Source organism: Rhizobium sp. PEPV16 (genome assembly GCF_008919455.1).
Lineage (GTDB): Bacteria > Pseudomonadota > Alphaproteobacteria > Rhizobiales > Rhizobiaceae > Rhizobium > Rhizobium leguminosarum_Q.
Map to the genome: position 1 here is coordinate 81,536 of NZ_VSZV01000352.1, position 43,542 is coordinate 125,077.

The window sequence follows — 43,542 nt, forward strand, 5'->3', positions numbered from 1 at the left end:
ATCTGCATGCGACGAAAGCCTATCTGCAGCAATGGGGCAAACCGCTGGCTTTCTATAGCGACAAGCATGGTGTTTTTCGTTCGACCCATGCGTCGGAGAAGGACCGGACGAGCGGCCTGACGCAGTTCGGTCGGGCGCTTTATGAGTTGAACATCGACATCATCTGCGCCAACACTCCGCAGGCCAAGGGCCGTGTGGAACGTGCCAATCAGACATTGCAGGATCGGTTGGTGAAGGAGATGCGGCTTCGTGGCATCGATACGATCGAGGCGGCCAACGCCTATGCATCAGAATTCATTGCGGATTTCAATTACCGTTTTGGCAAACCGCCACGCAATCCGAAGGACATGCACCGGCCGCTTGCCGCGCATGAGAATCTCGATGGCGCCATGTGCCGGAAGGAAGTCCGCACGCTGTCGCAGTCGCTGACGCTCCGTTACGACAAGGTCTTGTTCATTCTCGATCCGACGGAGCGGGCCAAAGGGCTGGCGGGAAAGAAGGTCGTTGTCTGCGACTACCCGGACGGCCGCCTCGAGATCATGCACGAGAGCTTCACCCTCCCCTACAGAACCTTCGACAAGTTGCGGTCGGTCCACCGGGCAGAGGTTGTCGAGAACAAGCGTCTCGACGACATGCTTTCCGTCGTCGCTGAGCTGCAGGCTGGGCGGGAACAGCAGCGCAGCAAGAGCGGCCCCCGCCGCACCGGCCAGACGGATCATATGTTCGGTATTCCCGATGGCAGCCAGGGCAATGGTTATCAGAAGCGTGGCCGCAAGCCTGGCCGGCGGACGGACTTCATGAATGATCCGGAGGTCATCGCAAAAAGGCAGAAGGCGCTGGCACGGCTGGAGGCAGCGGAATAAATCGGGCACTCATAGTCTCAAAGCTAAAGCCGAAGGGGTGCTCCTCACCCGCCCCCTCCCTTCCCTTGCAACCCGGCCCAGCCGGTCCGGTCGGGGGCTTGCCTCAGCGCAAGTGGACATGCCGAGTGTCGCATTTCTAAATGGCTGACAGCGTTGCGCATCTAATCAGCTTTGACATCCATTGTAAGGGGGGTGGGTTCAAGGATGAAGTGCGACTTGCAATAGATAACAACGGCTTATCCTTGCAAGGAACGAGACATGAAACGCACCTACTCCCAGATCGATATCGATGAACGCCGCAAGATTGCCCGCTGGCGGATGGCCGGCATCGCTCGACGCATAGACGAAGATCTCTGGCCTGAAGGGATATACCTCCTCTTATCCGACTATGACGTGCGGCACGAAACGCGACAAGTTCGCGGTTATGCGCGAGCGGTCCTCGCGGACCGCAAGACCGCAGGCGCGATCACCGACGATCCAGCTGCCGAGCACGGCGAAGCCGCCATCGCTTTCGAAAAGCGGGGCATAGGCCTGGACGATGAAGCCTTCGTCGCCGTAGTCGCCCGGGGCGGAAATCAATTCCCGGCCATCTCGGAATATCGTGACGTTCTCGCCTTCTCGCGACAGCAGTGGTTTGCGCACATAGTCGCTCAAACTCGAGGCCGCCGGGTCGTCTGCGAAATAGCTAGCCAGCAGGTTGGGATGATTGGGGTGGCGCTGCCAGAGCAGAGGCAGAAGCCCTTTGTTGGAAAGCACGGCCTTCCAGGCGGGCTCGACGAAAACATCGCCCGAGCGCACGAGGTCGCGGGCGAACGGCTCGCGCAGCATGAATTCCCACGGATACAGCTTGAAGCAGCGGTCGATCACCCGATCCTTGAGATCGGTGTAACGGCCCTGTGCATCGATGCCGATCTCGCGGATGTCCAGAAGCTCGACACGATGGCCGGCCTGCACCGCACAGTCCATCAGATATACCGTCGTGCCGCGATCCTCCTCATTGTCGGTCATCGCCGCGAAGTGGAAGATCGGCTCTTTGGGAAATTGCTCGAACGCCTCAACGAGGCTTTCCTGCAGGGAATTGTACTGGTCCGCGTCCTTGGGCAGGATACCCAAAGCCACCTGGTCGGTCAGCCAGTTGAACTGGAAATAGGCTGTCTCAAACACCGAAGTGGGAGTATCGGCGTTATATTCGAGCAACTTAACCGGGCCAGTGCCGTCGTAAGCAAGATCGAACCGGCCGTAGAGGTGCCGGTCGCGGCGCTGCCAGGAGCGCTGCACCACATCGCGCAGGTCCTCCGGAATGGCCAGCCTGTCGAGCGTCTCTTCGCTTCCGACGATATCACCGACCAGATCCATGCACATGTCGTGCAGTTCCTGGCTCGGTTCTTCAATCCGTGTCTCGATCTCATCGAGCGTGAATGTATAGGCGGCATCGTCGAGCCAGTAGGGTTCGCCATACATGACGTGAAACCCGAAGCCGACGGCGCGCGCCTTGTCAAGCCAATCAGGACGCGCCGGAAGGGTGATGCGCTTCATGTCAGCCGCCGAAACTGAAGGACGAACGGCCCCCGAAGCCTTGACGGGCAACGGTGCGGGTGTTGACGTTGACCGGCTTAACAGTCTGACGCGAGGGCGCGATCGCGGTGTCGTTGCCGCCCGAGCGAACAGTCGTTGTCACCGTTTGCCCCGAGCGATTGCGATAAATCGGTGTCGAGCCGTAGGAGCCACTCTCCTCCTGGCGCCGGCGATAATTGTAATAGTCGCCGATGTTGTTCAGTGCGGAAGACAGCACGTAGCCTGTCAGGAACGGCACGAAAAAGCTGCCGCCTCCGCCGGTATTGTTGGGGACGGCACTGGCCGACTGTTCCGTGCACTGGCCCGAGCCGTATTCGGCCTCGCAGGCGGCCATGCCGTTGAAACGCGGCGCGGCGGCGAGATGGGCCCGCATGGCATCCTGATAGCCGGCCTGGCAGACCTGCCGGTCCATGCCGGAAGTCACGCATTGGTCGACGGAGGTGAACATTGTCTCCGAAGGAGTCTGATCGCCGCAACCGGACAGCGCCAGGGTCGAGGCAGCAATAGTGCCGAGGGCCAGGAAAGGTCGTTTGTGCCCGCTCTTACGTCTGCGCATCATTCCCTCCCCTCAATAGGTCATGCAGGCGGCGTTGAGAATACCGATGACCAGCGCGATGCCGCTGCCCCATATGCCCGCGGCGATATTGCCGGCAGTGATCTTTTCATGCAGATCCGTCATGGTGAAATTCGCAATATAGTAAGCCAGGATCTGCGCCAGAATGCCGACCACCGCCCATATGATGTAATCGACGATGCTGACCGAATTGGCTGCGGCCGAAGCCAGAGGTAGGCTGAAACCAACAAGCGCGCCCAAAAATGCCGTGACGGCGGCAAGATTGCCTGCGCGAATGAGTTGGACTTCCTTCTGCGGCGTCAGGAACGTGTAGATCACCGCGAAAACGCCGTAAGCGGCAAGACCAACGGCGAAATAGCCGAGGAAGGCAGGCAGACCCGCCACGTAATCGAGCATTGAAAAAGTCCTCCGTTGAAAATTGACAGGGTCTATCAGACGCGGCGAACATCGGCCGGAGCGAGTCCGTAGCCGATCAGAAATTCCACCGAGCTGCCTGCCTGGCTCTGTCCGAGATCGAGGTCGCGCTCGACATTGATCAAAAGCATTTCGCGCGTCGAGCCAAGCGGGCGATAATACAGCATGCAGGTCTGGTGAATGGAGCGCTGCGCCTCACCGTCGTCGACCTTCTCGACAAACTCCGCCAATGGGGTGCGCTCCGGGCCCTCGCCCCAGAAGCGGCTATAGAGGATGCCATCGGCATCGTAGCTTGGCTGACCGATCAGCCCGTCCGGCCCGGTCCAGCGGTTCCATTCGCCCTGCCCGGCAGGCACGACGCTGTCCCAGGGCTGATAAAAGCTGATGTCGTCGACATCACCCGGCTGGCCCGACGTCGACATCACCTGAATCATCCGATGGTCCTCATCGTAGTAGCGCGACAGAACCGTCGCGGCATCGAGCGAAACCTCACCGTAGGCGACGATGATGAACGGGCCGCTCCGTGGCAGCGGCATCGCCGGCTGGCCGGCCAAAGCCTCGGCTTCGAGGGAGAGGAAATCGATGTCCAACGCCCCCCCGATGGCGGCGCTCAACGGGCCAAGTTCTTTGGGTAAGGGCCTTTCGTTCTTGTCTCTGCCGAACCAGCTGATCATGATACGTCTCCCATTCGAGCCCAAGCGATGGCAGCGGGATCTAGCCGCATTCCGCTGATGTAGTAAAGGGTCTCGCCGCCCCGCATCAGTGTCTCGTCCTGGCAATTGAGGTCGGTCATGCCCTGGCTCAGCATGCCCACCAGCGTCACATTATGCTGACGCTTGAGCCTTAAAAACACGTCCCCATAGAGTAGCGGCGTTTGCAAAGGCGGTACCGGCAGCGAAAACGCCGTGTCGGTGGAAGCGGCCGACAGCAGCCGTGCGGCGATTTCCGAAGAGCCTGGATCACGAGCGGAACGCGACAGCAGCTCCTCGGCGAGCGAGCCCACCGCCTCGACGCGCGGCCGGCGTTGTTTGACCATCTGTGCCGTGCGGTCGTCGGCGAAATAGGCCACGATATGGGCATTGGGCGCGTGGTCTTCGGCAATCAGCACGGCGGCCAGCGTCTCGTCGTCATTTGCACCGCGCGCGATGATCGCGCGCGCCTGGGCCACTCCGGCCCGCACCAGAGCGTCGGCATCGGCAAGCCGCTCGGTTCTGATATAGTCGGCGTAATTGCTGGCGGGATTTTCCGGCAGGTCCTTGGCAACCAGAACACTCATCGGTTCGTTGGCCTGTCGTTCGGCATGCAGCAGCCGCAGCGTCTGGTATGTCTGCCCCTCTTGCCAGCCCAGGACGATGATATGGCCGGCGCGTTCGCTGTAATCACCCAATCCGCGCATGCGGTTTCTCCAGATCGTACCGATATTTGTCAACAACTTGCCAAGAACAGCGGTGAAGATGGCAATGCCGCCGGGAAGAACGAACAGGACGGCAATTAATCGGCCGAGCCCCGATTTTGGAGAAAGATCTCCATAGCCGACAGTCGTTGCCGTCACCATATAGTAATAAAGAAAGTCGACCGGATTACCGACCAGATCGACTTCGCCGGCGAGCATGAAGAGCAGATAAGAAGCGACCAGGTGGATCACGAGGATAACAAAAAGGGCTGACCAGGCCAATTCGCTGAGCGAGAGATATACACGCCGCATCAATGAAGCGATAAATGGCAAGCGATTCGCCCCCGTTCCCAACGCGTACCCTAGCGAAATTTATTTAGCGCACCAGATCTTTAAGTTGCAAACCGATTACCCAAATATTTTGACGTTCCAACCGATGGAGGACTTTTTGGAGACCTGGAACCTCACCACTTTAACGCGCCTGTTCGCCGCCGATCCCGACGCACTGGGTGATGTGGATGTAGCCGTACCCGAACAGGGCGACGTCATATGCGTGACTCTGAAGGAAAAAGGCGATCTCGACGTCTTCGTCGCGGTAAGCGGGGAGCGCGACATCCTAGTCAGCGCTGTTCTGGTGCCGTGCAAGGACGTGTCCAATCGAGAAGCCTTCGAACGTATGGTGCTGAAGACCCATAAGTTCGTGCCGCTCTCCAGCTTCGGCATCACCACGATCGACGGTGAGGAATGGTATGAATTGTTCGGCTCGCTGTCAGCACGCTCGCCGGCCGAGACGGTGGTAGAGGAAGTCGCGATTCTGGCTGCCAATGCCGTCGATGCGGCACATATGATTGAAGAATGGAAAAGCGGGGAGATTGCAGCATGAGCACATGGGGAAAGATTTTCACCGCCATTCGCGGCGGCATCAACGAGGCAGCGGAAGCGGCCGCCGACAGCCAGTCCATGCGCATTCTTGACCAAGAAATCCGCGACGCAGAACAGTCGCTGCGCAGTGCGCGATCCGATCTGGCCGGCATCATGGCTTCCAACAAGAGCGTCATGCGCCGACTTGAAGAAAACCGCGCGAAGGAGACGAAGGATACCGACAGCGCTCGCGCCGCGATCTCCGCGGGCCGCACGGATCTGGCTCAGGGTCTCGCTCAGCGTATCGCCAGTATCCGTGGCGAAGTGCAGCGCGATCAGGAAGAGCTCGATCGGCTGCTGCCCCGCCAGCAGCAGATGCTGCGCACGATCCAGGAGACCGAAGCGCGCATTGCTCAGATGAAGCGTGAGGTGGAGAATGTCAAAGCCAACGAGTCGCTGCTGCGCGCTCAGTCGGCGATTGCCCATAGCCAGTCGGGCATCAATACCCGTCTCGGTAGCGCCGTCGAAAGTCTCGAACGCATCAAGAAACGCCAGGAAATCACTGCCGGCCGCATCGAAGCCGGTGCTGAACTGGCCGCGCTGGAAAACGGCAGCGACCTCGATCGTCAACTGCGCGAAGCCGGCATCGGCGGTTCGAGCCACTCGGCCGACGACGTTCTTGCACAGCTGATGGCACCGAAACATTCAGTCGAGCCCATCTTGCTGCCAGCGCCGACCAGCAAAAAAGACTGACAATCCCAGGAGCGGCGGCCCTGCCTGCCATTCCCGCGCGCTTACGGAATTGGAGCGCCGCGACCTAGCCTCTTAAAGCGGTGGGGATCGCAGCATTTCAATCCGCTGCAAGCTGCCCTTGGCAGGCGGTGCCATCGCCGCCTGCCCCGCTTGTTTGGCGCCGGCAGCGAGAAAAGGCACGGTTCCGCGGCCGATACGCCGGATACGCCCGTCAGATCTTGAAATTCGTCGCGACACATGACATATAAAAAGCGACAGATGACGTAGGAGAAAAATCATGGTCGTCGCAGCAAAAGCACCTTCTTCAGCGGCAGGCGGTGGTGAACTGCAAAAAATAGAGGCATTGCTCGGCGGCTCGCGCATTCTGTCGCGCAGCCTGACCAATGCGCTCGACGCCCATGAGCTACTCCTGCACGGCCTGCCTGCAACAGCACTGGATCATCTTGTCGGTACTCTCGTCGTCCTCGGCAAGAACGAGTCCCTCGAAAAGGCGGTGGGCATGAGCTTGCGCACCTGGCAGCGGCGGAAGGATACGCCTTCCAAGCCGCTCAGCCAGGAACAGAGCGGCCGCGCGTGGAAATTCGCCGAGATTCTCACAAAGGCAACGGATATCTTCGGATCGCAGGCGGAAGCCGAACAATGGCTGGAGCGTCCGGCGGTCGGACTTGAGCAGCGCCGCCCGATCGATCTTCTCGGGACGCCCGCCGGCGTCGAGCTTGTCGAAGATCATCTCGATCGCATGGAATACGGCGTCTATGCATGACCCTTTTGCCGATAGCGCTCGGCGGGGCCGAGCTGGTCGCGTGGCGGCTCGATCAGGCCGTCCATGCGCCGACTTGGGATAGCGGAGAAGGCGCCTATCGGGTTGGCGGCCGCTGGAGCAGCAAGGGGGTTCGCGCGGTCTACTGCTCGCTCGATCCCGCGACGGCGATCCTTGAAGTCGCGGTCCACAAGGGGTTCCGGGCGCTCGACACCGTGGCGCACAGGATGACGGCAGCTGTCATTGCCGATGCTGGCGATATCCATGTTGTCGATCCGGGAAACGTGCCCAATCCCAACTGGTTGCGCCCGGGCATTCCCAGCGCCGGACAGCAAGCCTTCGGAGACGATTTGCTTCGACAGCATCGTTTTGTGGCGATCCCGAGCGCGGTCTCGCGGCATAGCTGGAACCTGATTTTTCTGGCAGGCGGCGCGACGGGCGCCTATGCGCTGAAGTTCCAGGAGGCTTTTGCCCTCGATACACGGCTGCATCCGCCCACGTCATGAACGTCTTGGAGCCACGGGAATATTTGGAAGGGACCGAATCTCAATGTCAAATATTGACATCGCGACCCGGATGCAGAACAATTTCAGGAATTTGATAAGGAGGGTGCTACGTGACCAGCAGCCTGCATGTAAGCTTGCCCGATGAAATGCGCGCCTTCGTCGATATGCGCGCCAACGGGGAGAGCCAGTACACGACGCCGAGCGAATATGTACGCGCCCTTATTCGCGAAGATATGGCACGCGAAGAAGATCGCCGCTATGCCATCCGCTCGCTGCTGCGGGCGGAAGAGGAATTCCGGCGCGGAGAGATGCTGCCCCTTTCTGCTCTGGATGCTATCGACGCGGAGCTGGATGAAGAACTGCGCTAGTGGCTCCTCGCGTTCTCATCCTGCCGACCGCCCTTGATAACTACCGTCTGGCAGTCCGCGAAACGGCGCGAAAATGGTCCATCGAACAGGCGAAAGCATATAGCCGCTTGCTGCGGGCGGGATTTGAAGGCATCCCCGAAGCCTATGCCCGCGTAAGGATAAAGAAAGACGAGCGCGCCAGGAATTCGCTCTTCCGGCTCCACAAGATAGAACACCATTACGCCGTATACATCGTCGTTGACGACTCAACCTTCGTCATTGCCGCGGTCTTGCATGAGCGGATGGATATTCCCGCACAGCTGAGGACAATCGAACGATTGACCGACAGAGAGTATGCAGCGTTGATGGGACATCCTCGGCTGAAGTCCTGAGGACGGTCGGCCGCGATCACCGGCGGCGCGGCAGCAGATCGAGCAGCAAGCCGCGTTAGATAGGCGAGAGGCGCCCCGCTTACCGAGCGGATAATCGACGCGCAAACGCAGCACGGCATAAAAATGCTCGATCCACCAAGTCGGCTATTCTCACTGTCTCCTAATTGACACCGAGAAATTGCTTCAGTTCCGCAGTCTGCGGATTGGCAAAGACTTCCTCCGGCGGGCCTGCTTCGTGGACTCGGCCCTGGTGCATGAAGACGACGCGGTTGCAGACGTCGCGGGCGAACTTCATCTCGTGCGTCACCATCAGGAGGGTCATTCCCTCGACGGCGAGTTCGCGCACGACGGCCAGAACTTCGGCGACCAGTTCCGGATCGAGTGCGGAGGTGATCTCGTCGCAGAGAAGTGCTGTCGGCTGCATGGCCAGCGCGCGGGCTATGGCGACGCGCTGCTGCTGGCCGCCCGAGAGCTCGTCCGGATAGGCGTCGAACCTGTGGCTTAGCCCCACCCGCTCCAGCATCTTGCGGGCCGTGGCCTCGGCCTCGGCCTTCGGGGTCTTCTTGACCACGGTCTGCGACAGCATGACGTTGCCGCCGACGGTCAGGTGCGGGAAGAGGTTGAACTGCTGAAAGATCATGCCGACCTTGAGGCGCAGTGCCTTCAGATGGACTTCGTCTTCGAGGAGCTGCGCGCCGGCCACGGAGATGGAGCCGTCGGTGATGGTCTCCAGGCCGTTGATGCAGCGAAGCAGGGTCGATTTGCCCGAACCGCTCTTGCCGATAATGGCGATGACTTCGCCGGCCTCCACATCGAGATTGATGCCTTTCAGCACCTCGGTGGTGCCAAAGCTCTTGCGGACTTCAGTGATTTCGATGAGCGACATTGAGCTTCCTTTCCAGGATCTGGCTGCTTTTTGACAAAGGCCAGCAAAGGGCGAAGTAGATGAGAGCGACGAGCCCGTAGACGGTGAAGGGCTGGAAAGTGGCATTGGTGACGACCGTGCCGGCTTTCGACAATTCGACGAAACCGATGATCGAGGTCAGCGCCGTTCCCTTGACGATTTGCACGGAGAAACCGACCGTCGGCGGTATGGCGACCCTCAGCGCCTGGGGCAAGATGACATAACGCATCTGCTGCAGCCGGCCCATGCCGAGGCTGGCAGAGGCTTCCCATTGACCCCGCGCGACCGCCTCGACGCAGCCTCGCCAGATTTCGGCGAAAAACGCGGCACTCCACAGGGTGAGCGCCAATCCCGCAGCAAGCCAGGCCGGCACGTCTATCCCGAAGAGGCCGAGACCGAAAAAGGCGATGAAGAGCTGCATCAGCAGCGGCGTGCCCTGGAAGAGCTCGATGTAATATTTCGCGAGTGCCTTGAATGTCTTGCGCTTGCTGATGCGCAGGAACAGCAGCCCCAGTCCGACCGCGCCGCCGCCGATGAACGAAACGAGCGAAAGCAGGATCGTCCAGCGGGTGGCGAGCAGCAGGTTGCGCAGGATGTCCCAGAGTGTGAACTCGATCATCGTGCTGCTCTCCTCGGGAAAATGAACCCGCCGACCACCCCCAGCAGCTGCCGAAGCAGAATGGCCAGCACAAGGTAGATGGCTGTCGAGACGATGTAGGCTTCGAAGGCGCGGAAGGTTCGCGATTGTATGAAGTTCGCGGCAAAGGTCAGATCCTCAGCGGCGATCTGCGACACCACCGATGAGCCGAGCATGACGATGACGACTTGCGACGACAGCGCCGGCCAGATGCGCTGCAGGGACGGTACGAGAACGACATGCCGGAAGGTTTCGAAGCGCGTCATGGCGAGGCTCTCGCCTGCCTCGAACTGGCCCTTCGGGGTTGCCTGGATGCCCGCGCGGATAATTTCGCAGCTATAGGCGCCGAGGTTGACGACCATCGCGAGGTTGGCAGCCGTCAGTTCGGGAAGCTGCAGGCCGAGCGACGGTAGACCGAAGAAGATGAAAAAGAGCTGGATCAGGAACGGCGTATTGCGGATTAGCTCGACATAGGTCGCAACGACAGGCTTCAGCCAGACCGGGCCGAGTGCCCGCACCCAGGCACAGAAGATCCCGAGCGAAATGCCGAGCACGCCGCCGATCGCGATAAGCTCCAGCGTGATCAGTATGCCCTTGATGATCTCAGGATAATATTCAAACAGCCAGCCGAATTCGAAATGATAACTCAAGGAACTGTCCCCTCTTGCGGTAACGGAGCATCACGTCATCCCGCGTGCGGACGCGGGATGACGTCCGTAAGACCGGGTCCTAGAGATCCGAGGGAAGATCGGCGCCGAGCCACTTCTGCGATATGGCGTTCAGCGCGCCATCGGTTTTTGCGGCGGCGACAATGCCGTTCACCTTCTCCAGAAGGGCTGCCTGTTCCTTGTTGAGGCCGATGTAGCAGGGCGAGTTCTTGATGAGGAACTTCATCTCAGGGCGCTTGGGGGGATTTTTGGCGAGGATCGCAGCGGCCACGACGTTGCCGGTGGCGATGGTGTCGACCTGGCCGGACAGAAAGGCCGAGATAGTGCCATTATTGTCCTCGTAGCGCTTGATCGTCGCGTCGGCCGGCGCGATCTTCGTCAGCTCGAGATCCTCCACGGCGCCGCGCGTGACGCCGATGCTCTTGCCGGCGAGATCTTCCACCTTGGCGATCGAAAGATCGGCCGGTGCGAACACGCCGTTGAAGAAGGGTGCGTAGGCCGTGGTGAAATCGATCACTTTTTCGCGCTCCGCATTCTTGCCGAGGCTTGATATCACCAGATCGACCTTGTTCGTCTGCAGATAGGGGACGCGGTTGGCGCTGGTGACCGGCACGAGTTCGGTCTTGACGCCCAGCTTTTCGGCAATGAGATTAGCCACGTCGATATCATATCCCATCGGCGCCATATCGGTACCGACGCTGCCGAAGGGCGGGAAATCCTGCGGGACCGCGACACGCAGCGTCCCGCGCGCGGTGATGTCGGCGAGAGCATCGGCGTAGGACGCCGAGCCGAAGCCGAAGGTTGCAGCCAGGGTCGCGATTGCGAAGAAGACTCGTCTTGTCAGCATGGTTTAATTGCTCCTTTGAAGTTGTGGTTTTTTGGGTCTGACAGTTGGGAGACCGAGGGCACGGTCTTGGGAGGAAGTGACAGGGAACTGCGCAGTTCCGAGAGCGGATCGGGGCGGGTGGTGAGGTCGAGGCCCATTTCCACTTCGTCCAGATGTTCGATAGAGAGCTCGGCAGCTCTGGCGAAATCGCCCGCTTGCATGGCCTCGAAGATGCGGCAATGCCCGTCATGAGACTGGGCTGCATGAAATTCAGACTGATAGAGCATCGAAATGAGGATCGTCCTCGCGGTGAGATCGCGGAGGATATCGACGATGATGGCGTTACCGCTCAATTCTGCGATGCGGATGTGGAAATCGCCCATCAAATAGGTCAGGCGCTGGCGGTCGCCCGCAGCCATTGCGCTTTTTTCCTCGTTCAAATGCGCGTCGAGCGCTTCCCGTCCCTCGTCTGTCAATACACGCATGCTGCGCAGCAATCCGGCCTCGATGACGCGCCGTGCCTCATAGACCGCGATCGCCTCTTCAGCGGACGGCTCGACGACAAACCAGCCCCGTCTCGGACTGACATGCACGATACCGCGTGTTTCCAGGCGCATCATAGCTTCCCGAACGCGGGTTCGAGACACACTGAAGAGCGTTGCCAGCTGGTTTTCACTAAGACGCGTCCCAGGCCGAATTTTGGCTGAAAGAATCCCGGAGACGATCGTCTCCTCGATGGTCTTCTGCGTGCTCTCAGATGTGTGGCTATCTTGCATACAAGACAGGAAAGCAAAGCTCGTGCCAAAATCCTGTGTTCAGGATTTCCAAGATGTCTCGGATCCCTCCCCTGGAATTTGCACGCTGGGAATGCAGACTGAGCGCAAATTGAGCGAGTGCCTGCAATTCCCTGCGAACCCCGATCAGCGTCGGCAGAAGGCCGACAAAGCCCCTGCCCTCTCGAAAAGCTGCTTGCGGCAAGAGCGGTTCGGCTTATATAGTCATTATAGTCATTATAGTCAGGATATAGCGAATGCAGCCGTCACGACCAGAGGATAAAAGTTGGACCGTCGCCAGTGCGAAGGCGAAGCTGTCTGAGGTTATCGAACGTGCGCAAGCTACGCCGCAAACGATCATGCGTAATGGCAAACCAAGCGTCGTCGTCGTTTCGGCCGAGGAATGGCAGCGGAAGACCGCGCGCAAGGGCACCCTTGCAGAGTTTCTTATGCAATCGCCGCTGCGTGGTGCCAATCTGGATCTCGAACGTCAACGCGACGAACCGCGTGATCTCCAGCTGTGAGACTTCTGCTGGACACCAATGTGCTTTCCGAGGTGACAAGGCCGCGCCCCGATGCACGTGTCCTACAATGGCTGGACAGTCTCGACGAGGATCGCTCATTCATCAGCACCGTATCGATCGCGGAGATCCGGCGTGGTGTTGCATTGATGGAAAGCGGGCGGAAGCGCGACGCGCTGGCTGAATGGCTTGCCCAGGATCTGCCGCAGCGCTTCGAGCAGCGCGTCATCCCTGTGGACCAGCCGGTTACGATAGCCTGGGGCGACCTGATGGGGCTCGCAAAGCGAAGCGGACGCGGCTTGTCGTCAATGGACGGCTTGATTGCCGCCACCGCGATTGCTCACGATCTCACTCTCGCCACTCGCAATATAAAGGATTTCGAGGGTTTTGGGCTCGAGCTTGTCGACCCTTGGATAGAGCGCCCATGACAATCCGCAGAGCGGACCGTCACGGGATCTTTCATTTCGCCTAATTGAAACTCGAGGTCTTGAGGAATTCCGCGAGCCGTTCGGTCTTCGGATGCACGAACATGTCCTTCGGATCGCCCTCCTCGCAGATGACGCCCTGGTTCATGAAGATGACGCGTGACGAAACGTCGTAGGCAAAGCGCATCTCGTGGGTGACGAGCAGCATGGTCATACCGTCGGCGGCAAGCCCCTTGATGACCTGGAGCACTTCGCCCACCAGTTCCGGGTCAAGCGCGGAGGTCACTTCGTCGAACAGCATCAGTCTCGGCGACATGGCGATGGCGCGGGCGATCGCGACGCGCTGCTGCTGGCCGCCGGACAGCTGCCCGGGATAATGGTTCGAGCGGGCGGAAAGGCCGACACGATCGAGCCATTTTTCCGCGATGGCGCGGGCATCCGGCTTGGTCATTTTCTTCACCTTGACGAGGCCGAGCATGACGTTTTCAGCGGCGCTCATATGCGGGAAGAGATTGAACTGCTGAAACGCCATGCCGGTCAACGCGCGCTGGCGCGCAATCTCCTTCTCGCTCTTGCGGCGCCGCGTTGTGCCTTCGGCGCGGTAGCCGATCTCCTCGCCATCGAGGCTGATCGTGCCGCCCTGGAATTCTTCGAGCATGTTGATGCAGCGCAGCAAGGTGGTCTTTCCGGAACCGGACGAGCCGATGATGGAAATGACTTCGCCCTCCTCAACGGCGCAATCGACGCCCTTGAGGACTTCGTGGATGCCGTAAGTCTTGCGCAGACCCTGGATGTCGAGAATGGTCTTGGCCATCGGGGTGTCTCCTCAGGACGGCAGGGCGGTCTTGCGCTCGACATATTTGCCGAAGTGCTCGATGCCGTAGTTGATGATGAAATAGAGACCACCAGCCAGGAAATAGAACTGGAGGCTCATGAAATTGCGGGAGATGATCTCTTGCGTGCGCAGGAGAAGCTCCGCCACGCCGATGACGGAGAGCAGCGTCGAGGCCTTCACCATCTCGGCCGCCGTATTCACCCAGGCCGGCAGGCACTGGCGCATGGCCTGCGGCCACAGCACCGAGGTGAAGGTCTGGGTAAAGGTCAGGCCGATCGCCTTGGCGGCTTCGGTCTGCCCCTTCGGGATTGCCTGAAGCGCCCCGCGCACGATTTCGCCGACATGGGAGGAGCAGAAGATGGCAAGGGCGAGCACGCCGGCAGAGAACGGCCCGAGATCGAGGCCGACGGCGGCGGAGACATAGTAGCTCGCCAGCACCAGCACGAGCACCGGCGTGCCGCGGATGATGTCCGTATAGGCGCGCACGGCCAGACGCAAAACAACGCCGCCATAGACGAGCGCCAAACCGACGAAAACGCCGAGTATGGAACCCGCGAGGATGGCCAGCAGGGAGATCGACACGGTCACGCCGATGCCATTCATGATGACGTAGCGGGCGATCCAGAGTTGTTCGAGAAAGGTGTGGGACATCAGGTCTATCTCGGCAGGGCCAGACGGCGCTCGACGAAGCGCATCACGGCGGCGATGAGGAAACAGGTCGCGACATAGAGTGCGGATGTGACCATCCAGGTCTCTATGACGCGGAAGCTCTCGACATTGATCTTGCGGGCGGCGAAGGTCAGTTCCGGCACGGCGATGGCGGCGGCGAGCGAGGTGTCCTTGAAGAGCGAGATGATCGTCGAGGACAGCGATGGCAGCACGTTGCGCAGCATCAGCGGAGCGATGATGGAGCCACGGATCTGCATCCCCGTCAGGCCGATGGCAAGCCCCGCTTCCGTCAACCCTCTCGGAATAGACAGCAGCCCGGCACGGAACACCTCGGCCAGATAGGCGCCGGAATAAAGCGACAGAACCAGGACGAAGCTTTTTATCTTGTCGAGGCGCAAGCCCATCTGCGGCAGCGCGAAAAAGACGAAAAGCACCAGGACGAGAATCGGCAGGTTGCGAATGACAGTGACATAGACCCGCGCCGGCACGATCGCAAAGCGGCTTTTGGACGTCAGCGCGAAGGCCACCACAAGGCCGATCGCGGCCCCGATCAGGATCGAGATCACGGCAAGGCCGAGGCTGAGCGCAAGCCCGCTCAAAAGAAAATCGAAATTGCGCCAGACGGCAGCGAAATTCAACGTGTAACCCATACGGGCCGCCCTTTCAGACCAGAGCATGATGCCGAAAAGTGCGAGCGGTTTTCGGCATCATGCTCTCACTCTTTAAATGCAGAGCGGGAAACATGTCCCGCTCCGCATGGCTGTTACTTGAACTCGACCGGGAAGCCGATCTGCGGCGGCGTCAGATCTTTGCCGAACCAGGTCTTGAAGGACTTGGCGTAAAAGTCGAATTCAACGCCGGTCATGGCTTCGTGCAGGGCGGTGTTGACGAAGTTCAGCCAATCCTGATCGCCGCGCTTGACGCCGCAGGCGTAGGTCTGCGGGTTCCAGCCGTAGCCGGCATCTTTATAGCGGCCCGGGTTCTGCGTCATGTACCAGGCGAGCGACGACTGGTCCGTGGCGACTGCATCGGCGCGTCCCGATTCCAGCGCCTGATAGATCAGGTCGACGGAATCGTATTGGTCGACGGTCGCCTCCGGCAAGGCCGCATGCACCATTGCCTCGGCATAAACGTTTTGAAGAACCGAGATGGTGACGGAGGAGCCGGCCGCCTTGAGGGTGGCGTAGTCGGCATATTTGCCATCCGCCTTGAGCATCAGGCCGACACCCTCGCGATAATAAGGAATGGTGAAGGCAACCTGCTGGGCGCGCTCGCCGGTAACAGTCATGAACTGGCAGGTGATGTCGACTTTGTCGGTGGTGATGTTCGGGATGCGGGCGTCGGAGGACTGGTTCACATACTCGATCTTTTCGGGATCACCGAAGAGCGCCTTGGCGATGATGTGGCCCATGTCGACGTCGAATCCCTGAAGCTTGTCGTCGGCGCTCTTGAAGTGCCAAGGTGCATTGGTGCTGCCCGTGCCGAGGACGAGATGGCCGCGGGCCAGCACTTCATCGAGCTTGCTGCCTTCGGCCAGCGCAGGCGTGGACAACAGAGCGGCGACGGCCAGCGACATCACGCCGGTGCGAAAGGAAATGGTCATGGCGTTCCCCTTATGGATGGTTCCTATTGTTCCAGTATAATGGACGCATATCTGTTTTACTGGAACAATGTTATGAAGTGCCATCAAGGATGAATTGTCAATGGGTCATGCTGAAAAAACGCGCAGCGGCGCGCGTGGCGATTTTTTCGGCAGTGCAGGATGTATAGGCAGGTTCGACAAACATGCTGTGATGTTTTCCGACGATCTCCCTCAACTCGTAACCAAGCGCCCTGCAGAAGCTTTCGTTTGCGGTGAGGATATCGCCCGATAATCAAACTCGATCATGGCTTGCGAATTCGACAGAGCCGCAAGAACCTCGACAGCACCTGCACCAAGATCAAGAATACTCACGCGCGACGCGCGCGTCCGACGTGACATCGTTGGGATCGAGCCCCTTCGCCTCGAGCACGAAGGAACCAGACGATCGTCGGCCAGGAATTCGCTGGCCGTGGTCGTCGCCATCCGGTCGCGAAAATAGGCAAATTTCTTCGTCCGCCGCGTCGGTCGCTTCCGTCAACTCGTCGCCTTCGAGATATCGGATCTTGTCCTGCTTGCAGTAGGTTGCATAGTCGTCGGAGAAACGGTCACGTCACCATTGCTGTCGAAGTTGATGGCTTCGGCGACTAACCGGTCATCATCGAGGCTGTTGTAATTGCTTCGAGTCCGAGCATCGCTTGCCAGGATTTTTCGAATGCGCTTTAGGCGGCGCCGACGCCTGCGGCAAAGATGGCAATGCAGCGGCGAAGATGGGCAAACAGTTGAGCCCGATCGGGCCAGGCCCGCGCGCGCCCTTCCGGCGGACCCATGCCGCCGAGGATCATATCCATCAGCATCCGGGCTCCGCTCGCCGTATCGTCCAGCGTCAATCTGCCTTCCGACCGGCGTTCGCTCAACCAGTCGGCGAGATTCTGGTGGCTGGCAAGCATGCCTTTGCGCTGCAGGATATCGACAAGTTCCGGAAATTGCGCCGCTTCGCGAAAGACGAGCTGCAGGAAGCCGGTGCGATCGGCATCCTTGTCCTCATCCATATCGATCATGAAGATACGTTCGAGGCTCGCGGCGATCGAGATATCTTCAGCAGGCCTGGGCAGATCGAGCATCAGGCGTCGATGCGCGCCGACCACGGCAGCAAACAACTCTTCCTTGCTCTGAAACAGCTTATAGAGCGTCTGCTTCGAAACGCCCGCCTCGGAGGCGACGATCGCGGTCGTGCTTCCGGCATAACCGTATTTGACGAAAACGCGGCCGGCGACTTCAACGATATGCGCCCGCTTGTCCTCGTCGCTGGAAACTTTCGGCCGGCCCCGCTTGCGCGGCTCAGCCGCAGTCTCGTCGACAATATCCATGATGGTCTCTAGACCACTCTGCCGAAACGCGTAGCGACGACCTGAGAACGTAGACTACGATTTCTGAGGGATAGTGTTCTCGGTTGTGGCATTAGTGATTTCGATTTAAAGAACTAATCAGTTCTGCAATACGCGTTGCGTCCCCACCTCCCTAGCGATGGAGCGCTTATGACGACCATTTCTGCTGCAACATCAGTCTCTTCCTATTTCTATAGCAAGCGCCCGACATCCGCGTCCCAGAACATCTTATCCTCTAATACGGTTTCGTCGGCAAAAGCAACCAAAAGCGGGCAGCTCGACGGAGACACGTCGAGCAGCGCCGATCCGATATGACGTTGGTATCGAGAAAGATCAAAGTTCGATGCCTTGTTTGCCCGCCTGTCCTCTTTGATAACTGATTCAAGGTCGATATCCGTGCCGCTTTGCTGCAGAAGACGAGCATAGAAGGTCGTGGCTGCCTCGCGGCCGGCTTCCCGTATTTCATGCGATTCGAGAGCCCACTCAACGATGTCAGCTATTGAGCGATTTTCGCGCCGGGCAAAGCCGATGCGCAAGATCGCGTGCCTTCGCACTGTACGGAAAGTTGAGGTTCAGCCATGTCAGTCTCCTCTCACCTGTATATAGCATCAGTCAGCCATCAACATGGCAACTGATGGCTTGATACCACAAGTAGTCAGGGTCCTGATTTTGTTCCGATGTCTAAAAGAATTAACCATATCTCAGTGGTCTTACGAAATAATGCCATACGTAGATCAGGCATCTCGAAGCAGAGAGGCCAAAAGTTATTTGGAGACAGTCTTGGCACTTACCATTGCTCGTAGTCTAGTGGCGTTTGGTGTCGCCGTTTCAGCCGGCCTTTTCATGTCGATCGGTTTGCAGCAATCGGCGCTCGAACGGCTGAAAGTCAACGGGCCGGTTTATGAGCAGGTCGTCTACGGCAAAGATTTGATTGCCGATATTCTGCCGCCGCCGCTGTTTGTGGTCGAATCCTACATGCTGTCCTTCGAGGCAAGCAAATTTCCCGAACTCACAGAAACCAATCTTGCCAAGATCGCAAATCTCAAGGCCGCTTACGACGACCGCCGCGCCTATTGGAAAACCACCCGGCTGCCGCAAGCTTTGAAGGACGAGCTTGAAAACGATGTCATCGGCAAGGGCGATACATTCTGGGGGGTGATGAACCGTGAGATCATCCCGGCCCTGAATGCCAAGGATGAAGACAAGGCGCATGGTGCGATCGAGCAGCTGCGCGTCGCCTTCCATTCGCACCAGGATGCAGTCGAGAAGCTCGTTGCCAATTCCGACGCCTTCCTGAAGGGCGAGGAGCGCAATGCTGCCTCGGAGATCGTCACCTGGACGATCTATGCGGGTGCTGCGGGTCTCGGTTCGTTCGGGCTGTTGCTGGTGGGGCTCTATCTCTTGCGTCGCCGAGCAATCGTGCCGCTCGATGGCATGAAGGCCTATATGGGCAACCTTGCCGAAGGCGACTTTTCGACCGAAGTTCCCTATGCCAACCGGTCCGACGAGATCGGAGCCATGTCCAAGGCCGTGGCGGTATTCCGCCACAACGCGCTTGAGCGGCAAGACGCGCAGAAGCGCGAGACCGCACTGCGCGATGCGGAATTTGAGCGCGAACGCAGCCAGCTGGCCGAAAGGGCCGCAGAGGAGCAGATCCGCGAAACGGTGATCGATCGGTTGACATACGGCCTGGAACAGCTGTCGACCGGCAATCTCGATTGCCGGATCACGACGCCGTTCGCCGCCGCCTATGAGACTTTGCGCGCGAAGTTCAACGACAGTATGGACGCGCTTTGCGCTTCGATGGCCGAGATCGCCCAGACCTCCAAGCAAGTGGGCAGTTCCTCGGCCGGCATCACCGATGCAGCCGACAGCCTTGCCTCACGCACGGAACAGCAGGCCGCCATGCTCGAAGAGGCAACAGCCGCGCTCGATGAGATGAATGCCAAGGCGAAGGACGCCTCCGCTCATGCCGGCAAGGCAACCAGCATGATGGCCGAGACGCGCACCAGCGCCGAACATTCGGCCGCCGTCGTTCGCGAAGCCATCGCCGCCATGGAAAGGATCGAAGGCTCGTCCTCCCAGATCGGCGATATCGTCAATGTCATCGATGAAATCGCCTTCCAGACCAATCTTCTGGCGCTCAATGCCGGGGTTGAAGCCGCCCGTGCCGGCGAAGCAGGCAAGGGTTTCGCCGTCGTGGCGCAGGAAGTGCGCGAACTCGCCTTGCGCTCGGCCAACGCCGCCAAGGAGATCAGAGCACTGATTTCCACCTCCTCGTCTCAGGTCTCCACCGGGGTGCAGCTTGTCAATCGCACCGGCAAGGCGCTGCTGGAAATCGAAGGCCAGGTCGAGCAGGTTGCCGGCCTGATCGCCCGTATCGTTTCGGTGTCATCCGAGCAGGCGGTGGCGATCGGCGAGATCAACGCCTCCGTCAACGCCCTCGATCAGGTGACGCAACGCAACGCGGCCATGGCCGTCGAAACCGCCTCGGCCTGCCGGGCGCTCGGCAGCCAAACGCAGACGCTGGAAGGGGTGGTAAACCGCTTTCAGATCGACGCGGGAGCCAGCACCTCAAGACCGCAAAAAGCGGCTTGAGGTGTGATCAGCAGTCGAAACTGACCCCGCCTCGCCTGTCCGATCACCTAGAGCATGATGCCGAAAAGTGTGCGCGGTTTTCGGACGACATCATGCTCTAACCATTTAATTTAGAACAGGATTCAGATTTTAGGCCGACCCGGCCTAAAATCATCCTGTTCTAGCCGTCACGATCGCCACGACAGCAACGCAGTCACCAGCCTTGACCAGCCCCGGGAAATGCCGGGCACAAAGAATGCCGTTCATGCCGGCGCGGATCTCGCGGGGGGCCACTCCGGTCCGCCCGGTCGGATAGATGCGAGCGATGACGGCATTGTCGGTGACGACTTCACCGAGATCGATAACAGGTTCGATCAACCCACCCTCCTCTGCGAAGGAGAAGCAGCGGCCGTCCGGCATGTCGAGCCAGGTCGTCGGGCCGGGATCAACGGCGCCCGCGACGATCCCTGCGTGGCGTAGCACGTTCATGGTGCCGCGCTTGGCAATCGCAGCACTTTTGGCCGTGGCGGTGCCGCCGCCGCCGAGTTCCGTGGTGATGAAGATCTTGCCCATTTCCTCGGCCGCGGTGTCGTACATGCCGACCGCATCGATCTCCAGCATCTTCATCGAATAGGGAGCGGCAAACGCCGTCACGAATTCGAAGGCTTTTTCCTGCTGTTGCTTGTTCGGCAGGATGTGGGCGGCGCAGAACGGCAGAAAATCGAGCGTCTTGCCGCCGGAATGGAAGTCGAGGACGAGATCCGCCATCGGCAGAAGCACACGGCCGAAATAGTCGGCGATCTTCTCCGTCACCGTGCCGTCCGGCCGGCCCGGGAAGCTGCGGTTCATATTGCCTCTGTCGATTGGCGAGGTTCTGGTTCCCGCCAGGAATGCCGGATAATTCATGGCCGGCACGATGATGACAGTGCCGTTCACGTCTTCGGCCTTCAGCGAGCGGGCAAGATCGAAAAGCGCGATCGGTCCCTCGTATTCGTCGCCGTGATTGCCGCCGGTCAGCAGCGCCGTCGGCCCCTTGCCGTTCCGGATGACCGTTATCGGCACCATCACCGATCCCCAGGCGGAATCGTCGCGGCTGTAAGGCAGGCGCAGGAAACCGTGCTGGACGCCCTCGGCGGCAAAATTGACCGTCGCGCTGATCGGCGACGGCCGCAAGCCAATTTCTGTCATGACAGCCTCAATCCTTCACCATCAGCCTGCGCGGCACGTCGGCGAAGCATTCGACACCACTGTCGGTGATGAGGATGCTCTCGGTCGTCTCGAAACCCATGTCCTCGAGCCAGAGGCCGGTCATGAAATGGAAGGTCATGCCGGGCTTCAGTTCCGTCCGGTCGCCGGGACGCAGGCTCATGGTGCGCTCGCCCCAGTCCGGCGGATAGGAAAGGCCGATCGGGTAACCCGTGCGGTTGTCCTTGACGATGCCGTATTTCTTCAGCACCGCGAAGAAGGCGTTGGCGATATCCTCGCAGGTATTGCCGGGTCTGGCGACGGCAAGACCGGCTTCCATGCCCTCCAGCGTCGCCTTTTCGGCATCGAGAAAGGCCTGTGTCGGCTTGCCGAGGAAGACGGTGCGCGACAATGGCAAGTGATAGCGGTTGTAGCAGCCGGCGATCTCGAAGAATGTGCCTTCGCCCCTCTTCATCGGCCGGTCGTCCCAGGTCAGATGCGGTGCGGATGCTTCGACGCCGGACGGCAGCAGCGGCACGATCGCCGGATAATCGCCGCCGATGCCGTCGACGCCGCGAGTTCCGGCATCATAGATTTCCGCGACCAGATCGCACTTGCGCATACCGACCTCGATCTTGTCGAAGATGCGGGCGTGCATCGCCTCGACGATACGGGCGGCATTGCGCATGTAGCCGATCTCAGTCTCGCTCTTGACGGCTCGCTGCCAGTTGACGAGGGCGGTTGCATCGACGAAACGCGCATTCGGCAGGTGCTTCTGCAGCGCCGCATAGGCCGCCGCCGAAAACCAGTAATTGTCCATTTCGACGCCGATCGTCAGCTTGCCGAAGCCGCGCTCGGTCAGGATGCCCGAGAGGTAATCCATCGGGTGGCGCTCGGTCGACTGCACGTAGTGATCGGGATAGCCGACGATGTTGTCGTGCTTCAGATAGGCGGTGAACTTGGCGCCATTGGCATCCTGACCGCGGCCGAACCAGATCGGCTCGCCCTGCGGCGGCACGATCACCGCCTGGTGCACGTAGAAGGACCAGCCGTCATAGCCGGTCAGCCAGGCCATGTTCGACGGGTCGCTGATAACAAGCAGGTCTACGCCCTTCGTCTCCATGGCACGCCGTGTCTTTTCCAGCCGCGCGGCATATTCGCCGAGCGAGAATTTGAGTTTGGGCTGGGTCATGTTTCTTCCCTTCTCTTCCGGCGCCGCGCCGGTCAGCTTTCGAATGTGGTCCCGGCATTCGCCGCACCGGCGCGGGCAAAGGCGAGCGTGGCGATGGCGGTGTCCTGGATGCCGGTCCCGGTCAGGTCCGCAATGGTGATCTGGTCGCTGCGCATCCGCCCCGGCGTCCGGCCGGCGACGATCTGGCCGAGCTCGGCAAAGACCGCATCGGCCGCGACCAGGCCGGCGTCGATGGCGTGATGCAACTCGCCGAGGCGCCGCGTCTGCTTCAAGCTGTCGGCGACGTAGAGGCCGGCACCCGCGATGGCGGCCGGATCGATCTCGTTCTTGTGCTCCGCATCCGAGCCCATGGCCGTCAGATGCTGTCCGGGTTCCAGCCACCCGGCCTCGATGATCGGCGTTTCGGACGGCGTGGTAGTGACGATGAGATCAGCGCCGGTCACCGCATGTCTGGCGTCCGGTGTGGCGGTGACGGGAAAGCTGAGCTTTGCGGCCAATTCCGCTGCCACGCTCTGCGCCTTGGCAGCATCGCGCGCCCATATTCTCGCTTCGCGGATCGGCCGGACCAGCGTCAGTGCTTCGAGCTGCAGCCGCGCCTGCATGCCCGCACCGAAGATCGCGGCCACGGACGCATTTTCCCGCGACAGATGTTTTGCCGCGACAGCGCCCGCTGCTGCGGTGCGCACATCGGTGAGATAACCATTGTCCAGCAGTAAGGCCTGCACCAGTCCGGTTCGGCTCGACAGCAGCACCATCATGCCGTTGGTGCTCGGCAGACCAATCTTCGGATTGTCGAAGAAACCGGGGCTGATCTTGATTGCGAAGCCCTCGATGCCGGGCACATAGGCCGTCTTCACATCGACTTCGCCCCGATATTCCGGAATGTCGAGCCGCAGGATCGGCGGCATTGCGATAGCCTTGGTGGCAAGGGCTGCGAAAGCGGCCTCGACGCAATCAACCGCATCGCGATCAAGCGCGATGACTTTCCTCAGTTCCGCTTCCGTCAGAATGATCATCCGGCTCATGGTCCCTCCTCACCGTAGAGCGGCTGCGTCCCGTTGATCACCTGCCGGTGCTGCTCCATGTCGACATTCGCCCCGGACAAGATCGCGACGATGGGACCGCCGCCCCTGATTTTTCCCGCAAGCACCGCTGCGATGCCGACCGCGCCCGCGCCTTCGACGATCTGGCGTTCGCAGGCATAGGCATGACGCATGCCGGCGGCGATTTCCGCTTCCGTCAGCAAGATGACCTCGTCGAGAAGCTCGCGGCACATGGCGAAGGTCACGCGATTGTCGAGGCCGATGCCGCCGCCGAGCGAGTCGGCAAGGCTCGGCATTTCCTCGACCTGCACCGGCCGCCCGGCATCGAGGCTCGCCTTCATCGCCGCACCCTTCTCCATCGTCAGGCCGATCACTTTGATTGTTGGACTGATGCCTTTGACCGCAGCGGCAACGCCGGCCGCAAGGCCGCCGCCCGAGAGCGGCACCAGCACGATTGCCGCCTCCGGCAGGGTGTCGATGATTTCGAGCCCCAGTGTTCCCTGCCCGGCCACGACATCAGGATCATCGAAGGGCGGGACCATCACCAACCCCTCCTCGCGAACCAGCCGATCGACCTCCTGCTGCGCCTCGTCCTGTGATACGCCGACGATGCGGACATCGGCACCGAGGCGACGGATTTCCAAAACCTTGTTCTCCGGCACCAGCCGCGACATGCAGATGGTCGCAACAGCGCCTTCCGCCTTTGCCGCATAGGCAAGCGCCCGGCCGTGATTTCCGGTCGAGGCGGCGACGACACCGCGCGAGCGCTCTGCCGGCGACAAGGACAGCACCGCATTGGTCGCGCCGCGCAGCTTGAAGCTGCCGGTCGTCTGATGATGTTCGAGCTTGAGATGGACAGGTACGCCGGCCAATTCGCCAAGGGAAAAGGACTGCACCATCGGCGTGCAGATCACGCGGCCGGCAATCTGGCGCGCCGCCGCACGGATATCCTCCAGCGAAACGGGCAAGGTGCTCACCATGATCTCAGCCTTCCCGGTAGGGCTTGGTCATCAATTGACCGAGTTCGGGCCGCGCCCGATCGTCGCCGCAAAGCCGCAGGCAAGCCCAGGCGGTCGCGAGATTGCTGGTGACGACCGGCTTGCCGATTTCAGCCTCGATCCCAGCCGCGACCTCTGCTGCCCGCACCGCCGTACAGGAGATAAACAGCGCGTCCGACTGCGGTGCCAGCGCCTGGCGCGCGAAGGCAAGGATCTCGTCCGGCGCGATCCGCGCCATCTCGCGATCATCGGTCAGGCCGAGACAGGTGAAGCGGTCGATCGCAAAGCCGAGCTCCGCGAAATAATCCGCCATCGGCCGGCTGGTCTCGATCGTATAGGGCGTCAGCACCGAAATCCGTCTGGCGCCCAGCGCCTTCAGGCCAGTCACCGCGGCAGCCGTCGGCGTCACGACGGAAACGCCGGGCTTGGCCGCATGGACCGCCGCCTCGATATTCCGGTCACCGATCACCACCGAGGCGGAAGTGCAGGAATAGACGATGGCATCGAGCGCCTCGTCTGGCAGGATCAGTGCCGCGCCTTCCGTCAGCGACGGCTGCATCCTCAAGAGGTTTTCCGGTGTGACCGGATTAGCATAATGGATGCGACTGACATAGACCCCGAGGCGATCACTGGCGACCATGCGCTGGAAGTCGACTTCCGTCGTATGGTCCGTCGCGAGGATGACCAGGCCGATGCGCTTTTCCAGCGGCCGATCCTCCAGCCGCGGCGGCCGGCCGGCAGCGATGATCTCGATCTCTACAGTCATGGTCAGTCATCCATCCTGGCGTAGCGTTCCTCGAGCCAGCGTAATCCCACCACCGAGATCAGGCTGATGACGAGGAAGAAGACGCCGACCAGCGTCATCGGCTCGATGTAGCGGTAGTTGCTGTTGGCGATGCTCTTTGCCTGGTTCATGAGTTCGAGCACGGTGATCGCCGAAAGCAGCGGCGTCTCCTTGAACATGGCGATGAAATAATTGGCGAGCGCCGGGATCATCGGCGGGATTGCCTGCGGCAGGATCACGTGGATCCAGGCCTGGCGCGTCGAGAGATTGGTGGCCTTGGCCGCCTCCCATTGTCCGCGCGGCACGTTCTCGATGCCGGCGCGATAGACCTCGGCGGTATAGGTCGCATAGTGAATGCCCATGCCGATGACGCCGGCGACCAGCGGCGCCAGCCGGATGCCGATATCCGGCAGCACGTAGAAGATGAAGTAGAGCTGCACCAGCAGCGGCGTGCCGCGGATGAATTCCGAGACGAAAGCGACCGTCCTGGAAATGCCAGCGACCGGTGATCGCCGTGCAATGGCGAGCCCCAGGCCAGCGATCATGGCGACGGCAGCGCCGAGGATGGTCGCGAGAAGAGTGATTTTGAACCCTTCGAGAAGGGTCGGCATGATCTGCCAGACGAAGTCCCAATCCCATTCCATCTGATCAGGTCCTTATGCCGTCGAGGCTGCGCGCCATCCGCCGCTCCAGCCAGCGCATTGTCGCGGAGATCGCCGAAGCCATGAGAAAATAGAGGATGAGGATCGTCGCGAAGGGCACCAGCGTATTGCCGGTCTGCGCCCGCACCACCTGCGCCTGGAACGTCATATCCGTCAGCGAGATCAGCGACACGACGGCCGTGCCCTTCAGGAGTTCGATCGCATTGTTGCAGAAGGTCGGCAGCATCAGCGGCAGCGCCTGCGGCAGGATGACGTGACGCATCCGCTGATATCGCGACAGGTTGAGCGCGATGCAGGCTTCCGATTGTTCGCGCCCGACAGCCTTGACGGCGCCGCGCACCACTTCCGCCGCATAGGCGCCGACATTCAGCCCGAGCGCCAGCACGCCCGCCTGCAGCGGCGTCAGGGTCAAGCCCGCAAAAGGCAGCACGAAATAGACCCAGAAGAGCTGGACGAAGATCGAGGTGCCGCGGAAGAACTCGATATAGGCCGTCGCCAGAGCGCGCACGGCGAAGAAGCGCGACAGGCGGCCAAGGCCCGCCAGGAAGGCCATCACCAGCGCCAGCGCAGACCCCATGATCGTCAGTTCGAGCGTCACCAAGGCGCCCTCAAGGATCAGTGTCAGATAGCCGGACCATACCGACATCGGCAACTCGCTTCCTAGGGCATGTCGCGCAAAACTGTGCCGCGGTTTTGCGAGAACGACATGCGTAAAAACACGGACCTGAAGCGCGAGGAGTGCATCTGAAAGATCGCGACGCGCTTTAGGAGATCGTTCGAGGGCGATCCGGCCATGCCTGAGGCATGGCCGGCTGCTTACCCTTTGTTACTTCGCCGCGGCGCAGAGCTTTTCGCGGCTCGTCGACATCGCCGCCTTGGCCGAGAAACCGTAGGGCTCGATGATCTTGGCGAATTCGCCCGATTCCTTCAGCTTCTTCAGCTCGACATCGAAGGCGTCGCGCAGTGCAACGTCCTGCTTGCGGAAGGCCGCGCCATCGCAATAGACCGGAGCATTGACGACGGGAGCGACGGTTTCGAGGTTCGGATCGTTTGCCTTGGCCATCAGGTCATGGATCGACAGGACCGGCAGCGAGTAGACGTCGATGCGGCCGTCCTGCAGCATCTTGATGCCGCTCTGGCCATCCGGAACGACGATGACGCGGTCACGCGGCACGCCGGCCTCAAGCGCCAGTTTTTCCTCGGTGCCGCCGCCCGGCGCGCCGATCTTGGCGTCCGGATTGTCGGCGATGTCCTTGTAGCTCGTCAGCTTCAGCGGGTTGCCCTTCTTGAGAGCGAAAGCTTCGGCGTCGCAAAGGATCGGTTCGGAATAGGCGACGGCGTTGCAGCGCTCGGGCTTCATGAAGAGGCCTGCGGTGATCGCGTCGTGGCGGCCGGCCTGCAGGCCGGGGATCATTGCGCCATATTCCGAGATCGAGGCGACCACTTCCTTGATGCCCAGCTTTTCGAAGATCGCGCGCGCCACATCGGGTGCGGCGCCGGACACCTTGCCATCGGCGCCGACGGCGGTGAACGGCGGCTCGTTGGCGATGGCGATACGCGCAAAGCCTTGCTCCTTCAGCTGCTCGAGCTTGTCATCGGCGGCGGAGGCAGGCGCAGCCGCCGTGACCAGAAGCACCGACAGGCTGGCGGCGCTCAAAAGATATCCTGTTTTCATCGTTCCCAACTCCTCTGATTTTCCTTGAGTTTTGTTCTTGCGGGCAATGTCTGAGGTCAGACGCGGTGCCCCGCCGCAATGATCTTGCGCAGGAAAGTCTGCGTCCTCTCCTGCGTCGGATTGCGAAAGATGTCGCCTGGCTTGCCTTCCTCGACGATCTTGCCGCGATCGAAAAACAGCACACGGTCGGCGAAATCATGGGCGAAGCCCATCTCATGCGTGACGAGAAGCATGGTCATGTCGGTCTCGGAGGCGAGCCGCCGCATGACGTTCAGCACCTCCTCGACCAGTTCCGGATCGAGCGCCGAGGTCACCTCGTCGAACAGCATGATCTTCGGCGACAGCGCCAGCGCCCTGGCAATGGCGACGCGCTGCTTCTGCCCGCCGGAAAGCTGCGCCGGAACGCTCTTTGCCTTGTCGGCCAGGCCGACCATATCGAGAAGCTCCATCGCCCGCTTTTCAGCCACGGGCCGCTTGATACCCTTCGTCAGCATCGGCGCCAGCGTCACGTTGTCGAGCACGCATTTATGCGGGAACAGATTGAAATGCTGAAAGACCATGCCGATCTTTTCGCGCATGCGATGCAGATGCCGTTCATCGGCCGGCACCAGCCCACTGCTACCAGGCATGTGGTAGAGCTGTTCGCCGTCGACCTCGATATGGCCGCCGCTGATCGTCTCCAAAGTCATCAGAATGCGCAGGATCGTCGTCTTGCCGGAGCCGGATGGCCCGATCAGCGCCAGCTTCTCGCCCGGCATGACATTCATCGACAGGCCGTCGAGCACGGTCAGCGGGCCGTATTTCTTGACGATATTGTCGATGCGGATGATGGGCGGAAGCATTCATGTCTCTCCCTGTTGAGACAAGCAATGTCCTAACGATGACGGTCCATCAAAATCATGTCAATTCGTAAAATAATATCATGACAATTATTCTGCACACGCTCAAATACAAGGCAGCGGCATCAGATCGCAAGCAGCAGCTCTTCCGGATTGCCTTGCGCCAATGAGGCGACGATGCCGAGCCCCGTCCGCAGCTCGCTTTCGGTTGTCGAGCCAAGCGAGATGCGCACGGCTGGCGTCCAGCCTTGATCGCCGGTGTGGAACGATTTGCCAGGCGCGATCGCCACGCCGCGCAGCCTTGCCTGCGATACGAAGCCGTCCTCCGTATGATTGCCTGAGAGCGGCAGCCAGACGTGCAGGCTTTGCGGATGCGCCCGGTACGGCAGGCCGGCCAGCATCTCCGCCGCGATCGCGTGCCGGCTCAAAAGGGCACGGCGCTGCCAGTTGACCAGCTCCATCGCCGTGCCGTCGCTGACCCAGCGGGTGGCGATCTCGGCCATGGCAGGCGTCGCCATCCAGTTGGAGACGAGATGCCGGTTGGCGACGGCGGCGACATAGCGGTCGGGCGCGGTGAGATAACCGATCCGCAGGCCGGGAACAGTAATTTTCGTGAAGCTCGTAACGTAGAGTGTCCGCTCCGGCGCAAACGCGGCCATCGGCGGCGCACGACCCTCGACCATCGGGCCGAGAATATCGTTTTCGATGATCGCGATATCATGTTTCGCAGCGACGGTGGCAAGCGCCTGCCTGCGCTCCGCGCTCATCAGCGCCGCCATCGGATTGATCACCGAGGGCTGCAGAAAAATGGCCCGGATCGGTCCCTTTCGGCAGGCTTCGTCCAGCGCTTCGGGGATCATGCCCTCCTCGTCGATCGCCAGCCCTTCGAGGTGCAGACCGAGATAGGTGGAGAGCGGAACCAGCGTATGATGGCTGATCGCTTCGGTCGCAACCGTCGAGCCGGGCGGGGCGACGCTCATCAGCGCCACCGTCATGCCCGATGTCGCACCGTTCGTCACGCTGATGTTCAGCGGCGATACCTCCAGCCCGCAGCGCGCCAGCCATTCCGTGGCGACCGCGCGGTGGCGCGGAAATACCATGTTCGGCCTGAACGAAAGCGCCGAGCTGGAAGGCAGGTTTTCCGAAAGCCAGCCGAAGGCCTGCCGCAGCCTTTCCAAATGGATCTGCTCGCAGACCGGCTTCAGGATCGACAGGTCGATCACCTCGCCCAGCCGTTCCGGCAGGTAGGGCGGTTCCGGCTCGCGCGGCCTGGTCTGGACGAAGCTGCCGCGTCCGATCTCGCCTGTTATCAGCCCCCGGCGGATCAGCTCGTCATAGGCGCGGCTGACCGTCTGCACGGAAAGATGCAGATCGTCCGCCAGCTTGCGATGCGGCGGCAATTGTGTGCCGTCGGAGAGCTTGCCGTCCGTGATCGCGCTTGCGATCTGTTCGGCAAGCGAGAGATAGGCCGGCCGGCGAAGTTGCGAGGGATCGGGGCGCCACTTTGTCATGATTTCAACACTGCTGAAAATCAGTTCAATTGACAATGCCAAAATGCGCTCCCATTGTCTTTTCGCTGCGTTTGAAATGATTTCTTTCTAAAGAAAGCACCATGAAGCTCGACGCCATCGACCTGCGCATTCTCGACGCCGTCCAGCGCGACGGCCGTATCACCAAACTGGCGCTGGCCGAAAAGGCCGGACTGTCGCCGACGCCGTGCTGGATGCGGCTGCGCAAGCTCGAAAAGGCGGGTGTTATCACCGGCTATCACGCGCGCATCGCGCCGCGGCGCATCGCTCCGGTCGCCAACGTGATGATGGAAGTGACGCTCGCCAACCATCGCCAGGCGGATTTCGAGCGCTTCGAGCGCGCCGTGACCGCAATCCCGGAGATCGTCGCCTGCTGGTCGGTCGGCGGCGGCGTCGATTACATCCTGAAAATCATCGCGCCCGATATCGATGCCTATCAGCGGCTGGTCGACGGGCTTCTCGACCGCGAACTCGGCATCGACCGCTACTTCACCTACATCGTGACCAAGACGGTCAAGGAGGACACCGTCCTTCCGGTCTCTTCCTTCACTGCCACCGGTGAAGAACCGAGCGCGTTGTAGACAATCTCTCTGCCAGGCCGCCGTCCTTTAGACCATCTCTCTCTTTTTGCATCCGCCAACAGACAATCTCTCGCCCGCTCCCGTGGAAGACTGACGTCAACCGCCACGAGGAGACTGGACATGACCGCCGTTTTTGCCCGCCCTGCCTATCATGACGCGCTGTCGCGGCTTACCGACCGTCATCTCCTGCGCGATCTGGCCTATGTCGGCGGCCGGTGGATCGCCGGCAAATCAGGGAAAAGTTTCGAGGTCACGGATCCCGCTTCTTCGGCGACGCTGGCCTGGGTTGCAAGGCTTGGCGCCGATGAGACGGCGGTGGCGATCGATGCGGCGTCGGAGGCTTTCGCCAGCTGGCGCGCAATGCTGCCGCAGAGCCGCGCGGCGATCCTGCGCAAATGGTTTGAGCTGATGCTTGCGGCCAAGGAGGATCTGGCACTGATCATGACGCTCGAGCAGGGCAAGCCGCTTGCGGAATCGCGTGGCGAGATCGATTACGCCGCCTCCTTCGTCGAATGGTATGCCGAGGAAGGCAAGCGGCTGAACGCCGAGAGCGTCACTAGCCATCTGCCCGATGCGGAAATGATCGTCCGGCGCGAGGCGCTCGGCGTCGTCGGCATCGTCACGCCCTGGAACTTCCCCTCTGCCATGCTCACCCGAAAGGCTGCTGCAGCGCTGGCCGCCGGCTGCACGGTCGTCGCCCACCCCTCCTCCGAAACGCCGCTTTCGGCACTGGCGCTTGCCGAGCTCGGCGAACGGGCGGGCATTCCCGCCGGAGTCTTCAACGTGGTCACCGGCAACGCCGCAACGATCGTCGGACGGATGTGCACCGATGTCCGCGTGCGCGCCATGAGCTTTACCGGCTCCACCGGGATCGGACGGCTGATCGCCGCCCAATGCGCACCGACCCTGAAGCGGTTGGTGATGGAACTCGGCGGCCACGCCCCGCTGATCATCTTCGACGACGCCGATATAAAAAAGGCGGTCGACATCGCCATCAACGCCAAGTTTGCCACATCAGGCCAGGATTGCCTCGCCGCCAATCGCATTTTCGTCCAGCGGCGGATCGCCGATGCCTTTGCCAAGGCCTTCGCAGACCGCATTGCCGAACTGAAGGTTGGTCCGGGGCTTCAGGATGGCGCCGAGATCGGACCGCTGATGCATGAACGCGCCGTCGGCAAGGTTGAGGAACAAGTCTCCGACGCGCTGGCGCATGGCGCACGGCTCGTCACCGGCGGCAGGCGCCACAAAGCCGGCCGGCTCTTCTACGAGCCGACGCTGCTGACCGATGTGCCGGCGGATGCGCTGATCATGCGCGAGGAGACCTTCGGGCCTGTTGCGGCGGTTACCACTTTCGACACCGAAGACGAGGTCATCGCCCGCGCTAACGATACCGAATACGGCCTCGTCGCCTATATCGTCACGGAGAACGGCGCCCGCCAGATGCGGCTCGGCCGCGCGCTGGAATACGGCATGGTGGCGGTCAACCGGGTGAAGATCACCGGCGCTCCCGTTCCCTTCGGCGGCTGGAAGCAGTCCGGCCTCGGCCGCGAGGGTTCACGCCATGGGCTCGAGGCCTTCACCGAGCTCAAATATCTCTGCATCGACACGGCCGCCTGACCCCATTTCAAGTGAGCCCCCATTCAAGAAAGAGGCTACGACATGCTCGACAGAAGCAACGAACTCACCGCCTGGGACCGCGATCACTTCTTCCACCCCTCGACCCATATGGGCGGGCATGCCCGCGGCGAGACGCCGACCCGTGTCGTCGCCGGCGGCGAAGGCGTCTACATCACCGACACGACAGGCCGCAAAAGCCTCGACGCCTTTGCCGGCCTCTATTGCGTCAATGTCGGCTACGGCCGCCAGAAGATCGCCGACGCGATCGCCGAACAGGCGAAGAACCTCGCCTATTACCACGCCTATGTCGGCCACGGCACGGAAGCCTCGATTACGCTGTCGAAGATGATCATCGACCGCGCCCCCGCCGGCATGAGCCGCGTCTATTTCGGTCTCTCCGGCTCGGATGCCAACGAGACCAACATCAAGCTCATCTGGTACTACAACAACATCCTCGGCCGTCCGGAAAAGAAGAAGATCATCTCGCGCTGGCGCGGTTATCACGGCTCCGGCGTCATGACCGGCAGCCTCACCGGCCTTGCGCTCTTTCACAACGCTTTCGATCTACCGCGGGCACCGGTGCTGCACACCGAAGCGCCCTATTATTTCCGCCGCCCCGACCGGTCGATGAGCGAGGAGCAGTTCTCGCAATATTGCGCCGACAAGCTCGAGGAGATGATCATCGCCGAAGGCCCGGAAACGATCGCCGCCTTCATCGGCGAACCCATCCTCGGCACCGGCGGCATCGTGCCGCCGCCGAAAGACTACTGGCAGAAGATCCAGGCCGTGCTCGACAAATATGACATCCTGCTCGTCGCCGATGAAGTCGTCACCGGCTTCGGCCGCCTCGGCACGATGTTCGGCTCGGATCATTACGGCATGAAGCCGGACCTGATCACCATCGCCAAGGGCCTGACTTCGGCCTACGCTCCCCTTTCCGGCACAATCGTTTCGAACAAGATCTGGCAAATCCTGGTGCAGGGTTCCGATCAGATGGGCGCGATCGGGCACGGCTGGACCTATTCCGCCCATCCGATCTGTGCTGCAGCAGGCATTGCCAATCTCGAACTAATCGATGAACTCGGCATCGTCGAGAATGCCGGCGCGACCGGCGCCTATTTCCGTTCGGAACTCGCAAAGGCCGTCGGCGGCCACCGCAACGTCGGCGAAGTCCGCGGCGACGGACTGATGGCGGCCGTCGAATTCGTCGAGGACAAGGACGACCGGACGTTCTTCGATGCCGGCCGCAAGATCGGCCCGCAGGTCGCCTCCGCCCTGCTCGAACGCGGTGTCATCGGCCGCGCCATGCCGCAGGGCGACATCCTCGGCTTCGCCCCGCCGCTTTGCCTGACACGCGAGGAGGCCGACATCGTGGTCAAGGCCGCGGCGGATACGATCGAAACCGTCTTCAAGAACATCTGAGGGAGAAGAGCGGCATGACGATCCCGGAAAAGATGGCGGCGGTATTGCTCACCGGCCATGGCGGTTTGGACAAACTCGTCTATAGCATGGATGTGCCCGTCCCGAGACCCGCGGACGGCGAGGTTCTGATCCGCGTCACCGCCTGCGGCATGAACAATACCGACGTCTGGGTCCGCCAAGGCGCCTATGGCACCGAGGACGATCCCTCCGCCGTCTCCACATGGCGCAGGCAAGGCAATACGCTGACATTCCCGCGCATTCAGGGCACCGATACGGTCGGCCATATCGTCGACGTCGGCGCCGGCGTTAATCCGGCACGCATCGGCGAACGCGTCATGGTCGACTTCTCGATCTATAACCGCGACGACGACAGCCTCGCAGACATCGATTATATGGGCCATGGCCGCGACGGCGGTTATGCCGAATACATGGCACTGCCGGCCGAGAACGCCCATGTCGTCGCAACCGATCTGACCGACGTCGAACTCGCCACCTTCTGCTGCGCCTATCTGACCGGCGAGCGCATGTTGGAACGGGCAAGGCTTGTTGCCGGTGAACGCGTCCTCGTGACCGGCGCCTCGGGCGGCGTCGGCTCGGCGATCATCCAGCTCGCGCGGGCCCGCGGCGCCGTCCCGATCGCGGTCGCAGGCCCCGGCAAGGAGGCGGCGATGCTCGATATCGGCGCCGAGGCGGTGGTGACCCGCGGCAAGGGCGATCTGGTCGAAGCCGTCCATTCCGCCAGCCGTGGCCAGCCGATCGATGTCGTCGCCGATCTCGTCGGCGGGCCGCTGTTTAACGATCTCCTGAAGATCCTGCGCCCCGAAGGCCGCTATACGACAGCCGGCGCCATCGCCGGCCCGGTCGTTCAGCTCGATTTGCGCACCATGTATCTGAAGCAGCTGGAGTTGCACGGCTCGAGCCAGGGAAGCCGCGCCGACTTCCGCCGGATCGTCGGCTATATCGAAAGCCGGAAGATCCGGCCTCTCGTCGGCGGCGTCTATCCGCTGTCGGAATTCCACCGCGCGCAGACCGATTTCATGGCGAAGAACTTTGTGGGCAAATTGGTCGTGGTTCCCGACGAGAGATGATCCTTGCTTTTGCGGGCGAACCTTATCGGGTTTGCAGCGTTTCACGGCCATGGAATATCATCATGGCACCGGGCTTTCGATGCGTCCGACTATTCCGCAGCAATGCGACGACGTCCTTACCGCGCCCTCACTCGAGGAGGCGGAACGGTCGTTCGCGCCAAAAGGTCGCTGATGCCAGCCTCCGCCAGCACGAAACACCTGACGTCCATTGAACTCGGCAGAATTCGGCGCGCCGTCGGCATAGCGCGCCTGATGGATACCGCGGTCAGATTGCCTGTCATCGGCGTGAGGATCGGTGCAGACTCGATTCTCGGCCTTATCCCGGCCGTCGGCGACATTGCCGCATCCCTCATCGGTCTTTTCATCATCGATGAGGCAAGACGCCTCGGCATTCCCACCCACAAGCTCGCACGCATGGCCGTCAATCTCGGGATCGACGCCGCCGGCGGAACCGTTCCGCTGCTTGGCGATATCTTCGACGTCTATTTCAAATCTCATCGCCGAAACGTCGGCATCATTCTCGACCACTTTGGGATCAGCGAAGATGAGTTGAACCGGCGCATCTGACCAAGCCGACGTCCCTTTGCAACTCCCCTGTCGAGGAATTTGTATGAGGCCGTCGGCACCGGTTCCAACGAGGCCGCGTAACCGGTGCCCTCGCCTTAAAACGACGAGCAACCTGCAGAGGTGGCCGTGAACTGGAGCGCCTTCGCTTAAAGTTCAGTCAGAGCACCGGCCGTCTTCACTGCGTGGTCAAGAACGAATTGCAGCTTGGCCGCGTGGCCGAAACCAGGCTCATCCAGCTGCCCCTTTTGCACGGCATTTGCAAATCGTTGGAAATTGGTGATAACCGGTTCGACCTCGATCTTACGCCAGATTGCCTTGTCGGCATCGGGACCTTCGCAGGCCCTAAGCGTCGAACCTTCAGGTGTATGCACCACCTCCAGCGCGCCCTTGTCTCCATGCAGGCGCAGGCGCAATTCGTTCAGATGGCCAGTCGCCCAGCGCGTTGCGTGGATCACGCCAGCCGCCCCGTTTTCGAGTTCAGCCATCATCAGGAAACTGTCGTTGGCGTCGAGATCATACTCGCCGATCCGATTTCCGGGGCTCTTGTCGAACACCTTAAGATGCGATGCGGCTGCCTTGACGTCACTTCCGGCGGCAAAAACCGCGAAGTCGAGAATATGGATACCGACATCGCCCAGCACGCCATTGGAGCCGTGCTTTGTCGACAGCCGCCAAAGCCATTGCGATTCCTTGGTCCAGTCGCCCCACGCCTTTGAGACCAGCCAGCTCTGGAGATAGGATGCTTCGAAGTGGCGGATCGCGCCGAGGCGTCCGTCCAGCACCATCTTACGCGCTGCTTGCAGCGGCGCTACATTACGATAGGTAAGGTTTACCATCGTGACCTTGCCGGACGCAGCGGCAGCGTCGGCCATTTCTTTGGCTTCGCGGTAGTTTACCGCCAGCGGCTTCTCGCAGAGGACATGCTTGCCGGCGCCGAGTATCTTCATTGTCGTGGAATAATGCGCGCGATCCGGCGTGACATTGGTCACGGCGTCAAACTCTCCCCAGGCAAGGGCGTCATCAAGCGACGTGAAAGTAAGTGGGATACCATGCCTGAGCGCGAAGGCCCGCAGCCGGACCTCGTCCGTATCGACAGCAGCAACAATTTTTACGTCGGCGATTTCGGAAAAATTCATGGCATGGGTGTTTGCCCATCCTCCGGTTCCGAGAATGATCAAGCGCATTTTTGTCCTCATGGTCGTTTATCGAAATCATTACCGTCGTCTTTCACAACCGCCAGATGGTCTTGCCAAATGGAGAGCGACAACTGTCAGCGCAGTGTTTTCCCGGGCGACCGCACGCGTGGCGTCCACGCCCAAGGAAGGTGTTCAGTTCCTCAGCGGTAACCGGCTTCGCCGGCCTGGTGCAGTCTCGGGCCGCGTTCGACGATCGGCTCCAGTGCTTTTTCTACCGGGACATTTGGAGCATCGGTAATACTCGTCAACGACCCCTCAGGGTTATAGGCCCACTTCACGCCGTTGATCAGCACCTTAAGTACCGCCCCGCCGCCCTGACGGAGAGCAACCTCTCGATACGGAAAGGGGATGTTGACGATTGTCTTGGCTGCGCCCATTTCGACCCTGCCCGTCGCACAAACCGTTGCCGCGTCTCCAGGGGCTTTGCGTCAGTTGCGTTTACAGCACGCGGGACCGGCCTGCTTTTCTAAAGCTGATCGATCGAAGGAACCTTGCCGGTCAGAAACGCCAGAGCCGCTGCGCCAACGAGGCCCGAGTTCTGATCCAACGCCGCCAGCATTACCCTGACATCCTTGAATGCCGGCATTGCCCATTGCGTGATGTAGCATTGAATACCCGGCTGCAGCCGGTCGAACTCGTGGGAAAGCCCACCTCCCATCACGATGATATCCGGACTGAAGATATGGATCAGACTGGTGAAGCCGCGACCGAGAATTTCCGCTTCCTCGTCAATCAGTTGATTTGCGAGACGATCGCCATTTCTTGCGGCCGCGAAAACGCTGCGGCTGTCGATGGCGCCGCCGTCGCTGCCTATCGTCGTCCCGCTGGTTTCCATCGCCCTCATTTGGGCGCGGCGCGCAAAAGCCGTTCCGGATCCGTAGGCCTCGAAACAACCCCTGTTGCCGCAGGGGCAAAGCTCTCCGTTCGGCACGACCGACATGTGCCCGACATGGGCTGCCATGCCCTTGCGGCCGCGCACGACGCGACCGTCCGACACAACGCCACCGCCAATGCCGGTGCTCACCGTGACATAGACCAGATTATCGAGCCCCCTGCCGGCTCCGAACTGCCACTCGCCGATGGCAGCGGCAATAGCATCGTTCTCGAGGTCGACCGGAAACGGAAACCGCTTCTGCAATTCCGCCTTCAGTGGAAAATCGACAAAGCCGGAGAGCGTCGGGATATTCGAGGCGACACCGGCGACCGTATCGAGCGGGCCTGGGGCGGATACGCCGACGCCCACTACCGAGGTAGGGTTCGATGCTGCAAGCAATCCATCTGTCAGGCCGCAGATTTGGGCGAGCACCCGGTCGGGGCCCGCCAGCGCATCCGTCGGTTCGGCTGCACGCGCCAGGATCCCGCCGTGCTCGTCGACGAGGGCAGCGCGCACCTGCGTCCCACCGAGGTCGATTCCAATGGCAATCTGCTGCATGTGAAGACCATGAATTAGAGTGCGCGCACCCATGCCATCCGCTCGTCGAGCGACGGCGCATTGAAAGCCAGGGAACCGAGGACCACCGTCTCCGCACCCGACTGGCGCAGGAGAGGCACGGTGTGCTCGCGAATACCGCCATCGGCGGCAAGCACGATCCGATGCGCCGCACCGCAGCCGGCGATGATCTGCTTGGCTTGTTGCAGCCGAGCGCCGGCCTTTTCGTCGAGGCCCTGGCCCTTCACACCGATCGCCGTGCCGAGCAATGTCACAAAGCGCAGCCGGGAAGCGTATTTCTCGATCCGCTCGACTGGGGTATCGACCTTGAGGACCATGCCGGCGGCCACACCGCGGCGATCGAGAAGATCGAGAGCCTGGTCGGCGACGCTTTCGTTTTCAACATGAAGACTGATCAGGTCGCTGCCCGCATCGGCGAACTGCTCGATCTGCGACAGGAGGATGCTGTCGGCGACCATCAGGTGAACATGGATCGGGCGCGCGGACACTTTGCGCACACCGGCAACAAGATCAGGGAAAAACAACATTGCCGGTGCGAAGTGGCCATCGGCGACATCGATGTGGAGGACGTCGACGTGAGGATCGACGCGTGCCAGATCGTCCGCCAGACGCACGAGATCGGCCGACCAGACGGAGAATTCGGCAATCAGGCGATCCTTCGGAAGATCCGCGATCCAGGTCTTGGAGGGGGGTGTCATTGTTTCAGAGCTCCTTCAGAAAATTGCCCATGGCAAGCCGGAAGTCGGCGACGTATTGCGTACGGCTCTCGGTCTTCGATGTGATCTGCACGAAGCGCGCGCCGGCAATCCGCTCGGCAAGAGCATGCGCGTAGGCGAAAGGATGAATGCTGTCCCGATCATGGCCGATAACCAGCGTCGGCAAGGTGAGATTGCCGACCTCCTCGTCGGTCACATCGGGACCATCATTGGAAATCCTGGTGAGCAGTTCGGCGGTCACATCCAAAGGAGAGCGGGAGAAAAAGCCGACGAGCGAGGCCAGATTGTCCGGCGCCTCGGCGGCGAGCCGCACGCCAACCGGCCCGGCAAGGAAGGCGGTCTTTGCCTCATCCGGCGGCAGAGTTTTCAAAAGATGCCCGACTTCGGCGTTGGGTGCCATATTCTCCGGCGCGGATGCCGTCAGCCAGGCCGGCCTTGCGATGATCAGAGCCTTGACAAGATCCGGTCGCTTGACCGCGACACGTAAAGCGATCGCCGCGCCCATCGAGATGCCGCCGATCACGATCGGCGCCGTAAGGTCTTTTTCGATATAGGCGGCGATATCATCGCAGAAGGTCGCGATCGACAGCTGCTCCAGTTTGCCGGCTTGGGAATGGCCGTGCCCGCGCGCTTCGATCGTGACCCGGCGAAAACCTGCGTCGAGCGGAAAGACCTCATCGGTCTGCGCCGCGTCGCCGCATAGGCCGTGCTGGAAGATTATGGACGCGCCCTCGCCCGCCACATCCACATTGAGAATGGCCCCGTCGCTGGTTTCGAACGGTTGCGCCCGTCTCATCTGCCAGCCTCCGCAGAATTACCGTCGAGGCTATTCTTCAGGAAGGTTGCCACACCGGCCGCCTCCGAGGCCGAAAGACCATGCGTGACGAGACTGCCCTTAAAACCGATCGCCTTGAGACGGCCGAGATAATGCGCGTAGTCGAGCACACCCTTGCCGGCAGTCGCGAAACTACCGTCCGGATTGCGATCTTTCGCATGCGCCATGACGATCCGATCGGCCAGAAGGTCGATGGCGGACGAGACAATGTTCCGCTGCTCATCCAGCGTCGCGACCTCGAAGAGATTGGCCGGATCGAGCACGATCTTGATGCGGGGGCTCTTCAGTGCCGCGATCAGCCGATAGGCTTTCTCAGCGGAGTTGACGACATTGGCAAGCTCGGGCTCGATGCCGAGATCGACCTCGTAGCGCTCGGCGATCTCGATGGCCGCCGCCATCGCCGCGAGGAGATCCCGCCAGGCCTCCGGCGTGTCGTTGTCGGCATGCGCCTTCCACTGGTCGATGGGGTCGCGTGTGCCGGTGCAAAGCGTGATCAGAGCCGTCGACATGCCGGCGCAGCGCTCAGCCAGCGTTGCCAGTCTGCGAAGGCCGGCCTCGCGCAAGGCAGGATCCGGATGGATCATGTTGAAAGTGCCGGAAACGGCAACGATCTCGACGCCGCTCTCGCGCGCCGCTTCGGCAACTGAGCGGGCCTGGGCTTCGGTAATCGTCTCTGGCATCGGCGGAAAGCCTGAGCAAGCCATATTGTATTGTGCGCAGGTGAACCCGGCTGCGGCGGCCGCATTGAGAACGGTCAAGGGTTCCGTTCCCTCGAAGGTCTTTGCAAAGATGCCGAGCTTCATCACACGCCACCCGTGACGTCGGCCAGCGCAACCGCCTTGCCGCTTTCGACGGAGCGCGCAACCGCGACCATGGCGCGGACCGATGCCAGGCCATCATCGATGTCGGCGCCTTCCATCACTGCGCCATCCAGAATAGTGCGCGCGAAGCCTTCGACCTGACGGCGGTAGAAATGGCCGTCGGCACCGAGAACGCGATGGGTGGCTCCATCCGCTTCTCGGAAAATGTCCACCTCGCTGGTCTTGTAGTACCACGGGTTATAGGTCTTGCCCAAAATGCTGCCGTTCTTGCCGTAGATCTGAAAGCCTTCGTGCCAGTCCATGCGCACCTGGACGGTGAGATCGAGATGGCCGAGTGTGCCGGAGGCAAATTCCACGTCCACGAACCAGCACCAGATACCGGCTCGCTCGGACAGACGAGCGTTGACGGAAACGATGTCGCCGGCGAAATAACGTGCCGTGTCGATCAGATGGCAACCGTGCGCAAGCATATAGTAGCGCCGCAGGTCGGCCTTCGGATTGGTGGAGGGTTTCTTCGCATCGGCGCTGGTGACGATCAGAGGCTGGACCGCATCGGTCATCGGATAGCGGTGCGTGCTGTCACAATACCATGCTTTGAGAGCGACCATCTCGCCCATTTCATCGCGGATGAAGGACTTGGCAGCCTGCAGCCCCGCGTCGAAACGCTTCATGTGCCCGACCTGAAACACCTTTCCCGACTTGTCGACTGCGGCCTTCAGTTCAAGGCATTCCTCGATGGTGACGCCGACCGGCTTTTCACAGAGGACATGTTTGCCCGCCTGAAGGGCGCGAAGGGAAGCCGGGACGTGAAAGGCATCGGCCGTCGCGATGACCACGGCATCGAGGTCGGGATCGGCCAGCATCTGATCGTAATCGCCATAGGTCTTTTCCGCCCCGTGGGTGATAGCCATGCGTTCGCGGAGATCCTCGGCGACGTCGCAAATCGCATAGAGGTCGGCATTGGCTGCCTTCGTGCAGCTCTCGAAGTGTGCGGCCTGGGCAATCTGGCCCGCTCCCAACACGCCGATGCGGAGACGTCGTTCCTGTTTTGCTGGCATCGATAAGCCCTTTGGATCGGATATTGAAGATGAATGCTGGTTTCGGCGTCGGATGGAATGCTTTCAAGACATCGAACGTCGCCCGCGTCTTCTGGCCGGACCGCCACCGGCGTGTCGGCTCTCCCTCGTCACGTCACAGCGCCATATGTGTTTGAGGATTGAAAAAGTGAAGTTTCGCCGGGTCGATGGCCAGATCGATCGATTGGCCCGTCTCGACCGCGCTGACCGCTTCGAACCGCGCGACCGCGTTGGCGGCCCCGCTCAGGTCCTCGACGGCATCGGGATCGCCCGAGTCGATCCGGACCGCGTCGATCTTCAAGTGCACGATCAACTCGGAGCCGAGTTCCTCGATCGACTTCACGACAACCGGGATCGTCGGATGGGAGGCTCCTGATGGCAACCGGCAGTCGTAGAGGTCCTCTGGCCTGACCCCAAAGATCACATCCTTTCCCTCGAAAGCGGATAGACCGGGATTGCGCTCGAAGGCGCCGTCGGACAAGGGAATGGAGAAGCCCGACAGATGGATCCGCCCGCTCGCCAGACGCCCTTCGAAAAGGTTCATCGACGGCGAACCGATAAAGCCCGCGACAAACGCATTGACCGGGCGGTGATACAGAGCCTTGGGCGTATCCACCTGCTGAAGCACGCCGCCCTTCAGCACCGCGACCCGATCGCCCATGGTCAGCGCTTCGGTCTGGTCGTGCGTCACGTAGATCGTCGTCACGCCCAGCTGTCTCTGCAGGCTGGCGATCTCCGCCCGCATCTGAACACGCAGCTTCGCATCAAGGTTCGAGAGCGGTTCATCCATGAGAAATGCCGCGGGCTCGCGGACCATGGCGCGGCCCATCGCAACACGCTGGCGCTGGCCGCCGGAAAGCTGCGCGGGCTTGTTGCCCAGCAAGGATTCCAGCTGCAGGATCTTGGCGATCTCATGCACGCGCTTGGTGCGTTCGGCCTTGTTCTTTCCGGCCAGCTTCATCGAAAAGGCGATGTTGTCGAACACGGTCATGTGCGGATAAAGCGCATAGCTCTGAAAGACCATGGCTATGTCCCGGTCCTTGGGTGCGAGATCCACGACATCCTGACCGCCGATGCTCAATGTTCCGCTGCTGATTTCCTCGAGCCCGGCAATCATGCGCAGAGCGGTCGATTTTCCGCATCCGGACGGCCCGACCAGAATCAGAAACTCGCCATCGTGGATCGTCAGGCTCAGATCCTTGATCGCATGGTAGCTGTTTCCATAGGTCTTGCAGATTTTGTCGAGTACAACCACAGCCACGTCTCGTCCTCCCGTACTAGTCCGGATCACATCTTCAAACGGCGCTCCCCGCCGTCTCCGATCCTTTTGACAAGAAAGCTCAGGCCTGAGCTTCAAAGTCAACCAAAGAATCGAGGATAGTTCGCCGCAGATCACCGGACGTTTCTAATATCTATTTGAAAAATATAAATCTTTTACGAGAAATTAAAGATCAAATGCGGAATTATATTTTTTACCGCGCGTAACTTTTATGGTCGAAGTTGCAGCCGTTGAGAGATCGTTCAATGCGATTCAATGACACGTCACCCCGTGAGGCTCTGTTGGGGCGGTCGACCGGAGCCGACACCCATCGCCGCCCGCGCTCATTCTTGACGTCCGGGAATCGGGAGCGGCGCGGGCGCATTCTCCGCCGCCATCCATGCCAGGCACGTCCGGTGATCTGGCAGGCCTCGGCGCCCTCCCCGTGCGGTCACGGAAATGGCGGCAGCCGCCGTGGCATAGGCAATGCAATCAAGCGGGCTCTTACCCCTCGCGAGGGCAAGGGCGTAGGCACCGTGAAAGCAATCCCCGGCGCCGGTCGTGTCGACTGCCTGAACCTGATAGGCCGGCACATGCCACCGGGTGGCATCGCCCTTCTGGCGGAGGTAGGTCCCTCGTTCGCCATCAGTCAGGACAACCGCGGATCGATCCGCGGACCAGAGCTTTTCCAGGATCATCGTGGGATCGCCCTCGCCGGTGTACTCCCGCCCGAAGGCAAGCGGCAGCACCAGGTGGTCGGCGAAAGCC

The 43,542-nt window shown here is 60.9% G+C and carries 47 protein-coding genes and 6 pseudogenes; 16 read left to right on the forward strand and 37 right to left on the reverse strand.

Annotated features, from left to right (window positions below; genetic code table 11):
• Positions 1 to 863 (forward strand): ISNCY family transposase (locus FY112_RS31875; protein WP_151520209.1); only part of this gene is annotated, 863 nt, incomplete at its 5' end.
• A 378-nt stretch (positions 864 to 1,241) separates the two neighbouring features.
• Here FY112_RS31875 and FY112_RS31885 read toward each other — a convergent pair.
• The 5 genes from FY112_RS31885 to FY112_RS31905 are packed head-to-tail and all read right to left on the reverse strand — an operon-like array spanning position 1,242 to position 5,152.
• Positions 1,242 to 2,399, reverse strand: coding sequence for a glutathionylspermidine synthase family protein (locus FY112_RS31885; protein WP_151520190.1), 1,158 nt, complete (start codon positions 2,397 to 2,399; stop codon positions 1,242 to 1,244).
• Between the two features lies 1 nt (position 2,400).
• Positions 2,401 to 2,994 carry a DUF1190 domain-containing protein gene (locus FY112_RS31890; RefSeq protein ID WP_029871133.1) on the reverse strand — a complete coding sequence of 198 codons (594 nt, stop codon included), beginning with the start codon at positions 2,992 to 2,994 and terminating at the stop codon, positions 2,401 to 2,403.
• 12 nt (positions 2,995 to 3,006) lie between these two features.
• Entirely contained in the window at positions 3,007 to 3,408 is a 402-nt protein-coding gene (locus FY112_RS31895) for a DUF350 domain-containing protein (RefSeq protein ID WP_151520191.1), read from the reverse strand.
• Between the two features lie 35 nt (positions 3,409 to 3,443).
• The gene (locus tag FY112_RS31900) at positions 3,444 to 4,100 is read right to left on the reverse strand and encodes a DUF2491 family protein (RefSeq protein ID WP_131627352.1); all 657 of its coding nucleotides are present in this window, start codon (positions 4,098 to 4,100) and stop codon (positions 3,444 to 3,446) included.
• Positions 4,097 to 5,152: an ion channel gene (locus FY112_RS31905; RefSeq protein ID WP_131627354.1), complete on the reverse strand. Its 1,056-nt coding sequence runs from the start codon at positions 5,150 to 5,152 to the stop codon at positions 4,097 to 4,099. The genes FY112_RS31900 and FY112_RS31905 overlap by 4 nt, the downstream gene beginning before the upstream one ends.
• Before the next feature lie 103 nt (positions 5,153 to 5,255).
• Here FY112_RS31905 and FY112_RS31910 point away from each other — a divergent pair, with 103 nt between their 5' ends.
• From FY112_RS31910 to FY112_RS31935, 6 genes are all read left to right on the forward strand, one after another.
• Complete coding sequence (locus tag FY112_RS31910; RefSeq protein WP_029871137.1) at positions 5,256 to 5,702, forward strand: YjfI family protein; 447 nt, start codon at positions 5,256 to 5,258, stop codon at positions 5,700 to 5,702.
• Positions 5,699 to 6,433 carry a PspA/IM30 family protein gene (locus tag FY112_RS31915; RefSeq protein ID WP_151520192.1) on the forward strand — a complete coding sequence of 245 codons (735 nt, stop codon included), beginning with the start codon at positions 5,699 to 5,701 and terminating at the stop codon, positions 6,431 to 6,433. Before FY112_RS31910 ends, FY112_RS31915 begins: the two co-directional genes overlap by 4 nt.
• 277 nt (positions 6,434 to 6,710) lie before the next feature.
• Positions 6,711 to 7,196: a DUF2384 domain-containing protein gene (locus FY112_RS31920; RefSeq protein ID WP_151520193.1), complete on the forward strand. Its 486-nt coding sequence runs from the start codon at positions 6,711 to 6,713 to the stop codon at positions 7,194 to 7,196.
• Positions 7,193 to 7,699 (forward strand): RES family NAD+ phosphorylase, encoded by a 507-nt coding sequence (locus FY112_RS31925; protein ID WP_151520194.1) that lies wholly within the window; start codon positions 7,193 to 7,195, stop codon positions 7,697 to 7,699. Before FY112_RS31920 ends, FY112_RS31925 begins: the two co-directional genes overlap by 4 nt.
• 110 nt (positions 7,700 to 7,809) lie before the next feature.
• Entirely contained in the window at positions 7,810 to 8,067 is a 258-nt protein-coding gene (locus FY112_RS31930) for a CopG family transcriptional regulator (RefSeq protein WP_151520195.1), read from the forward strand.
• On the forward strand, positions 8,067 to 8,438 hold the full coding sequence (locus FY112_RS31935) for a type II toxin-antitoxin system RelE/ParE family toxin (protein WP_151520196.1): 372 nt from the start codon (positions 8,067 to 8,069) through the stop codon (positions 8,436 to 8,438). The genes FY112_RS31930 and FY112_RS31935 overlap by 1 nt, the downstream gene beginning before the upstream one ends.
• A 160-nt stretch (positions 8,439 to 8,598) precedes the next feature.
• Here FY112_RS31935 and FY112_RS31940 read toward each other — a convergent pair whose 3' ends face one another.
• From FY112_RS31940 to FY112_RS31960, 5 genes and pseudogenes are all read right to left on the reverse strand, one after another.
• On the reverse strand, positions 8,599 to 9,324 hold the full coding sequence (locus FY112_RS31940; protein WP_151520197.1) for an amino acid ABC transporter ATP-binding protein: 726 nt from the start codon (positions 9,322 to 9,324) through the stop codon (positions 8,599 to 8,601).
• Positions 9,302 to 9,961 carry an amino acid ABC transporter permease gene (locus FY112_RS31945; RefSeq protein WP_151520198.1) on the reverse strand — a complete coding sequence of 220 codons (660 nt, stop codon included), beginning with the start codon at positions 9,959 to 9,961 and terminating at the stop codon, positions 9,302 to 9,304. The genes FY112_RS31940 and FY112_RS31945 overlap by 23 nt, the downstream gene beginning before the upstream one ends.
• Positions 9,958 to 10,629, reverse strand: coding sequence for an amino acid ABC transporter permease (locus tag FY112_RS31950; RefSeq protein WP_017956571.1), 672 nt, complete (start codon positions 10,627 to 10,629; stop codon positions 9,958 to 9,960). Before FY112_RS31950 ends, FY112_RS31945 begins: the two co-directional genes overlap by 4 nt.
• A gap of 79 nt (positions 10,630 to 10,708) precedes the next feature.
• Positions 10,709 to 11,494, reverse strand: coding sequence for a transporter substrate-binding domain-containing protein (locus tag FY112_RS31955; protein WP_017956572.1), 786 nt, complete (start codon positions 11,492 to 11,494; stop codon positions 10,709 to 10,711).
• A gap of 3 nt (positions 11,495 to 11,497) precedes the next feature.
• Positions 11,498 to 12,249 (reverse strand): annotated as a pseudogene (locus FY112_RS31960) (GntR family transcriptional regulator).
• Positions 12,250 to 12,503: 254 nt separating this feature from the next.
• Here FY112_RS31960 and FY112_RS31965 point away from each other — a divergent pair.
• Together FY112_RS31965 and FY112_RS31970 are read left to right on the forward strand one after the other, a co-directional pair.
• Positions 12,504 to 12,770: a type II toxin-antitoxin system Phd/YefM family antitoxin gene (locus FY112_RS31965; protein WP_151520200.1), complete on the forward strand. Its 267-nt coding sequence runs from the start codon at positions 12,504 to 12,506 to the stop codon at positions 12,768 to 12,770.
• The gene (locus FY112_RS31970; protein WP_151520201.1) at positions 12,767 to 13,195 is read left to right on the forward strand and encodes a type II toxin-antitoxin system VapC family toxin; all 429 of its coding nucleotides are present in this window, start codon (positions 12,767 to 12,769) and stop codon (positions 13,193 to 13,195) included. Before FY112_RS31965 ends, FY112_RS31970 begins: the two co-directional genes overlap by 4 nt.
• Before the next feature lie 40 nt (positions 13,196 to 13,235).
• Here FY112_RS31970 and FY112_RS31975 read toward each other — a convergent pair whose 3' ends face one another.
• From FY112_RS31975 to FY112_RS32005, 7 genes and pseudogenes are all read right to left on the reverse strand, one after another.
• On the reverse strand, positions 13,236 to 14,006 hold the full coding sequence (locus tag FY112_RS31975) for an amino acid ABC transporter ATP-binding protein (protein WP_151520202.1): 771 nt from the start codon (positions 14,004 to 14,006) through the stop codon (positions 13,236 to 13,238).
• Positions 14,007 to 14,018: 12 nt separating this feature from the next.
• A complete protein-coding gene (locus FY112_RS31980; RefSeq protein WP_011648868.1) occupies positions 14,019 to 14,678 on the reverse strand; it encodes an amino acid ABC transporter permease in 660 nt (219 codons plus the stop codon).
• 5 nt (positions 14,679 to 14,683) lie between these two features.
• Positions 14,684 to 15,346 (reverse strand): amino acid ABC transporter permease, encoded by a 663-nt coding sequence (locus FY112_RS31985; protein ID WP_151520203.1) that lies wholly within the window; start codon positions 15,344 to 15,346, stop codon positions 14,684 to 14,686.
• 113 nt (positions 15,347 to 15,459) lie between these two features.
• Positions 15,460 to 16,299 carry a transporter substrate-binding domain-containing protein gene (locus FY112_RS31990; RefSeq protein ID WP_020047059.1) on the reverse strand — a complete coding sequence of 280 codons (840 nt, stop codon included), beginning with the start codon at positions 16,297 to 16,299 and terminating at the stop codon, positions 15,460 to 15,462.
• A 163-nt stretch (positions 16,300 to 16,462) separates the two neighbouring features.
• Positions 16,463 to 16,677: pseudogene (locus FY112_RS31995) on the reverse strand (PAS domain S-box protein); the annotation flags it as partial.
• A pseudogene (locus FY112_RS38655) lies at positions 16,664 to 16,992 on the reverse strand (flagellar protein); the annotation flags it as partial. The pseudogenes FY112_RS38655 and FY112_RS31995, both read right to left, overlap by 14 nt.
• 5 nt (positions 16,993 to 16,997) lie before the next feature.
• A complete protein-coding gene (locus FY112_RS32005) occupies positions 16,998 to 17,645 on the reverse strand; it encodes a TetR/AcrR family transcriptional regulator (RefSeq protein ID WP_017956580.1) in 648 nt (215 codons plus the stop codon).
• A 168-nt stretch (positions 17,646 to 17,813) separates the two neighbouring features.
• Between FY112_RS32005 and FY112_RS38305 the strand changes: the two are divergent.
• Positions 17,814 to 17,966, forward strand: a pseudogene (locus tag FY112_RS38305) (EF-hand domain-containing protein); the annotation flags it as partial.
• A 44-nt stretch (positions 17,967 to 18,010) separates the two neighbouring features.
• Here the strand turns inward: FY112_RS38305 and FY112_RS32015 are convergent.
• A pseudogene (locus FY112_RS32015) lies at positions 18,011 to 18,243 on the reverse strand (plasmid stabilization protein); the annotation flags it as partial.
• A 200-nt stretch (positions 18,244 to 18,443) separates the two neighbouring features.
• Here FY112_RS32015 and FY112_RS32020 point away from each other — a divergent pair.
• Positions 18,444 to 20,261 (forward strand): HAMP domain-containing methyl-accepting chemotaxis protein, encoded by a 1,818-nt coding sequence (locus FY112_RS32020; protein WP_026158189.1) that lies wholly within the window; start codon positions 18,444 to 18,446, stop codon positions 20,259 to 20,261.
• 150 nt (positions 20,262 to 20,411) lie between these two features.
• Here the strand turns inward: FY112_RS32020 and doeB are convergent, their stop codons facing one another.
• The 10 genes from doeB to FY112_RS32070 all read right to left on the reverse strand — a co-directional run bounded on the left by doeB (position 20,412) and on the right by FY112_RS32070 (position 30,129).
• Positions 20,412 to 21,428, reverse strand: a complete 1,017-nt coding sequence (gene doeB, locus FY112_RS32025; RefSeq protein ID WP_017956582.1) for a N(2)-acetyl-L-2,4-diaminobutanoate deacetylase DoeB — start codon at positions 21,426 to 21,428, stop codon at positions 20,412 to 20,414.
• Between the two features lie 7 nt (positions 21,429 to 21,435).
• Entirely contained in the window at positions 21,436 to 22,617 is a 1,182-nt protein-coding gene (gene doeA / locus FY112_RS32030; protein ID WP_094088150.1) for an ectoine hydrolase DoeA, read from the reverse strand.
• A 32-nt stretch (positions 22,618 to 22,649) separates the two neighbouring features.
• The gene (gene eutC, locus FY112_RS32035) at positions 22,650 to 23,642 is read right to left on the reverse strand and encodes an ectoine utilization protein EutC (RefSeq protein WP_017956584.1); all 993 of its coding nucleotides are present in this window, start codon (positions 23,640 to 23,642) and stop codon (positions 22,650 to 22,652) included.
• Positions 23,639 to 24,640 (reverse strand): hydroxyectoine utilization dehydratase EutB, encoded by a 1,002-nt coding sequence (gene eutB, locus FY112_RS32040; protein ID WP_151520204.1) that lies wholly within the window; start codon positions 24,638 to 24,640, stop codon positions 23,639 to 23,641. The genes eutC and eutB overlap by 4 nt, the downstream gene beginning before the upstream one ends.
• A gap of 4 nt (positions 24,641 to 24,644) precedes the next feature.
• Positions 24,645 to 25,424, reverse strand: a complete 780-nt coding sequence (eutA, locus tag FY112_RS32045; protein WP_151520205.1) for an ectoine utilization protein EutA — start codon at positions 25,422 to 25,424, stop codon at positions 24,645 to 24,647.
• Between the two features lie 2 nt (positions 25,425 to 25,426).
• The gene (gene ehuD, locus FY112_RS32050; protein WP_017956587.1) at positions 25,427 to 26,086 is read right to left on the reverse strand and encodes an ectoine/hydroxyectoine ABC transporter permease subunit EhuD; all 660 of its coding nucleotides are present in this window, start codon (positions 26,084 to 26,086) and stop codon (positions 25,427 to 25,429) included.
• A 4-nt stretch (positions 26,087 to 26,090) separates the two neighbouring features.
• Entirely contained in the window at positions 26,091 to 26,750 is a 660-nt protein-coding gene (gene ehuC / locus FY112_RS32055) for an ectoine/hydroxyectoine ABC transporter permease subunit EhuC (protein WP_003550191.1), read from the reverse strand.
• Positions 26,751 to 26,930: 180 nt separating this feature from the next.
• Positions 26,931 to 27,779: an ectoine/hydroxyectoine ABC transporter substrate-binding protein EhuB gene (gene ehuB, locus FY112_RS32060; RefSeq protein ID WP_017956588.1), complete on the reverse strand. Its 849-nt coding sequence runs from the start codon at positions 27,777 to 27,779 to the stop codon at positions 26,931 to 26,933.
• A 56-nt stretch (positions 27,780 to 27,835) separates the two neighbouring features.
• A complete protein-coding gene (gene ehuA / locus FY112_RS32065; RefSeq protein ID WP_017956589.1) occupies positions 27,836 to 28,621 on the reverse strand; it encodes an ectoine/hydroxyectoine ABC transporter ATP-binding protein EhuA in 786 nt (261 codons plus the stop codon).
• 122 nt (positions 28,622 to 28,743) lie between these two features.
• Positions 28,744 to 30,129 carry a PLP-dependent aminotransferase family protein gene (locus tag FY112_RS32070; protein ID WP_051077313.1) on the reverse strand — a complete coding sequence of 462 codons (1,386 nt, stop codon included), beginning with the start codon at positions 30,127 to 30,129 and terminating at the stop codon, positions 28,744 to 28,746.
• A gap of 101 nt (positions 30,130 to 30,230) precedes the next feature.
• On the opposite strand from FY112_RS32070, the gene FY112_RS32075 reads away from it, so the two are divergent.
• The 5 genes from FY112_RS32075 (at position 30,231) to FY112_RS32095 (ending at position 35,422) form a co-directional block, all read left to right on the forward strand.
• On the forward strand, positions 30,231 to 30,728 hold the full coding sequence (locus FY112_RS32075) for an Lrp/AsnC family transcriptional regulator (RefSeq protein ID WP_017956591.1): 498 nt from the start codon (positions 30,231 to 30,233) through the stop codon (positions 30,726 to 30,728).
• Positions 30,729 to 30,848: 120 nt separating this feature from the next.
• Positions 30,849 to 32,345, forward strand: coding sequence for an NAD-dependent succinate-semialdehyde dehydrogenase (locus FY112_RS32080; protein WP_131620139.1), 1,497 nt, complete (start codon positions 30,849 to 30,851; stop codon positions 32,343 to 32,345).
• A 42-nt stretch (positions 32,346 to 32,387) separates the two neighbouring features.
• Positions 32,388 to 33,767, forward strand: coding sequence for an aspartate aminotransferase family protein (locus FY112_RS32085; protein ID WP_017956593.1), 1,380 nt, complete (start codon positions 32,388 to 32,390; stop codon positions 33,765 to 33,767).
• 14 nt (positions 33,768 to 33,781) lie between these two features.
• Positions 33,782 to 34,855, forward strand: a complete 1,074-nt coding sequence (locus tag FY112_RS32090) for an alcohol dehydrogenase family protein (protein ID WP_017956594.1) — start codon at positions 33,782 to 33,784, stop codon at positions 34,853 to 34,855.
• A 171-nt stretch (positions 34,856 to 35,026) separates the two neighbouring features.
• Positions 35,027 to 35,422 (forward strand): DUF4112 domain-containing protein, encoded by a 396-nt coding sequence (locus FY112_RS32095; protein ID WP_011648837.1) that lies wholly within the window; start codon positions 35,027 to 35,029, stop codon positions 35,420 to 35,422.
• A 146-nt stretch (positions 35,423 to 35,568) separates the two neighbouring features.
• Here FY112_RS32095 and FY112_RS32100 read toward each other — a convergent pair whose 3' ends face one another.
• From FY112_RS32100 to FY112_RS32140, 9 genes and pseudogenes are all read right to left on the reverse strand, one after another.
• Positions 35,569 to 36,606, reverse strand: a complete 1,038-nt coding sequence (locus tag FY112_RS32100) for a Gfo/Idh/MocA family oxidoreductase (protein ID WP_017956595.1) — start codon at positions 36,604 to 36,606, stop codon at positions 35,569 to 35,571.
• 152 nt (positions 36,607 to 36,758) lie between these two features.
• Positions 36,759 to 36,914 (reverse strand): annotated as a pseudogene (locus FY112_RS32105) (trehalose utilization protein ThuA); the annotation flags it as partial.
• A 170-nt stretch (positions 36,915 to 37,084) separates the two neighbouring features.
• Positions 37,085 to 38,050 carry an ROK family protein gene (locus tag FY112_RS32110; RefSeq protein ID WP_131620245.1) on the reverse strand — a complete coding sequence of 322 codons (966 nt, stop codon included), beginning with the start codon at positions 38,048 to 38,050 and terminating at the stop codon, positions 37,085 to 37,087.
• A 14-nt stretch (positions 38,051 to 38,064) separates the two neighbouring features.
• Positions 38,065 to 38,766 carry a ribulose-phosphate 3-epimerase gene (locus FY112_RS32115; protein ID WP_131620141.1) on the reverse strand — a complete coding sequence of 234 codons (702 nt, stop codon included), beginning with the start codon at positions 38,764 to 38,766 and terminating at the stop codon, positions 38,065 to 38,067.
• 4 nt (positions 38,767 to 38,770) lie between these two features.
• The gene (locus tag FY112_RS32120; protein WP_131620142.1) at positions 38,771 to 39,580 is read right to left on the reverse strand and encodes an alpha/beta hydrolase; all 810 of its coding nucleotides are present in this window, start codon (positions 39,578 to 39,580) and stop codon (positions 38,771 to 38,773) included.
• Positions 39,577 to 40,422, reverse strand: coding sequence for a sugar phosphate isomerase/epimerase (locus tag FY112_RS32125; protein WP_017956600.1), 846 nt, complete (start codon positions 40,420 to 40,422; stop codon positions 39,577 to 39,579). Before FY112_RS32125 ends, FY112_RS32120 begins: the two co-directional genes overlap by 4 nt.
• Positions 40,422 to 41,498, reverse strand: coding sequence for a Gfo/Idh/MocA family oxidoreductase (locus tag FY112_RS32130; RefSeq protein WP_131620143.1), 1,077 nt, complete (start codon positions 41,496 to 41,498; stop codon positions 40,422 to 40,424). The genes FY112_RS32125 and FY112_RS32130 overlap by 1 nt, the downstream gene beginning before the upstream one ends.
• Before the next feature lie 133 nt (positions 41,499 to 41,631).
• Entirely contained in the window at positions 41,632 to 42,777 is a 1,146-nt protein-coding gene (gene ugpC, locus FY112_RS32135; RefSeq protein WP_131620246.1) for a sn-glycerol-3-phosphate ABC transporter ATP-binding protein UgpC, read from the reverse strand.
• 341 nt (positions 42,778 to 43,118) lie between these two features.
• Positions 43,119 to 43,542, reverse strand: a 424-nt coding sequence (locus FY112_RS32140) for a PfkB family carbohydrate kinase (RefSeq protein ID WP_246700808.1), incomplete at its 5' end; no start/stop codon positions are given.

Excerpts from the sequence above, each read along its gene's own strand:
- FY112_RS32075 (WP_017956591.1), top strand. The coding sequence starts at position 30,231 with ATGAAGCTCGACGCCATCGACCTGCGCATTCTCGACGCCGTCCAGCGC.
- FY112_RS32115 (WP_131620141.1), bottom strand. The coding sequence starts at position 38,766 with ATGACACCCCCCTCCAAGACCTGGATCGCGGATCTTCCGAAGGATCGC.
- FY112_RS31895 (WP_151520191.1), bottom strand. The coding sequence starts at position 3,408 with ATGCTCGATTACGTGGCGGGTCTGCCTGCCTTCCTCGGCTATTTCGCC.
- FY112_RS31940 (WP_151520197.1), bottom strand. The coding sequence starts at position 9,324 with ATGTCGCTCATCGAAATCACTGAAGTCCGCAAGAGCTTTGGCACCACC.
- FY112_RS32130 (WP_131620143.1), bottom strand. The coding sequence starts at position 41,498 with ATGCCAGCAAAACAGGAACGACGTCTCCGCATCGGCGTGTTGGGAGCG.
- eutC (WP_017956584.1), bottom strand. The coding sequence starts at position 23,642 with ATGAGCCGGATGATCATTCTGACGGAAGCGGAACTGAGGAAAGTCATC.
- doeB (WP_017956582.1), bottom strand. The coding sequence starts at position 21,428 with ATGACAGAAATTGGCTTGCGGCCGTCGCCGATCAGCGCGACGGTCAAT.
- FY112_RS32070 (WP_051077313.1), bottom strand. The coding sequence starts at position 30,129 with ATGACAAAGTGGCGCCCCGATCCCTCGCAACTTCGCCGGCCGGCCTAT.
- FY112_RS32120 (WP_131620142.1), bottom strand. The coding sequence starts at position 39,580 with ATGAGACGGGCGCAACCGTTCGAAACCAGCGACGGGGCCATTCTCAAT.
- FY112_RS31910 (WP_029871137.1), top strand. The coding sequence starts at position 5,256 with ATGGAGGACTTTTTGGAGACCTGGAACCTCACCACTTTAACGCGCCTG.
- FY112_RS31965 (WP_151520200.1), top strand. The coding sequence starts at position 12,504 with ATGCAGCCGTCACGACCAGAGGATAAAAGTTGGACCGTCGCCAGTGCG.
- FY112_RS31955 (WP_017956572.1), bottom strand. The coding sequence starts at position 11,494 with ATGCTGACAAGACGAGTCTTCTTCGCAATCGCGACCCTGGCTGCAACC.
- ehuA (WP_017956589.1), bottom strand. The coding sequence starts at position 28,621 with ATGCTTCCGCCCATCATCCGCATCGACAATATCGTCAAGAAATACGGC.
- eutA (WP_151520205.1), bottom strand. The coding sequence starts at position 25,424 with ATGACTGTAGAGATCGAGATCATCGCTGCCGGCCGGCCGCCGCGGCTG.
- FY112_RS31915 (WP_151520192.1), top strand. The coding sequence starts at position 5,699 with ATGAGCACATGGGGAAAGATTTTCACCGCCATTCGCGGCGGCATCAAC.
- FY112_RS31980 (WP_011648868.1), bottom strand. The coding sequence starts at position 14,678 with ATGTCCCACACCTTTCTCGAACAACTCTGGATCGCCCGCTACGTCATC.
- FY112_RS31985 (WP_151520203.1), bottom strand. The coding sequence starts at position 15,346 with ATGGGTTACACGTTGAATTTCGCTGCCGTCTGGCGCAATTTCGATTTT.
- doeA (WP_094088150.1), bottom strand. The coding sequence starts at position 22,617 with ATGACCCAGCCCAAACTCAAATTCTCGCTCGGCGAATATGCCGCGCGG.
- FY112_RS31990 (WP_020047059.1), bottom strand. The coding sequence starts at position 16,299 with ATGACCATTTCCTTTCGCACCGGCGTGATGTCGCTGGCCGTCGCCGCT.
- FY112_RS32080 (WP_131620139.1), top strand. The coding sequence starts at position 30,849 with ATGACCGCCGTTTTTGCCCGCCCTGCCTATCATGACGCGCTGTCGCGG.
- FY112_RS32090 (WP_017956594.1), top strand. The coding sequence starts at position 33,782 with ATGACGATCCCGGAAAAGATGGCGGCGGTATTGCTCACCGGCCATGGC.
- FY112_RS32005 (WP_017956580.1), bottom strand. The coding sequence starts at position 17,645 with ATGGATATTGTCGACGAGACTGCGGCTGAGCCGCGCAAGCGGGGCCGG.
- ehuC (WP_003550191.1), bottom strand. The coding sequence starts at position 26,750 with ATGTCGGTATGGTCCGGCTATCTGACACTGATCCTTGAGGGCGCCTTG.
- ehuB (WP_017956588.1), bottom strand. The coding sequence starts at position 27,779 with ATGAAAACAGGATATCTTTTGAGCGCCGCCAGCCTGTCGGTGCTTCTG.
- FY112_RS31945 (WP_151520198.1), bottom strand. The coding sequence starts at position 9,961 with ATGATCGAGTTCACACTCTGGGACATCCTGCGCAACCTGCTGCTCGCC.
- FY112_RS32110 (WP_131620245.1), bottom strand. The coding sequence starts at position 38,050 with ATGCAGCAGATTGCCATTGGAATCGACCTCGGTGGGACGCAGGTGCGC.
- FY112_RS31920 (WP_151520193.1), top strand. The coding sequence starts at position 6,711 with ATGGTCGTCGCAGCAAAAGCACCTTCTTCAGCGGCAGGCGGTGGTGAA.
- FY112_RS32125 (WP_017956600.1), bottom strand. The coding sequence starts at position 40,422 with ATGAAGCTCGGCATCTTTGCAAAGACCTTCGAGGGAACGGAACCCTTG.
- eutB (WP_151520204.1), bottom strand. The coding sequence starts at position 24,640 with ATGGTGAGCACCTTGCCCGTTTCGCTGGAGGATATCCGTGCGGCGGCG.
- FY112_RS32100 (WP_017956595.1), bottom strand. The coding sequence starts at position 36,606 with ATGCGCTTGATCATTCTCGGAACCGGAGGATGGGCAAACACCCATGCC.
- ehuD (WP_017956587.1), bottom strand. The coding sequence starts at position 26,086 with ATGGAATGGGATTGGGACTTCGTCTGGCAGATCATGCCGACCCTTCTC.
- FY112_RS31890 (WP_029871133.1), bottom strand. The coding sequence starts at position 2,994 with ATGCGCAGACGTAAGAGCGGGCACAAACGACCTTTCCTGGCCCTCGGC.
- FY112_RS31925 (WP_151520194.1), top strand. The coding sequence starts at position 7,193 with ATGACCCTTTTGCCGATAGCGCTCGGCGGGGCCGAGCTGGTCGCGTGG.
- FY112_RS32085 (WP_017956593.1), top strand. The coding sequence starts at position 32,388 with ATGCTCGACAGAAGCAACGAACTCACCGCCTGGGACCGCGATCACTTC.
- FY112_RS32095 (WP_011648837.1), top strand. The coding sequence starts at position 35,027 with ATGCCAGCCTCCGCCAGCACGAAACACCTGACGTCCATTGAACTCGGC.
- FY112_RS31900 (WP_131627352.1), bottom strand. The coding sequence starts at position 4,100 with ATGATCAGCTGGTTCGGCAGAGACAAGAACGAAAGGCCCTTACCCAAA.
- FY112_RS31975 (WP_151520202.1), bottom strand. The coding sequence starts at position 14,006 with ATGGCCAAGACCATTCTCGACATCCAGGGTCTGCGCAAGACTTACGGC.
- FY112_RS31885 (WP_151520190.1), bottom strand. The coding sequence starts at position 2,399 with ATGAAGCGCATCACCCTTCCGGCGCGTCCTGATTGGCTTGACAAGGCG.